The organism is Streptomyces sp. NPDC048606, assembly GCF_040650855.1.
Taxonomy (GTDB): Bacteria; Actinomycetota; Actinomycetes; order Streptomycetales; family Streptomycetaceae; genus Streptomyces.
In genome coordinates this window covers 111982-164817 of the sequence record NZ_JBEZIB010000018.1, presented here as the reverse complement: position 1 = coordinate 164817, position 52836 = coordinate 111982, and the positions used below count along the sequence as shown (strand labels likewise).

General features: G+C 72.0%; 59 protein-coding genes (1 of these 59 only partly in view). 39 read left to right on the top strand and 20 right to left on the bottom strand.

Going from position 1 to position 52836, the window contains the following annotated elements; translation table 11 throughout:
* Positions 1-136: 136 nt before the first annotated feature.
* The 5 genes from folP (at position 137) to AB0D01_RS20990 (ending at position 3109) form a co-directional block, all read left to right on the top strand.
* Positions 137-1009 (top strand): dihydropteroate synthase, encoded by an 873-nt coding sequence (gene folP, locus AB0D01_RS21010; protein ID WP_363057366.1) that lies wholly within the window; start codon positions 137-139, stop codon positions 1007-1009.
* Positions 1010-1037: 28 nt separating this feature from the next.
* Positions 1038-1481 carry a nuclear transport factor 2 family protein gene (locus tag AB0D01_RS21005; RefSeq protein WP_363057364.1) on the top strand — a complete coding sequence of 148 codons (444 nt, stop codon included), beginning with the start codon at positions 1038-1040 and terminating at the stop codon, positions 1479-1481.
* A gap of 131 nt (positions 1482-1612) precedes the next feature.
* A complete protein-coding gene (folB, locus tag AB0D01_RS21000) occupies positions 1613-1972 on the top strand; it encodes a dihydroneopterin aldolase (RefSeq protein WP_030010912.1) in 360 nt (119 codons plus the stop codon).
* A complete protein-coding gene (gene folK / locus AB0D01_RS20995; RefSeq protein ID WP_363057362.1) occupies positions 1969-2577 on the top strand; it encodes a 2-amino-4-hydroxy-6-hydroxymethyldihydropteridine diphosphokinase in 609 nt (202 codons plus the stop codon). Before folB ends, folK begins: the two co-directional genes overlap by 4 nt.
* A 46-nt stretch (positions 2578-2623) precedes the next feature.
* Positions 2624-3109, top strand: a complete 486-nt coding sequence (locus AB0D01_RS20990) for a DUF3180 domain-containing protein (protein WP_363057360.1) — start codon at positions 2624-2626, stop codon at positions 3107-3109.
* A gap of 97 nt (positions 3110-3206) precedes the next feature.
* Here the strand turns inward: AB0D01_RS20990 and folE are convergent, their stop codons facing one another.
* From folE to dacB, 6 genes are all read right to left on the bottom strand, one after another.
* The gene (gene folE, locus AB0D01_RS20985) at positions 3207-3812 is read right to left on the bottom strand and encodes a GTP cyclohydrolase I FolE (RefSeq protein WP_363057358.1); all 606 of its coding nucleotides are present in this window, start codon (positions 3810-3812) and stop codon (positions 3207-3209) included.
* A gap of 96 nt (positions 3813-3908) precedes the next feature.
* Positions 3909-5939: an ATP-dependent zinc metalloprotease FtsH gene (ftsH, locus tag AB0D01_RS20980; RefSeq protein WP_363057356.1), complete on the bottom strand. Its 2031-nt coding sequence runs from the start codon at positions 5937-5939 to the stop codon at positions 3909-3911.
* 204 nt (positions 5940-6143) lie between these two features.
* Positions 6144-6704, bottom strand: a complete 561-nt coding sequence (gene hpt / locus AB0D01_RS20975) for a hypoxanthine phosphoribosyltransferase (protein ID WP_363057354.1) — start codon at positions 6702-6704, stop codon at positions 6144-6146.
* A gap of 66 nt (positions 6705-6770) precedes the next feature.
* Positions 6771-7838, bottom strand: a complete 1068-nt coding sequence (gene tilS, locus AB0D01_RS20970; RefSeq protein WP_363057352.1) for a tRNA lysidine(34) synthetase TilS — start codon at positions 7836-7838, stop codon at positions 6771-6773.
* A 409-nt stretch (positions 7839-8247) separates the two neighbouring features.
* Entirely contained in the window at positions 8248-9399 is a 1152-nt protein-coding gene (locus AB0D01_RS20965; protein WP_363057350.1) for a zinc-dependent metalloprotease, read from the bottom strand.
* A 39-nt stretch (positions 9400-9438) separates the two neighbouring features.
* Positions 9439-10860, bottom strand: coding sequence for a D-alanyl-D-alanine carboxypeptidase/D-alanyl-D-alanine-endopeptidase (gene dacB, locus AB0D01_RS20960; RefSeq protein ID WP_363057348.1), 1422 nt, complete (start codon positions 10858-10860; stop codon positions 9439-9441).
* 162 nt (positions 10861-11022) lie between these two features.
* Here dacB and AB0D01_RS20955 point away from each other — a divergent pair, with 162 nt between their 5' ends.
* Complete coding sequence (locus AB0D01_RS20955; RefSeq protein ID WP_030031597.1) at positions 11023-11517, top strand: inorganic diphosphatase; 495 nt, start codon at positions 11023-11025, stop codon at positions 11515-11517.
* Between the two features lie 251 nt (positions 11518-11768).
* Positions 11769-13412, top strand: a complete 1644-nt coding sequence (locus AB0D01_RS20950) for a threonine/serine exporter family protein (protein WP_363057346.1) — start codon at positions 11769-11771, stop codon at positions 13410-13412.
* Between the two features lie 164 nt (positions 13413-13576).
* Here the strand turns inward: AB0D01_RS20950 and AB0D01_RS20945 are convergent, their stop codons facing one another.
* The 5 genes from AB0D01_RS20945 to AB0D01_RS20925 all read right to left on the bottom strand — a co-directional run bounded on the left by AB0D01_RS20945 (position 13577) and on the right by AB0D01_RS20925 (position 18414).
* On the bottom strand, positions 13577-14284 hold the full coding sequence (locus tag AB0D01_RS20945) for a VTT domain-containing protein (protein WP_363057344.1): 708 nt from the start codon (positions 14282-14284) through the stop codon (positions 13577-13579).
* A gap of 212 nt (positions 14285-14496) precedes the next feature.
* A complete protein-coding gene (locus AB0D01_RS20940; protein WP_363057342.1) occupies positions 14497-15255 on the bottom strand; it encodes a MerR family transcriptional regulator in 759 nt (252 codons plus the stop codon).
* A 129-nt stretch (positions 15256-15384) separates the two neighbouring features.
* Positions 15385-15894 (bottom strand): DinB family protein, encoded by a 510-nt coding sequence (locus tag AB0D01_RS20935; RefSeq protein ID WP_363057340.1) that lies wholly within the window; start codon positions 15892-15894, stop codon positions 15385-15387.
* A 106-nt stretch (positions 15895-16000) separates the two neighbouring features.
* Positions 16001-17458, bottom strand: coding sequence for an aldehyde dehydrogenase family protein (locus AB0D01_RS20930; protein WP_363057338.1), 1458 nt, complete (start codon positions 17456-17458; stop codon positions 16001-16003).
* A 92-nt stretch (positions 17459-17550) separates the two neighbouring features.
* Entirely contained in the window at positions 17551-18414 is an 864-nt protein-coding gene (locus tag AB0D01_RS20925) for a helix-turn-helix transcriptional regulator (protein WP_363057376.1), read from the bottom strand.
* A 374-nt stretch (positions 18415-18788) separates the two neighbouring features.
* On the opposite strand from AB0D01_RS20925, the gene AB0D01_RS20920 reads away from it, so the two are divergent.
* Positions 18789-19286, top strand: a complete 498-nt coding sequence (locus AB0D01_RS20920; protein ID WP_363057336.1) for an ATP-binding protein — start codon at positions 18789-18791, stop codon at positions 19284-19286.
* Positions 19287-19458: 172 nt separating this feature from the next.
* On the opposite strand, the gene AB0D01_RS20915 is transcribed toward AB0D01_RS20920, so the two are convergent.
* Positions 19459-19704 (bottom strand): DUF397 domain-containing protein, encoded by a 246-nt coding sequence (locus AB0D01_RS20915; RefSeq protein ID WP_363057334.1) that lies wholly within the window; start codon positions 19702-19704, stop codon positions 19459-19461.
* A gap of 117 nt (positions 19705-19821) precedes the next feature.
* The gene (locus tag AB0D01_RS20910) at positions 19822-21885 is read right to left on the bottom strand and encodes an FUSC family protein (RefSeq protein ID WP_363057332.1); all 2064 of its coding nucleotides are present in this window, start codon (positions 21883-21885) and stop codon (positions 19822-19824) included.
* A 118-nt stretch (positions 21886-22003) separates the two neighbouring features.
* Between AB0D01_RS20910 and tatA the strand changes: the two genes are divergently transcribed.
* Positions 22004-22168: a Sec-independent protein translocase subunit TatA gene (tatA, locus tag AB0D01_RS20905; RefSeq protein ID WP_363057330.1), complete on the top strand. Its 165-nt coding sequence runs from the start codon at positions 22004-22006 to the stop codon at positions 22166-22168.
* Positions 22169-22192: 24 nt separating this feature from the next.
* On the opposite strand, the gene AB0D01_RS20900 is transcribed toward tatA, so the two are convergent.
* Positions 22193-23368: a DUF2786 domain-containing protein gene (locus tag AB0D01_RS20900; protein ID WP_363057328.1), complete on the bottom strand. Its 1176-nt coding sequence runs from the start codon at positions 23366-23368 to the stop codon at positions 22193-22195.
* A gap of 105 nt (positions 23369-23473) precedes the next feature.
* Here AB0D01_RS20900 and AB0D01_RS20895 point away from each other — a divergent pair, with 105 nt between their 5' ends.
* A complete protein-coding gene (locus tag AB0D01_RS20895) occupies positions 23474-25198 on the top strand; it encodes a bifunctional 3'-5' exonuclease/DNA polymerase (RefSeq protein ID WP_363057326.1) in 1725 nt (574 codons plus the stop codon).
* A 42-nt stretch (positions 25199-25240) separates the two neighbouring features.
* Here AB0D01_RS20895 and AB0D01_RS20890 read toward each other — a convergent pair whose 3' ends face one another.
* The 4 genes from AB0D01_RS20890 to AB0D01_RS20875 form a co-directional block, all read right to left on the bottom strand.
* Positions 25241-26503, bottom strand: a complete 1263-nt coding sequence (locus AB0D01_RS20890; protein ID WP_363057324.1) for a hypothetical protein — start codon at positions 26501-26503, stop codon at positions 25241-25243.
* Between the two features lie 105 nt (positions 26504-26608).
* Complete coding sequence (locus tag AB0D01_RS20885; RefSeq protein ID WP_363057322.1) at positions 26609-27127, bottom strand: SigE family RNA polymerase sigma factor; 519 nt, start codon at positions 27125-27127, stop codon at positions 26609-26611.
* Between the two features lie 56 nt (positions 27128-27183).
* Positions 27184-27645, bottom strand: a complete 462-nt coding sequence (locus AB0D01_RS20880) for a GNAT family N-acetyltransferase (protein WP_363057320.1) — start codon at positions 27643-27645, stop codon at positions 27184-27186.
* A 59-nt stretch (positions 27646-27704) separates the two neighbouring features.
* On the bottom strand, positions 27705-28979 hold the full coding sequence (locus tag AB0D01_RS20875) for a serine hydrolase domain-containing protein (protein WP_363057318.1): 1275 nt from the start codon (positions 28977-28979) through the stop codon (positions 27705-27707).
* A gap of 330 nt (positions 28980-29309) precedes the next feature.
* Here AB0D01_RS20875 and AB0D01_RS20870 point away from each other — a divergent pair, with 330 nt between their 5' ends.
* Entirely contained in the window at positions 29310-30875 is a 1566-nt protein-coding gene (locus tag AB0D01_RS20870; protein ID WP_363057316.1) for an MFS transporter, read from the top strand.
* 331 nt (positions 30876-31206) lie between these two features.
* On the opposite strand, the gene AB0D01_RS20865 is transcribed toward AB0D01_RS20870, so the two are convergent.
* The gene (locus AB0D01_RS20865) at positions 31207-31428 is read right to left on the bottom strand and encodes a hypothetical protein (RefSeq protein ID WP_363057314.1); all 222 of its coding nucleotides are present in this window, start codon (positions 31426-31428) and stop codon (positions 31207-31209) included.
* A gap of 99 nt (positions 31429-31527) precedes the next feature.
* Positions 31528-32007 carry a hypothetical protein gene (locus AB0D01_RS20860; protein WP_363057312.1) on the bottom strand — a complete coding sequence of 160 codons (480 nt, stop codon included), beginning with the start codon at positions 32005-32007 and terminating at the stop codon, positions 31528-31530.
* Between the two features lie 211 nt (positions 32008-32218).
* Here AB0D01_RS20860 and AB0D01_RS20855 point away from each other — a divergent pair, with 211 nt between their 5' ends.
* From AB0D01_RS20855 to AB0D01_RS20720, 28 genes are all read left to right on the top strand, one after another.
* A complete protein-coding gene (locus tag AB0D01_RS20855) occupies positions 32219-32506 on the top strand; it encodes a hypothetical protein (RefSeq protein ID WP_363057310.1) in 288 nt (95 codons plus the stop codon).
* A 156-nt stretch (positions 32507-32662) separates the two neighbouring features.
* On the top strand, positions 32663-33484 hold the full coding sequence (locus AB0D01_RS20850) for a hypothetical protein (protein ID WP_363057308.1): 822 nt from the start codon (positions 32663-32665) through the stop codon (positions 33482-33484).
* Positions 33481-34299 (top strand): hypothetical protein, encoded by an 819-nt coding sequence (locus AB0D01_RS20845; protein WP_363057306.1) that lies wholly within the window; start codon positions 33481-33483, stop codon positions 34297-34299. Before AB0D01_RS20850 ends, AB0D01_RS20845 begins: the two co-directional genes overlap by 4 nt.
* The gene (locus AB0D01_RS20840; protein ID WP_363057304.1) at positions 34296-34586 is read left to right on the top strand and encodes a hypothetical protein; all 291 of its coding nucleotides are present in this window, start codon (positions 34296-34298) and stop codon (positions 34584-34586) included. Before AB0D01_RS20845 ends, AB0D01_RS20840 begins: the two co-directional genes overlap by 4 nt.
* The gene (locus AB0D01_RS20835) at positions 34583-34771 is read left to right on the top strand and encodes a hypothetical protein (protein ID WP_363057302.1); all 189 of its coding nucleotides are present in this window, start codon (positions 34583-34585) and stop codon (positions 34769-34771) included. The genes AB0D01_RS20840 and AB0D01_RS20835 overlap by 4 nt, the downstream gene beginning before the upstream one ends.
* On the top strand, positions 34768-35112 hold the full coding sequence (locus tag AB0D01_RS20830) for a hypothetical protein (RefSeq protein ID WP_363057300.1): 345 nt from the start codon (positions 34768-34770) through the stop codon (positions 35110-35112). The genes AB0D01_RS20835 and AB0D01_RS20830 overlap by 4 nt, the downstream gene beginning before the upstream one ends.
* Before the next feature lie 14 nt (positions 35113-35126).
* Positions 35127-35888, top strand: a complete 762-nt coding sequence (locus AB0D01_RS20825) for a hypothetical protein (protein ID WP_363057298.1) — start codon at positions 35127-35129, stop codon at positions 35886-35888.
* On the top strand, positions 35872-36042 hold the full coding sequence (locus tag AB0D01_RS20820) for a hypothetical protein (protein ID WP_363057296.1): 171 nt from the start codon (positions 35872-35874) through the stop codon (positions 36040-36042). The genes AB0D01_RS20825 and AB0D01_RS20820 overlap by 17 nt, the downstream gene beginning before the upstream one ends.
* Positions 36043-36194: 152 nt before the next feature.
* Complete coding sequence (locus AB0D01_RS20815; protein WP_363057294.1) at positions 36195-36638, top strand: helix-turn-helix domain-containing protein; 444 nt, start codon at positions 36195-36197, stop codon at positions 36636-36638.
* Complete coding sequence (locus tag AB0D01_RS20810; RefSeq protein ID WP_363057292.1) at positions 36635-37870, top strand: PBSX family phage terminase large subunit; 1236 nt, start codon at positions 36635-36637, stop codon at positions 37868-37870. The genes AB0D01_RS20815 and AB0D01_RS20810 overlap by 4 nt, the downstream gene beginning before the upstream one ends.
* Positions 37871-37937: 67 nt before the next feature.
* Complete coding sequence (locus tag AB0D01_RS20805) at positions 37938-38366, top strand: HNH endonuclease signature motif containing protein (RefSeq protein ID WP_363057290.1); 429 nt, start codon at positions 37938-37940, stop codon at positions 38364-38366.
* On the top strand, positions 38353-39834 hold the full coding sequence (locus AB0D01_RS20800; protein WP_363057288.1) for a phage portal protein: 1482 nt from the start codon (positions 38353-38355) through the stop codon (positions 39832-39834). The genes AB0D01_RS20805 and AB0D01_RS20800 overlap by 14 nt, the downstream gene beginning before the upstream one ends.
* A gap of 18 nt (positions 39835-39852) precedes the next feature.
* Complete coding sequence (locus AB0D01_RS20795; protein ID WP_363057286.1) at positions 39853-42135, top strand: phage minor capsid protein; 2283 nt, start codon at positions 39853-39855, stop codon at positions 42133-42135.
* Complete coding sequence (locus AB0D01_RS20790; RefSeq protein ID WP_363057284.1) at positions 42120-42302, top strand: hypothetical protein; 183 nt, start codon at positions 42120-42122, stop codon at positions 42300-42302. Before AB0D01_RS20795 ends, AB0D01_RS20790 begins: the two co-directional genes overlap by 16 nt.
* 74 nt (positions 42303-42376) lie before the next feature.
* Positions 42377-43078, top strand: coding sequence for a hypothetical protein (locus tag AB0D01_RS20785; RefSeq protein WP_363057282.1), 702 nt, complete (start codon positions 42377-42379; stop codon positions 43076-43078).
* An 18-nt stretch (positions 43079-43096) separates the two neighbouring features.
* Positions 43097-44107, top strand: a complete 1011-nt coding sequence (locus AB0D01_RS20780; RefSeq protein WP_363057280.1) for a major capsid protein — start codon at positions 43097-43099, stop codon at positions 44105-44107.
* Between the two features lie 11 nt (positions 44108-44118).
* Positions 44119-44367 (top strand): hypothetical protein, encoded by a 249-nt coding sequence (locus AB0D01_RS20775; protein WP_363057278.1) that lies wholly within the window; start codon positions 44119-44121, stop codon positions 44365-44367.
* A gap of 4 nt (positions 44368-44371) precedes the next feature.
* Positions 44372-44770 carry a hypothetical protein gene (locus tag AB0D01_RS20770; protein ID WP_363057276.1) on the top strand — a complete coding sequence of 133 codons (399 nt, stop codon included), beginning with the start codon at positions 44372-44374 and terminating at the stop codon, positions 44768-44770.
* A complete protein-coding gene (locus AB0D01_RS20765) occupies positions 44764-45084 on the top strand; it encodes a hypothetical protein (RefSeq protein ID WP_363057274.1) in 321 nt (106 codons plus the stop codon). The genes AB0D01_RS20770 and AB0D01_RS20765 overlap by 7 nt, the downstream gene beginning before the upstream one ends.
* Entirely contained in the window at positions 45081-45434 is a 354-nt protein-coding gene (locus tag AB0D01_RS20760; protein ID WP_363057272.1) for a hypothetical protein, read from the top strand. The genes AB0D01_RS20765 and AB0D01_RS20760 overlap by 4 nt, the downstream gene beginning before the upstream one ends.
* Entirely contained in the window at positions 45431-45862 is a 432-nt protein-coding gene (locus AB0D01_RS20755; protein WP_363057270.1) for a minor capsid protein, read from the top strand. Before AB0D01_RS20760 ends, AB0D01_RS20755 begins: the two co-directional genes overlap by 4 nt.
* A 9-nt stretch (positions 45863-45871) precedes the next feature.
* A complete protein-coding gene (locus AB0D01_RS20750) occupies positions 45872-46411 on the top strand; it encodes a phage tail tube protein (RefSeq protein ID WP_363057268.1) in 540 nt (179 codons plus the stop codon).
* Positions 46411-46899 (top strand): hypothetical protein, encoded by a 489-nt coding sequence (locus tag AB0D01_RS20745; RefSeq protein ID WP_363057266.1) that lies wholly within the window; start codon positions 46411-46413, stop codon positions 46897-46899. Before AB0D01_RS20750 ends, AB0D01_RS20745 begins: the two co-directional genes overlap by 1 nt.
* A 233-nt stretch (positions 46900-47132) precedes the next feature.
* The gene (locus AB0D01_RS20740; RefSeq protein WP_363057374.1) at positions 47133-49544 is read left to right on the top strand and encodes a phage tail tape measure protein; all 2412 of its coding nucleotides are present in this window, start codon (positions 47133-47135) and stop codon (positions 49542-49544) included.
* Positions 49545-49547: 3 nt separating this feature from the next.
* Positions 49548-50456 carry a hypothetical protein gene (locus tag AB0D01_RS20735; protein ID WP_363057264.1) on the top strand — a complete coding sequence of 303 codons (909 nt, stop codon included), beginning with the start codon at positions 49548-49550 and terminating at the stop codon, positions 50454-50456.
* 13 nt (positions 50457-50469) lie between these two features.
* On the top strand, positions 50470-51453 hold the full coding sequence (locus AB0D01_RS20730) for a hypothetical protein (protein WP_363057262.1): 984 nt from the start codon (positions 50470-50472) through the stop codon (positions 51451-51453).
* A gap of 12 nt (positions 51454-51465) precedes the next feature.
* Positions 51466-52572, top strand: coding sequence for a hypothetical protein (locus AB0D01_RS20725; RefSeq protein WP_363057260.1), 1107 nt, complete (start codon positions 51466-51468; stop codon positions 52570-52572).
* Positions 52572-52836 carry the start of a hypothetical protein gene (locus AB0D01_RS20720; RefSeq protein ID WP_363057258.1) on the top strand. 614 nt of this gene lie beyond the right edge of the window, so 265 of the gene's 879 nt are visible here — the first part of the coding sequence; its start codon is at positions 52572-52574; its stop codon lies beyond the right edge, outside the window. Before AB0D01_RS20725 ends, AB0D01_RS20720 begins: the two co-directional genes overlap by 1 nt.

Below are 52836 nucleotides of genomic sequence, written 5' to 3'. Positions count from 1 at the left end.
CCGCAGCTCGCGCCCGCCGACGGGTTCCACGTGCGTACGCGGAACCCGCAGGTGCCCCTCGCGGCCCTCCGCCTTCCCGCGGTCCCGCCCCGGCCGCGGCGGGACCGGCCCGAACGGGGGCTCTACCCTGGGATCCATGAACAACAACCGCGCGGCCGCCCACCGGGGCCAGGTGACGGGTCTGCCCGACTGGGACCGCTGCGCGGTCATGGGCGTCGTCAACGTCACCCCCGACTCCTTCTCCGACGGCGGCCGCTGGTTCGACACCACCGCCGCCGTCAAACGCGGCCTCGACCTCGTCGCGCAGGGCGCCGACCTCGTCGACGTCGGCGGCGAGTCCACCCGCCCCGGCGCCTCCCGCGTGGACGAGGAGGAGGAACTGCGCCGCGTCGTGCCCGTCGTGCGCGGCCTCGCATCCGAAGGCGTCGCCGTCTCCGTCGACACCATGCGCGCCCGCGTCGCCGCCCTCGCCGTCGACGCCGGCGCCCGCCTCGTCAACGACGTCAGCGGCGGCCTCGCCGACCCCGCGATGATCCCGGCCGTCGCCGCCGCCGAGGTGCCCTTCGTCGTCATGCACTGGCGCGGCTTCAGCGACGGCATGAACAGCCTCGCCGTCTACGACGACGTCCTCGCCGAGGTCACCGCCGAACTCCGCGCCCGCATCGACGCCGTCGTCTGCGGCGGCATCGCCCCCGAACGCGTCGTCGTCGACCCCGGCCTCGGCTTCGCCAAGAACGCCGAACACGACCTCGCCCTCGTCGCCCACCTCCCCGAGCTGCGCGCCCTCGGCTTCCCGCTGCTGGTCGCCGCCTCGCGGAAGCGTTTCCTCGGACGGGTCCTCGCCGGAGCCGCCGACGCGGCCCCGCCGCCGGCCCGCGAACGCGACGCCGCCACCGCGGCCGTCTCCGCCCTCGCCGCCCACCACGGCGCCTGGGCCGTACGGGTGCACGAGGTACGGGCCACCGCCGACGCGGTTCGGGTGGCCCGCGCCGTGGAAGGGGCACTGTGACCCACCGGACAGACAGGGAAGGGGCACGGTGAGCCGTACCGACATCGAGGCCGTCGAAGAGGTCAACGCGGCCTTCTACGAGGCCATGGAGCAGGGGGACTTCGACGCACTGTCGGCACTCTGGCTCGACGACGAGATCTCCTGCGTGCACCCCGGCTGGCCGGTGCTCTCGGGACGCGGCGAGGTCCTGCGCTCGTACGCGCTGATCATGTCGCACACCGAGTACATCCAGTTCTTCCTGACGGACACCAAGGTGGCCCTCATAGGCGACACCGCCCTGGTCACGTGCACCGAGAACATCCTCAGCGGAGGCCCCGCCGAGGACGGCGGCGAGCTCGGCCCCCTCGTCGGCCAGCTGGTGGTCGCCACGAATGTGTTCCGACGCACACCGACCGGCTGGCGGCTCTGGTCCCACCACGGTTCTCCGGTGCTCACGGACTCCGATGACGAGGACGAAGAGGCCTCCGACTGACCCCAAGCGCGGGGTCGACCGTCCGTCGCAGGTAAATTCGAAGGCGGACGACGCCGACCGCACTCGGCTTAGGCCCATGGCCCCGGGGAGTCCCGGGACCGCAAGCACCTACGAAAGCAGGAGTGATTCGCGTGGATCGTGTCGCGCTGCGCGGCCTCAAGGCTCGCGGGCACCACGGCGTCTTCCCCCGGGAACGCGAGGAGGGCCAGACCTTCATCGTCGACCTCGTGCTGCACCTGGACACCCGTCCGGCGGCGGCCGGGGACGACCTGGCCAAGACCGTGCACTACGGGGTCGTCGCCGAGGAGGTCGTGGACGTGGTCCAGGGCGAGCCCGTCGACCTGATCGAGACCCTCGCCGAGCGGATCGCCCAGCAGTGCCTCAAGCACGAGGCGGTCGCCCAGGTGGAGGTGGTCGTCCACAAGCCGGACGCGCCCATCACCGTCCCCTTCGACGACGTGACCATCACGATCACCCGGAGCCGCGCATGAACAACGGCCTGAACGCCCAGAGCGACCCCACCGTCCAGCCGGTACCGGCCTCCGTCGTGGAGACCGTCGACGCGGCGGACGTGACCCTGTCCAACCCCAAGTGGGCCGTCATCGCGCTCGGCGCGAACCTCGGCAACCGCCTGGACACCCTCCAGGGCGCCATCGACGCCCTCGGCGACACCCCCGGCCTGCGGGTCAAGGCCGTCTCCCCCGTCTACGAGACCGAGCCGTGGGGCGTCGAGCCCGGCTCGCAGCCCTCGTACCTCAACGCGGTGGCCCTGGTGAAGACCACCCTGCCGCCCACCAGCCTGCTGGAGCGGGGCCAGGCCATCGAGGAGGCCTTCGACCGCGTCCGCGAGGAGCGCTGGGGGCCGCGCACCATCGACGTCGACATCGTCTCGTACGCCGACCGGATCTCCGACGACCCCGTCCTCACCCTCCCGCACCCCCGTGCCCACCTGCGGGCCTTCGTGCTGACCCCGTGGCACGACATCGACCCCGAGGCCGAACTCCCCGGCCGCGGCCCGGTCTCCGCGCTCCTGGCCGAACTCGGCCGCAGCGGCATCACGCCGCGACCGGACCTGGAACTCCGCCTGCCGGAGTAGTCGTTAGCCTGTTCACGGCGAGACACCGAGAGTGGGGAACGGGCACGTGAAGCAACTGAGGCCGGGGCTGCTGGCGGGCATCTTCGCCGTCGCCGGGGTGCTGTCCTGGGCGGGCGCCCGGCTGTGGAACGCGTACGGGACCCTGCCGGGCGTGCCGCTGGCCGCTCCGATCGTGCTCGCGGTGATCGCGGTCGTGCTGTTCGCGACGGCCCTGTCGCTGCGCGCCCGCCTCAAGGCGCAGCGCGAGCGCCGGCCCGGGGCGAAGGGCGTGGAGCCGCTGATGGCGGCCCGGGCTGTGGTCTTCGGCCAGGCCAGCGCCCTGGTCGCCGCCCTCGTGGCGGGCCTGTACGGCGGCGTCGGCGTGTTCCTGCTGACCGACTCCCTCGACGTGCCGGCCCGCCGCGACCAGGCCTGGTACGCGGGCGGCTCCGTCCTCGCGGGCGCCGCCGTGATCGCCGCCGCCCTCTTCCTGGAGCACGTCCTGAAGCTCCCGGAGGACGATGACCCCACCAAGGCCCCCGCCCCGGCCTGACGGCCTCACGAAGCCCCTCACGACCGTGGGAGGCCCTCGCCCCACGGCGATGGCCTCCCACGGTCGTCTCGGGCCCCGACGGGCCCGGGCGGCGGCCTCAGCGCGCCATGATCAAGCTCATCGCCTCGTTGCGGGTCGCGGGGTCGCGGAGCTGGCCGCGGACGGCCGAGGTGATGGTCTTCGCGCCGGGCTTGCGCACACCGCGCATGGTCATGCACATGTGCTCGCACTCGATGACCACGATGACCCCGCGCGGGTCGAGGATCTCCATCAGGGAGTCCGCGATCTGCGTGGTCAGCCGCTCCTGGACCTGCGGGCGGCGGGCGAAGACGTCCACGAGGCGGGCCAGCTTGGACAGGCCCGTGATCTTGCCGTCCGTCGACGGGATGTAGCCCACGTGGGCCACGCCGTGAAACGGGACGAGATGGTGTTCACAGGAGCTCATGACTTCGATGTCCTTCACGAGGACCATCTCGTCGTGTCCGAGGTCGAACGTCGTGGTCAGCACCTCTTCGGGGCGCTGCCACAGACCGGCGAATATCTCCTTGTACGCCCGCGCCACGCGCGCCGGGGTCTCCAGGAGGCCCTCGCGGTCCGGGTCCTCGCCGACCGCGATCAGCAGTTCCCGCACGGCGGCCTCGGCGCGCTTCTCGTCGAACTCGCCGATCGTGCCCTCGTTCGCGAGGGTCACTGGGTCGGTCATCTCATCCTCGTTCCTGTCCGCACACGCGGCCCGTACGAAAAGTGCCGCGCCCCCCAGGCTAGAACCTGGGGGGCGCGGCATCCATTCCGGGGCTGATCAGGCCTCCGGGCGCTCCTCCGGGGAGGGCTCCGGGGCCTTCTCCACCGACACGGCGGGCGTGCCCGCCGAGCTGCCGTTGGCGGCGTTCGTCAGCTGGAGCTCCTTGGGAGAGAGCACCGGCGGACGGGTGGAGGGGGTGCGGCGGGAGGAGCCGGTCCACGCGGGACGGGCCGGACGCTTGACGATCGTGGAGAAGATCTCGGCGACCTCCTCCTTGTTCAGCGTCTCCTTCTCCAGCAGCGCGAGGACGAGGTTGTCCAGGACGTCCCGGTTCTCGACCAGGATCTCCCAGGCCTCGTTGTGCGCGGTCTCGATGAGCTTCTTGACCTCTTCGTCGACCAGCGCCGCGACCTCTTCCGAGTAGTCCCGCGGGTGCGACATCTCGCGGCCCAGGAACGGCTCGGTGTTGTCGCCGCCGAACTTGATCGCGCCGAGGCGCTCGGTCATGCCGTACTGCGTGACCATGGCCCGCGCCGTGGCGGTGGCCTTCTCGATGTCGTTCGCGGCGCCCGTGGTCGGGTCGTGGAAGACCAGCTCCTCCGCCGCGCGCCCGCCCAGCATGTACGCCAGCTGGTCGAGCATCTCGTTGCGGGTGGTGGAGTACTTGTCCTCGTCGGGCAGGACCATGGTGTAGCCCAGGGCCCGACCGCGGGACAGGATCGTGATCTTGTGGACCGGGTCGGAGTTCGGGGAGGCCGCCGCGACCAGGGCGTGTCCGCCCTCGTGGTACGCGGTGATCTTCTTTTCCTTGTCCGACATGATCCGGGTCCGCTTCTGCGGGCCCGCCACGACGCGGTCGATCGCCTCGTCCAGCATCGAGTTGTCGATCAGCTTCTTGTCCGAGCGGGCGGTCAGCAGGGCCGCCTCGTTCAGGACGTTGGACAGATCGGCACCGGTGAAGCCGGGGGTGCGGCGGGCGACGGCCGAGAGGTCGACGTCCGGAGCGACCGGCTTGCCCTTCTGGTGGACCTTGAGGATCTCCAGACGGCCCTGCATGTCGGGGCGGTCGACGGCGATCTGCCGGTCGAAGCGGCCCGGGCGCAGGAGCGCCGGGTCGAGGATGTCGGGGCGGTTCGTGGCGGCGATCAGGATGACGCCGCCCTTCACGTCGAAGCCGTCCATCTCGACGAGCAGCTGGTTGAGGGTCTGCTCGCGCTCGTCGTGGCCGCCGCCGAGGCCGGCGCCGCGGTGTCGGCCGACGGCGTCGATCTCGTCGACGAAGACGATCGCCGGGGCGTTGGCCTTGGCCTGCTCGAACAGGTCGCGCACGCGCGAGGCGCCGACGCCGACGAACATCTCGACGAAGTCGGAACCGGAGATCGAGTAGAAGGGAACGCCCGCCTCGCCCGCGACGGCGCGCGCGAGCAGGGTCTTGCCGGTGCCGGGCGGGCCGTAGAGGAGCACGCCCTTGGGGATCTTGGCGCCGACGGCCTGGAATTTCGCCGGCTCCTGGAGGAACTCCTTGATCTCGTGGAGTTCCTCGACGGCCTCGTCCGAACCCGCGACGTCCGCGAAGGTCGTCTTCGGGGTGTCCTTGGTGATGAGCTTCGCCTTGGACTTGCCGAAGTTCATGACCCGGCTGCCGCCGCCCTGCATCTGGTTCATCAGGAACAGGAAGACGACGACGATCAGGACGAAGGGCAGGAGCGAGAGCAGCACGCTCAGGAACGGGCTGGTCTTGTCCGGGGTGACGGAGTAGCCGTCCGGGATCTGACCGGCTTCGTACTTGGTCTGGAGGTTCTGGGCGAGCTGGACGCCCTGATCCCCGATGTAGTTGGCCTGGAACTTGGTGCCGTCGTTGTTGCCGAGCTTCTGGTCCTTCTTGAGCTCGATCTTGATCATCTGGCTGTCACCGGTGGTCAGCTTGGCGCTGTCCACCTGGCCACTGTTGATCGCCTTGATGACCTCGCTGGTCTCCACCGACTTGTAGCCGCCGCCGGAGCCGACGACGTTCATCAACACGACCACGGCGAGGACGGCCAGCACGATCCACATGACCGGCCCACGGAAGTATCGCTTCACGTCCATCCATACGGGGCGCCAGGCACCCCGTCCCTCCTGCCCGTAGGTAAATGCTGCTGTGAGTAAAGACTGTTCTTCGGAATGTACCCCTGTATTGTCACCCGCGGCCCCATGGGACGGCTGACAGACCCGCCTTCGCATGCTCCAACGGCGGGGATCGCCCCCAGGTTCCCCCGGGGGCGAGATCTGCGGGGTCGACGACCGGGGTCGTCAGCCTCCGTAGACGTGCGGTGCGAGCGTGCCGACGAACGGCAGGTTGCGGTACTTCTCCGCGTAGTCGAGGCCGTAGCCCACGACGAACTCGTTCGGGATGTCGAAGCCGACCCACTCGACGTCGATCGCGACCTTCGCGGCCTCGGGCTTGCGCAGCAGCGTGACGACCTTGAGGGAGGCCGGCTCGCGGGAGCCCAGGTTCGACAGCAGCCAGGACAGGGTCAGGCCCGAGTCGATGATGTCCTCGACGATCAGGACGTGCTTGCCCTTGATGTCGGTGTCCAGGTCCTTGAGGATCCGCACCACGCCCGAGGACTGGGTCCCGGCGCCGTAGGAGGACACCGCCATCCAGTCCATGGTGAGCGGGGTGGACAAGGCGCGCGCCAGGTCCGCCATCACCATCACGGCGCCCTTGAGCACACCGACGATGAGCAGGTCCTTGCCCGCGTACTCCTCGTCGATCTTCGCGGCCAGCTCGGCCAGCTTCGCGTCGATCTCTTCCTTGGTGATGAGCACCGACTGGAGGTCGCTGCCCATGTCCTTCTCGTCCACCCGCATCACTTTCGTTGTCGGCCGGGGCTCCGGGGGGTGACCCCGGAGGACTCAGCCGTGTTTCAGCACCAATCAGCCCTGCCGGATGACAAGTCTGCCACCCTGGCGCTGGGCCTCGACGCGGCCGGGCAGGTTGATGGCGCCCTGACCGCGCCATCCGGTGATGAGGCGGTCGACTTCCTCGATGTGTCGGGCGAAGAGGGAACCGGCGGGGGAGCCGGCGGCGACCACGGCCCGGCGCAGGACGCGGCGGCGGACGGCCGGGGGCAGGGCGTAGAGCTTGGCGCATTCCAGCCGCCCGTCGGCGTCGCGTACGCCGCGCTCGGCGTCGGCGGCCCAGGCGTCGAGGGCGTCCGCGTCGTCGCGGGAGAGCTGGGCGGTACGGGCGAGGGCTTCCACGACGCCCTTGCCGAGGGCCTTCTCCAGGGCGGGGAGGCCTTCGTGGCGCAGCCGGGAGCGGGTGTAGGCGGGGTCGATGTTGTGCGGGTCGTCCCAGACGGGCAGGGACTGGACCATGCAGGCCTTGCGGGCGGTCTGCCGGTCGATGTGGAGGAAGGGGCGGCGGTAGCGGCGGGTGCGCGTGCGTGCGCCGGGGCCCCCGGAGACCTCCGGCATGCCGGACAGGGAGCGGATGCCGGAGCCGCGGGCGAGGCCCAGGAGCACGGTCTCGGCCTGGTCGTCGCGGGTGTGGCCGAGCAGGACGGCGGCGGCGCCGAGTCGGTCGGCGGCCTCGTCCAGGGCGGCGTAGCGGGCGTCGCGGGCGGCGGCCTCGGGTCCGCCGTCGCGGCCGACGCGCACGGCGACGGACTCCACCGGGTCGAGGCGGAGTGCGCTCATGCGGGTGACGACCTCGGCCGCGCGCAGGTCGGACCCGGCCTGGAGGCCGTGGTCGACGGTGATGCCGCCCGCCCGGATGCCGAGCTTGGGGGCCTCGAAGGCGAGGGCCGAGGCGAGTGCCATGGAGTCCGCGCCGCCGGAGCAGGCGACGAGGACGAGTGGCGCGGCGCCTCGGGGGGTGCGCGAGCCGGGAATGCCCGGTCGGTCGGTGGGGTCGGGGACGTCCGTGAGGTCGGTGAGGACGTCGTGGAGTACGCGGCGGACCGCCAGGCGTATCGCCGCGACCGCAGGATGGGGACCCATGTCCGGTGCCCTTCGTGGAGTTCGGATGCCCGTAGGAGGCTGGGGGTGTCGCTGGGGGGTGTTCGGGTGGCGCTGGGGGTTCTCGGTGGCGCTGGGTGTCGCTGGGGGTGCTGCGGTGGCCCGGTGGCTCGGGGTGCCGTCCGGTTCCGCTCGGTGCCGTTCGGTCTCGTTCGGTGCACTTCGTCGCTGTTCGGCGCTGTTCGGTGCTCGACCGGCGCCCCGATGTCCGTCGCCCGGTGTCCGCGGGGTCCCCGCGGTGGGGTCTCCGGGAGTACGGGTTGTCACTCAGAGTGCGTCGATGGTGACAGAACCGAGCCGTTCTCCGAGCATCGCACGCCCTTCAACGGCTCACGGTCCCTCGGACGGGTGACGCTGCTTCCCCCAGTGCGACATGTTTACGCCCCCTGCGTCACCTTTCTTCGCTCCCCGCGCTCCCCCTCCCGTGCACCCGTGCCACCCAGTCCGCGGGCCGGGCGATCTCGGTCTTGGTCGGCAGCGTGTTCGGGGAGGTCCACACCCGGTTGAAGCCGTCCATGCCGACCTGGCCGACGACGGCGCGCACGAAGCGTTCGCCGTCGCGGTACTGGCGCAGCTTCGCGTCGAGGCCCAGCAGCTTGCGCAGGGCGGCGTCGAGGCGGCCGGCGCCGGTGGCGCGGCGCTGCTGGAACTTCTCGCGGATCTCGGCGACGGAGGGCACCACCTCGGGGCCGACGCCGTCCATGACGAAGTCGGCGTGGCCCTCCAGCAGGGACATGACGGCGGTGAGCCGGGCCAGCACCTCGCGCTGTTCGGGAGTCTGGACGAGTTCGACGAGGGAGCGGCCCTCGTCGCCGCGTTCGGCCTCGGGGCGGGCCCCGGTGAAGGACTGGACGGCCTCGCGCAGCCGTTCCAGGACGGCGCCGGGCTCCATCTCGGTGGCGCCGAGGAAGGTCTGGATCTCGGCTTCCAGGTGGGCGCGCAGCCAGGGGACGGCGGTGAACTGGGTGCGGTGGGTCTCCTCGTGGAGGCAGACCCAGAGGCGGAAGTCGTGCGGGTCGACCTCCAGCTCCCGTTCGACGTGGACGATGTTGGGCGCGACGAGCAGCAGTCGGCCCCCCGTGCCGGCGGGGCCCGGGACCGGCAGGTCGGGGGCGGCGGGCGCGAAGGTCTCGTACTGGCCGAGGACGCGGGAGGCCAGGAAGCTGAGCAGCATGCCCAGCTCGACGCCGGTGACCTTGCCGCCGACGGCTCCGAGGACGGCTCCGCCGGGGGCGCCGGCGCGGCGGTCCTGCATCTTGCCGAGGAGCGGGCCGAGGAGTTCGCGGAAGCCCGCGACGTTGGCCCTGACCCAGCCGGCCCGGTCGACGACGAGGACGGGCGTGTCGGGGAGGGTGGTGCCCTCCGGGATCATCCGGGTGAACGCGCGCACGTGCTCTTCCGAGGTCTTCGCGTGCCGCCGCAGCTCCGCCACCACGGCCCGCGCCTCGTCCCGGCTGACCTCCGGACCCGGCCGTACCAGCCGGGTCGCGGTCGCCACCGCGAGGTTCCAGTCGACCATCTCGACACCACCGATGCTCGTCATGCGTCAACCGTACGTGGACATCCGCCGCGGCGGATCCCCCTACGAGGTGGTGGTCACGGCGGCGGCGAGCCGGTCGAGCCCCTTCTCGGCGGCCCCGGCGTCGGGGGCGCCCGCGGTGAGGAAGGCGAAGGCGAGCAGTCGCCCGGAGGGGTCGACGACGGTTCCGGAGAGGGAGTTGACCCCGCTGAGGGTGCCGGTCTTGGCCCGGAGCAGGCCGGCGGCCGGGGAGGTGCCGGCGTTGCGGGTGCGGAGGGTGCCGGTGAAGCCGGCGACGGGCAGGCCGGTCAGGACGGGCCGCAGCTCGGGCCGGCCGGGGTCGGCGGCCTTGGCCAGGAGGCCGGTGAGCAGGCGGGTGGTGACCTTGTCGGCGCGGTTGAGGCCGCTGCCGTCGGCGAAGCGGGAGCCGTTGACGTCGACGCCGAGGGAGGCCAGCTTCTCGGCGACGGCCTTCTCGGCGCCCTCGAAGCTCGCGGGCTGTCCGGCGGCGACGGCGACCTGGCGGGCGAGGGCCTCGGCGATGTCGTTGTCGCTGTGGGTGAGCATCCGTTCGACGAGTCCGGCGACGGGGGTGGACTGGGTGGCCGCCAGCGGCTGCGCGCCTTCGGGGGCCTTGGCGCGGGCGGGTTCGCCGGTGACCTTGACGCCGCGGTCGCGCAGCAGGGCGGCGAAGGCGCGGGCGGTGTCCTTGGAGGGGTCGTCGGAGCGGGTGACGGGGCCGGAGACGGAGTCGTCGGGGCGGCCCTCGTCGGCGGTGAGGGCGGTGACGGGGGCGATGTTGTCGTTGCGGCCGATGGGGTGGCGGACGGCTCCGGTGTAGAGGGAGTCGTCGTAGCCGAGGGTGACGGTGTCGGTGCCGCCGGCCTTGAGGGCCTGGGCGGTGTCGGCGGCGAGGGCGACGAGGCTGCCGCCGGATCCGGCGGGGCTCTTCTTCTTCGCGGTCAGGGAGGGGTCCCCGCCGCCGACCAGGACGATCTGACCCGGTCCGGCTCCGGGGGTCACGGTGGTGCGGATGCGGTGCTCGGGGCCGAGGGCGGCCAGGGCGGCGCTCGCCGTGACGATCTTGATCGTCGAGGCGGGGGTCATGGCCTCGCCCGCCGCCGATTCGTAGAGGACGCGGCCGGTCGCGGTGTCGACCACGGAGGCCGCCCGTACGGTGCCCAGCGCGGGGTCGGCGAGCAGGGGCCCGAGGACTGCGGCGAGGCCGCCGGAGGGGGCTCCCTGGTCCTGCGCGGCCCGGGCGGCGAGACCGGGCAGGACCCCGGGGGCGCTGGGCGCGGCCTGCGGGAGGCCGCCGGCGGCGTGATCTGCGCCACCCGTACGGCCCCAGGAGGCGGCCCTGTCCCGCTCGGCCTTACGCTGGCCGGAGTCCCATGGTCCCGCTGCGACCACCACCGCAGCCGAGAGGGCGAGGCCGGCGACGGCCGACCCCGCGATGAGCTGCCACGTCTTGACCAATGGCACCTCGGACCAGCCCCTTTCGCGATCACACATATGCGTGAGGGACACTTAACCACTGCGTCTTGCCGCGAGCATGGCACCCCACCCGGCAGGGCTGGGCCGGACGCGCACGGAGCAATCAAGCTCCGGCCGACAGGGCCGGAGCTGATCATGGAGGAGCAGGACGTGGAGTTCGACGTCACCATCGAGATCCCCAAGGGTTCGCGGAACAAGTACGAGGTGGACCACGAGACCGGCCGGATCCGTCTGGACCGTCGCCTCTTCACCTCGACCAGCTACCCGGCCGACTACGGCTTCGTCGAGAACACCCTCGGCGAGGACGGCGACCCGCTGGACGCGCTGGTCATCCTGGACGAGCCCACCTTCCCGGGCTGCCTGATCAAGTGCCGCGCGATCGGCATGTTCCGCATGACGGACGAGGCGGGCGGCGACGACAAGCTGCTGTGCGTGCCGGCCTCGGACCCGCGCGTGGAGCACCTGCGCGACATCCACCACGTGTCGGAGTTCGACCGCCTGGAGATCCAGCACTTCTTCGAGGTCTACAAGGACCTGGAGCCGGGCAAGTCCGTCGAGGGCGCCAACTGGGTCGGCCGCGCCGAGGCCGAGGCCGAGATCGAGGCCTCGTACAAGCGCCTGGAGGCGCAGGGCGGCCACCACTGAGCTCCGCTCGGTGGACGGTCGGCGAAGTGGTCGGCGCCGATTGCGCCGACCGGCTGACGTGACGATGGGCGGCATCCCCCGGGGGTGCCGCCCATCGGCGTGTCCGGATCCGGACGGGGCGGGGCGGGGTACGAGGCGGGGGTACGCGGCGGGGCGGGTGTGCGGCGGGGTGCGCGGGTCCGCGGGGAAGACGCGGGGGAGGAAACGATTCCGCATACTGATACCGCAGATGATCACGGACTGGAGGGCGTGTGACCGAGGCCGACGGGACAGAGGGCGGCAAGCCCAAGTCCGACGAGGCGCACAGCGCCTTCTCCGCGCCTCCCGGCATGGAGCCGGAGGTCGTGGAGGAGGACCAGCCCACCTCCGAGTTCGCCGTCCCCGAGGGCATGGCCCCGCTGCCCGCCGACGAGCCCGAGGGTTCCGCTTTCGCCGCCCCCGCCACGTACAGCGCCCAGCACTCCCCGCCCGCCTACGTGCCGCCCGCCGGCGGCTTCCCGATCGCGCGGATGGCGGAGTCCCCCTGGCAGGACCGGATGCGCACGATGCTGCGCATGCCCGTGGACGTCCGTCCGCTCGCCGAGCCCGTGCAGCGGCCGAGCGAGTCCGGCCCGGCCGTGGGACGCGTCCTGGACCTCACCCTGCGCATCGGGGAGCTGCTGCTCGCGGGCGGCGAGGGGGCCGAGGACGTGGAGGCGGCGATGTTCGCGGTGGCCCGCTCCTACGGGCTGGACCGCTGCGAGCCCACCGTCACCTTCACCATGCTGTCGATCACCCACCAGCCCTCCCTGGTGGACGATCCCGTCTCCGCGAACCGCACCGTGCGCCGCCGGGGCACCGACTACACCCGGCTGGCGGCCGTCTTCCGGTTGGTCGACGACATCAGCGCCCACGAGGTCGAGATCACCCTGGAGGAGGCCTACCGGCGCCTCGCGGAGATCCGCCGCAACCGCCACCCGTACCCGACGTGGGTGCTCACCGCCGCCGCCGGGCTGCTGGCGGGCGCCGCGGCCATCCTGGTCGGCGGCGGGGTCACCGTCTTCTTCTGCGCCGCCCTCGGCGCCGTCCTCGGCGACCGGTTGGCCTGGTACTGCGCCGGGCGCGGGCTGCCGGAGTTCTACCAGTTCGTCGTCGCCGCGATGCCGCCGGCCGCGATCGGCGTGGCCCTGAAGATCGCCGAGATCGACGTCCGCGCCTCCGCCGTGATCACCGGCGGACTCTTCGCGCTGCTGCCCGGGCGGGCCCTGGTGGCGGCCGTGCAGGACGGCCTGACCGGCTACTACATCACCGCTTCCGCCCGCCTGCTGGAGGTGATGTACCTGTTCATCGGCATCATCATCGGCGTCCTCGTGGTGATCTACGTCGGCCTCCAGTTCGGCGCCCAGCCGAACCCGGACGAGGTGCTCCAGATCCCGAGCCGGCCCGTCCTGCAGATCCTGGCCTCGATGGTCCTGGTGTTCACCTTCGCCATCCTGCTCCAGCAGGAGCGCTCCACGGTGTGGATCGTGACGCTGAACGGCGGGGTCGCCTGGGTCACCTTCGGCGCGCTGCGGGCCGCCGAACTGCCGCCGGTGCCCTCCACGGCCATCGCCGCCGGGCTCGTCGGCCTCTTCGGGCAGCTCTTCTCGCGCTACCGCTTCGCCTCCGCCCTGCCGTACGTGACGGCGGCCATCGGTCCGCTGCTGCCCGGCTCGGCGACGTACTACGGCCTGCTGTCGATCGCCGAGAACCGTCTCGACGCGGGCCTGGCCTCCCTCACCAACGCCGCCGCGATCGCCCTCGCCATCGCGATCGGGGTCAACCTCGGCTCCGAGACCTCCCGCCTGTTCATGCGGATCCCCGGCGCGCAGAGCGCGGCCAAACGCCGCGCGGCCAAGCGCACGCGCGGCTTCTGACCCCCCGAGGGGCCCCGGAGGGCCCGCCGGGGGGTCCCGAGGGCCCGCGGTGGCCTGTGGGAGCCCGCAGGAACCCGGCAGGGCACCGGAACCACCCCGGACGCGCGTACGCCCCGCGGACCGTGTCTGCGGGGCGTACGTCGGTGCCGTGGCGGCGGGGAGGGTCAGCGCTTGGCGTGCCGGCCGCGCTGGCCGTTCTGCGGGCCCTCCGGGGCGCCGTAGGGGCCCGGGGCCGCCGGGGACTCGGCGGACTCCTTGCCCTTGTTCCTCCGCGCCTTGACCACCTCGATGATCACCGGGATGACGGAGACCAGAACGATGCCGATGAAGATCGTCTCGACGTTGTCCTTGATGATGTCGAACTGGCCGAGCTGGTAGCCGAGGAAGGTGACGCCCGCGCCCCAGGCGATGCCGCCGACGATGTTGTACGTCAGGAACGTGCGGTACTTCATCGCGCCGGCGCCCGCGACCATCGGCGCGAAGGTGCGGATGATCGGGACGAAGCGGGCGAGCACGATGGCCTTGGGGCCGTGCTTCTCCATGAAGTCGTGCGCCGCGTCGAGGTTCTCCCGCTTGAACACCTTGCTGTTCGGGCGGTTGAAGAGCTTGGGGCCGAAGTGCTTGCCGATCAGGTAACCCACCTGGTCACCGATGATCGCGGCGGCCACGATCAGCGTGCACACGAGCCACAGCGGCTGGCTGATGTCGCCACTGGCGACGAACAGGCCGGCGGTGAACAGCAGGGAGTCACCGGGCAGGAACGCGAAGAGCCCCGATTCCGCGAAGACGATGACCAGGATGCCGATCAGGCCGAAATGCCCGATCAGGTACTCAGGGGACAGCCACTCAGGGCCGAGCGCAAGCGTGTACACGGGTTCGGGGGTCTCCTGGATCGGGGGGGTGTCGGCGGTGGGGGGCGACACGGCAGGGTGTTCTCAATTATCAACGCACACGACCCCCGCCGGGTTCCAGGGCCCGGAGGGGGTCGTGTGAGGAAACTCGCGGCGTCGCGAAGCACCGCGAACCACCCCGAAACAGCGTCGGGAGGGCCCCGCGGACCCGCCCGTGCGGGGCCGCGCGGCCGCTACGCCCTGCGCACCGCGTTGGCCGTGATCGCGTCCCGCAGGTGCTCGGCGAGACCGGGGCGGGTGCCGTCGTAGAAGGCCTTGAACCGCTCGTCCGCGACGTACATGTCGCCGAGGCAGACGTGCATCTCGTACGAGCACGGGTAGAACCAGCCGTCGATGTGCAGCCGGTGCTCCTCCGCCAGGTCCATGGCGGCCTCCCCGTCGGCCGGCTCCCCGGCGTCCATCAGCGCCGCGTAGCGGGCCGTCCACTCGGCGGACCGGTCCTGCATGCGCCGCCAGTCGTCCTTCGTGTAGCCGGCGGCCCGACGCTGCGACTCCGCGTAGCTGTCGGTGTGGCCCCAGCGCCGCTCCGCCTCCTGCGCGTACTGCTCGGGGTCGTCGTCGCCGAAGACCTCGAACCGCTCCTCGGGCGTGAGGTTGATGCCCATCTTCTTCGCCTCCATGGCGTGCTCAACGGCCTTGGCCATCTGCTGGAGCCGGGCGATCCGGTCGGTCAGGAGGGCGTGCTGCCGGCGCAGCTGCTCCCCCGGGTCCGCCTCCGGATCGTCCAACAGGGCCGAGACCTCGTCGAGCGGAAAGCCGAGCTCCCGGTAGAACAGGATCCGCTGCAACCGGTCGAGGTCGGCGTCGTCGTACCGCCGGTGTCCCGCGTGGCTGCGCCCGCTCGGGGAGAGCAGGCCGATCTCGTCGTAGTGGTGCAGGGTGCGCACCGTCACTCCGGCGAACCGGGCGACCTGTCCCACGGAATACCCCATGTGCTTCCGCTCCTCCGGTCGGGTACGCCCTTCACTGTGGATCCTCACGCCGCGTGAGGTGCAAGTCCGGGCGCGCCCGGGTCCGGACGCGGCCACGCCCGGACCCGCCGCGCCCGGCCCCGTCGACCCTCAGCCCATCGCCTTCGTGCCGTCGATCGACTCGCGCAGGATGTCGGCGTGTCCGGCGTGCCGGGCGAACTCCCGAACCAGGTGCAGCAGCATCCAGCGCACGGACACGTCGGCCTTGGGGAACCAGGGCGCGGGCGGCAGCGGGAAGGTGTCGTCGAGGCTGGGCACGCCGTCGACGAAGGCGACGGTCTGCGCCCGTACGTCGTCCCAGAACGCGAGGGCGGACTCCAGGGTCTCGTCCTCGCCCAGGTGGAAGCCGTCGTGCCACTGCTCGGGGGCGCGGCTGCGCTCGTTGTCGCGCTGCTGGGCCATGCGGAGCCAGTTCAGCTCGACCTCGGCGGCGTGCTTGACGAGTCCGGACAGCGACAGCTCGCTGACGGTGGGGCGGCTCGCGGCCTGTTCGGCGGTGATGCCCTGGGCGCGCGTGCGGATCGCGTCGCGCTGGTCCTCGACGAAGAGGAGGAGCGTGCCGCGCTCGTCGCCGGGGATCTCTTCGGTGGGGTGAGCCATGGTCGACCGCCTTGTCCGTGGGGCTGTGTGCCGCTTCCTGCTGACACGACCCACGGTACGGACGAATGAGGTCAGGATCTGTCCTCGATGGCGCGGGGAGGCTCGATCAGAACGGGAAGTGCGTCCGCCCGTGCTGCACCGAGATCCACTTCTGCGTGGTGAAGGCCTCCACGGTGGCCTCGCCGCCCAGGCGACCCAGTCCGGAGGCCTTCTCGCCGCCGAACGCGGCCAGCGGCTCGTCCCCGATGGTGGAGTCGTTCACGTGGATCATGCCGGTCTCGATGCGCCGCGCGAAGCGCACCCCGCGCTCCACGTCCCGGGTGTGGACGGCGCCGCTGAGCCCGTAGGGGGTGGCGTTGGTCAGGCGTACGGCCTCGTCCTCGCCGTCGAAGACCACCAGCAGGGCGACGGGGCCGAAGATCTCCTGGCCCAGCAGCGGCGAGTCCTCCGGGAGCCCGGCCAGGACGGTGGGCTCGACCAGGTTGCCGCGCGTAGAGCCGCGTACGAGGGCAGTCGCGCCGGAGGCGACGGCCTGGTCGACGAGGGCGGTCAGGGCGTCGGCCTGGAAGGAGTTGATCAGCGGGCCGATGTGGGTGTCGGCCTCGCGCGGGTCGCCGGTCTTCAGGGAGGCGACCCGGGCGGTGAACCGGGCGGTGAACTCCTCGGCCACGGAGGCGTCGACGAGGATGCGGTTGGCCGCCATGCAGACCTGGCCCTGGAAGACGAAGCGGCTGAAGACGGCCGCGTCCACCGCGTACTCGATGTCGGCGTCGTCGAGGACGACGAGGGCGCTGTTGCCGCTCAGTTCCAGGACGGTGCGCTTGAAGTGGCGGGCGGCGACGGCGCCCACGTGCCGGCCGGTGCGGTCGGAGCCGGCGAAGGAGATGACCTTCGGGACCGGGTGGGTGAGGATCGCGTCGCCTATCTCGGCGATGTCCGTGATCAGCACGTTCAGCAGGCCGGCCGGGAGTCCGGCGTCCTCGAAGAGCTTGGCGATGATGCCGCCGCCGGCGACCGGGGAGTTCTGGTTCGGCTTGATCACGACCGCGTTGCCCAGGGCCAGGGCGGGGGCGACGGACTTCAGGGTGACGAGGAAGGGGAAGTTGAAGGGGCTGATCACGGCCACGACCCCGACCGGGAGGCGCTGGACCCGGTTCTCCTTGCCCTCGACCGGCGAGGGGATGATGCGGCCCTCGGGGCGGACGGCCAGCTGGATCGCCTCGCGCAGGAAGTCCATCGCCAGGTGGACCTCGTACTCGGCCTTGGGACGGGTCCCGCCGAGCTCGTCGATCATCGCCTCGACGATCTCCTTGCGGCGCTCCTCCGTCAGGCGCAGGGCGCGCTCCAGGACCAGGCGTCTCGCGTACGGGCTGGTCGCGGCCCACTCGCGCTGGGCGCGTTCGGCCGCGCGGTAGGCCTCGTCGACCTGCTCGACCGTGGCCACGGTGACGGCCGCGAGCTTCTCCCCGTTGTACGGGTTGACGTCGATGATGTCCCACGAACCGGTGCCGGCCAGCCATTCGCCGTCGATGTACTGGTGAGCCAGGTCGGTGAATATGGACATGCCATCCCTTACTGCGAGCGCGCACCCTTGCGCTGCACCGGAGACCGATCGGTCGTCGTCATGCACTGATCAGACGTCATAGTACGTGCGAATCAAGACAGTTGGAGCAGTCCACGCAGGAGATCGCGCGTCTTGTCGGGGTCCGGACAATCGGCCTGAAGTCGCTCCATCGCCCGCCCGTACTGGGCCACTTCCTCGTCCTTGTCCAGGTAGAGCGCGCTGGTGAGCTGTTCCAGATAGACGATGTCCTGGAGGTCGGACTCGGGGAAGCGCAGCAGGGTGAAGGCCCCGCTCTCGCCCGCGTGGCCGCCGAACGAGAAGGGCATCACCTGGAGCTGCACGTTGGGCCGCTGACTGATTTCGATCAGGTGTTCCAACTGGCCGCGCATCACGTCTCGGTCGCCGTACGGGCGGCGCAGCGCGGCCTCGTCGAGGACGGCGTGGAAGACCGGGGCGTTCTCGGAGACGAGGACCTTCTGGCGCTCCAGGCGCAGCGCGACGCGCCGGTCGACCTCGGCGGTGCTCGCCCCGGGCATGCCGCGCTCGACGACGGCGTGGGCGTAGGCCTCGGTCTGGAGCAGGCCGTGGACGAACTGGACCTCGTAGATGCGGATGAGGGACGCGGCGCCCTCCAGTCCGATGTACGTCTGGAACCAGCCCGGCAGCACGTCCCCGTAACTGTGCCACCAGCCCGCCGCGTTGGCCTCGCGGACCAGTCCGAGCAGGGACTCCCGCTCCGCGCCGTCCGTGACCCCGTAGAGCGTGAGGAGGTCCTCGACGTCTCTGGCCTTGAAGCTCACCCTTCCCAACTCCAAGCGGCTGATCTTCGATTCGGACGCGCGGATCGAGTAGCCGGCCGCCTCACGGGTGATGCCGCGGGATTCTCGGAGTCGCCTGAGCTGTGAGCCCAGGAGGATGCGGCGCACCACCGAACCGCTGGCTTCTGCGGTCACCAGTCCTGCCCTCCCCATCGCGATGTGTGCGCGTGGTGTGCGCTTGCCTCGGCGGGGCCCCCGTACCCCGGTCCCGCAGTCTGCCACCAAAACGCATCGGCCCGTACTCGTTCTGTAACGGAATCCGGAGTCCCGGAAAAGAAGTCCGTAAGTATGCGTAGGAAGAAATGAGCAAGAACCGTCACGGGAGTGGACGGGTCGGGCGCGTGCACGTGCATCTGCCCTTGCATCCGGCTGCGCCATTCGGAACGATGGTGCCGCGCACCTGCGTGCACTTCGCGCCGGCGCCGGACCCACCCCGCAGTTCTCTTTGGACCAAGCCGCCGCTTCGTCCGCGAATCCCGGGAGTGCCTCGCATGGGGACGAATGGATCGACCATGCTCGAGCCGTTACGGCAGGGGCTGCCCCCGGTCGACCCCACGGCTGTCTCCGGATCCGCGTCGTGCGCCCTGCCCGCCCGCTTCGAGGCGGTGCGCGGCGCACGGTCGTTCACCAGGTCGACCCTGAACCAGTGGGGCCTGGACTACCGCTTCGACGACGTCTCCCTGGTCGTCTCCGAACTCGTCACCAACGCGCTGCGCCACGCCCTGCCCGACGGCGGCCGGGGCCCGGGCGGCCTCGGCGGCGAGCCGGAGGCGGCCGTACGGCTGCACCTGATGCGGTGGAGCACGCGGCTGGTGTGCGCGGTGCGGGACCCCAGCGAGGAGCGGCCGGGCGGGGCCTTCGAGCCCGAGCGGACCGAGGAGAACTGCGACCTGGAGTCGGGGCGCGGGCTCTTCCTCGTGGACGCCTACAGCGACAACTGGGGCTGGCACCCGCTCGCCGGGCGCCTGACCGGCAAGGTCGTGTGGGCGCTGTTCATGCTCGCGGACTGATCCGGGGGCCATGGGGCCGGCGGGTCCGGGGGCACGGGGCCCGCGGGTCCGGCGGGATCCGGACTTCCCGAAACGGCGTGGACAAGACGACTGGCCGGGCTTGATCGTTTCGATCAATCCCGGCCAGTGCACGTGCATGGCCTGATCCAGTGCGTTCTTCCGCGCCGTTCCATCAGCCGATCAGATGATCGAACTCCCCGTCCTTGACGCCGAGCAACAGCGCCTCGATCTCGGCCGGCGTGTACACGAGCGCCGGTCCGTCGGGGAAGCGCGAATTGCGCATCGCGACGTCGCCGCCGGGCAGTCTGGCGAACTCGACACAGGACCCCTGCGAGTTGCTGTGTTTGCTCTTCTGCCAGGTCAGCCCATACAAGGAAGCGAGTTCTGCAGCTGCCATCCCGTTGTACGCGTGGTCCACAGGAAGCCCCCGATAGTGCAGATGTCAACTGCACCGGATCATAGCTGTGTTCATAACTGCATGCATGGGCAGATGCACGTGCACGCGGGGTGTCCGGTTCATCACTGAGCAACATCGTTACGGACGGAGTGCCTCCGACAGCTCGTCCAGTGCCTCCAGCAGTTGTTCGGACGCACCGCGCAGCACGCCCGGTTCCGGGGCGTCCCACGAGGCCCGCAGCGCGCGCAGCCCCTCCCACCGCGGGACCCGCCGCTCGCGCACCGCCTTCGCCCCCTCGGCGGTCGCCTCGCGCAGGGCCCGCGCCAGCTCCGCCGCCCCCGGCACCGGCGCCGCGTCCCGGTCCGGGAAGTGCGCCTCCAGCAACATGGCGTTGCGCCCGAACGCCGCCAGCGCCTCCCCCGCGCCGTCCGCGGCCGCCCGGGACAGCCCCCGGTGGCGCACCGGCTCCCCCTCCGCCCGGGCGAGCGCCTCCTGCCAGGCGATCCGCGCGTCCCGCGTCGCCAGCAGGGCCTCGCGGACATCGGCCCGCCGGGCCCCGGCCGGGTCGGCGTACTGCCCGAGCACGGCGGCGGCGTACCGTCCGACGGCGGCCGTCCAGTCGGCCAGGCGGGTGCGCAGCCGCGGGGTCTCCCAGGCCGGGTAGACGGCGTAGGCCACCATCGCGAGCACCCCGCCGACGAGGGTCAGCGCGATCCGGTCGGGCACCGTCTGGTCCCAGCGGACGCCGCCCATGCCGAGCAGGAAGACCACGTACGCCGAGACGAAGGTCTGCGCGACGGCGTACCCGGTGCGCATCAGGACGAACATCAGGCCCGCGCTGACCACGGCCAGCAGCCCGGACAGGTACGTGTCGGGCTGCGCCACCCGCACGATCGCGGTGGCCGCGCCGACCCCCACCAGGGTGCCGCCGAAGCGGGCCACGGCCCGGGACCAGGTCTGGGTGAAGTCGGGGCGCATCACCATCACCGAGGCCATCGGCGCCCAGTAGGCGTGCCCGAACGGCAGCGCCCGCCCGATCAGGTACCCGGCGCAGACCGCCGCCGTGACCCGCAGCGCGTGCCGCAGGATCGGCGAACCGGGCCGCAGTTCGGCCCGCACGGCCCGCGCCGCCGGCGCGAGGAGGGCCCGCAGGGTGGGCCGCAGCATCGCCTCGGCCGGGTCGGCGGTGCGCCCGAGGCCGGGCTCGGCCGTCTCCCGTACGTCGTCCAGCAGCGCGGCGAGGCGCCGGGCGGCCCGCAGCGCCGGCCCCCGCAGCGCCTCGGCGGCCTCGGGAGCCTCGGCGGCCTTCAGCACGGCCAGGGCCGGCGCGACCCGCCGTGCGCCTTCCCCGTGCTCCCCGTGCCGGACGGTGTGCGCGGCGGCGTCCAGCACGGTCGCGGCGGCGGCCAGCAGCTCCCGTACGCGGTCCCGCGCCGGGCCCTCGGCCGGGGCGCCGACGGCGGGGTCGGCGAGGGAGGCCAGGACGGGCCGGATCCGCTCGGCGAGCCCGCGCGCCCCGTGCAGCTCGGCGGGGCGCCGCCGGGCCTGGCGGGCGGTCACGGCGGCCGCGTCCCGGGCCCTCATCAGGGGCTGCGGGTCGAAGGGCGCGACCGGGTCGTGGCGCAGCCGGCGGGCGTAGTCGGCCTCGGCGGCGAGGGCGTCCGCGAGCGCGTCGCGCTGCGCGCCCCAGCGGCGGACCGGGAACAGCACGATCAGCAGGGCCTGCACGATCCCGCCGGCGGCGATCATCGCGGCGTGGCCCGCGGCCTGCGCGACGGAGGTCGGCAGGGTCACCGTGACGAGCATGATCGCGACGTTGCCGGAGGCGATGATGCCCGCCGTCGACCCGACGGCCCACCACAGGCCCGCCACGAAGGTCCAGACGGCGAGCAGCAGCAGGAACGCCACGGTGTTCCGGGAGCCGACGAGGTAGCCGACGAAGGTGGAGACGGCCAGGGTCAGCCCGGAGGCGAGGGCGAGCACGGGCCGCGGGCGCCAGCTCGGCTGGTAGGTGGCGATGGCCGCCATGAAGGCGCCGAAGGCGGAACTGGTCGCCGCCCCCGGCCCCAGGAAGGCCAGGCCGAGACCGATGACGAGCGCGAGCCCCGCGGTGGCGCGCAGCGCGACGAGGGGCTCCAGCGCGGTCCGTTCGATGGTCATGCCCGAGCGGGCGGTCTCCTTCAGCGCCCGAAGCCAACTCATGCCCAGACCATACGTTCCCTCCCCACTCACCCCTTTCTTCAGGACTTCTTCAGATTTGTCACGTCATGCCCGGAGAAGGTTCCATGGGCGCGACCATCGTCCGAAAGGTGGAACGTCCATGCTCCGCAACGCCGTAGAGCCTTGGCACCTGATCGTCGTCCTGGTGGTGTGCCTGCTGGTCTTCGGGTCGAAGAAGCTCCCCGACACGGCCCGCTCGCTGGGCCGCTCGATGCGCATCCTGAAGTCGGAGGCCAAGGCCATGCGTACGGAGGACACCCCGTAGGGCGCGCCCCCGGGCCCTGTCGGCCTACGGCAGGGACGGCCGCCCGCCGCCCACGTGGGCGGCGTCGGCGGCGGCCGTGCCGTCCTCCCAGCCCGCGTGGTCGGTGGCCCCGCGCAGGCGGGTGGTGGTCGTCCGGGGGAACATCTCGTCGGCCCGCGCCCCGACGGCCACGTCCCGGGCCACCAAGGCGGGCAGGTGGTCGGGGGCCTCGGCGGCGGTGTGCTCGGCCGTCTCGGCGAGCCGCCGGCCGAGCCGGCTGGCGTAGGCCAGCAGGAAGGACTGCCGGAAGGTCTTGGTCCGCTTGCGTCCGCCGGCGCGCTGCGCGGCCTCGGCCCGGGTCATCGCCGCCGTGCCCTGGACGAGCAGCGAGGTGTACAGCAGCTCCACCGCCTCCAGATCGCTCTCGAAGCCGACCACGGTGGAGAACTCGAAGGCCCCGTTCCACACCGCCCGGCAGCGGTTCGCGCCCGCCACCGCGTCCAGCAGGACCGCCTTCGCCTCCTCGTACGGCGGCTCCACCCCGATCCGGCAGGCCCCGGGCACCTGCGCGGGAGCGCCTGCGCGCACCGCGAGCAGCGCCTCGTCCACCGTGTGCCGGACCATCAGCTCCTGCGCCTTCGCGCTGAGCGCCTCCGCCTCCTCGGGGTAGTCCGTCGCCTCCGCCTTCGCCAGCAGGGCCCGGATGCGGCCGAGCATGCGCGGCTCGATGTGCGCGTGCTCCAGGGCGTCCCCGGCCGGGTCGCCCGGCACCGGCCCGACCGGCTCGATGGAGGGCAGCCGGATCAGCAGCCGGAACACCTCCAGCAGGGCGGTGGACAGCGTGAACCGGTCCGCCCTGACGCGTCGGGCGAGCCCGTCGGCGTACGCCTCGTCCCCCGACCACCAGACCTCGGCGTCGCTCCACCGCTCGGGCAGCCGCGCGTAACGCCGCGCCTCGGCCGCGATCAGGTCCTCGGTGATGCCGACGTGGATCCCGTCCAGGTCCCGGCGCACCAGCCGCAGCACGTCCGCCGGCCGCCACCCCCGCTCCCAGGCCTGCCGTACGTACGCCTCGCCGCGCCGGAGCAACTCGCACCCGACCCCGCCCCAGCGCCCGGCGTCGGCGGCCAACACGGAGGCCCCGGTGTCCAGCCCGGCGTCATCGCGCGCGTAGAGGGCGGCCCCGAAGGCCCGGTCGACGATCCCGACGTACTCACTCACCCCCTCAGCTTGGCACGCCCCCCGAAACCCCCCGCGCCCCGGCCCACCCCGCCGACGGCCGCCCGACCAGGGCGAACTGTCAGACCCCGGTGAGACACTCGCCCCGTGAGCGACCACCCCACCCCCTGGGCCCTCGCCGAGGACGCCGACGGCTGGTGGCACGCCGCGCCCGCGCCCCTCCCCGGCCGCCCCGCGACGGCCGCCACCCGCCACCGCACCCCCGCGGAAGCGATCCGCTCCGCCCCCTGCGCCACCCGCTGGATCTGGCGCTCCACCGCCGCCGTCTACCCCGGCCTCCTCGCCGCCGGCCTCCGCGTGGACCGCTGCTACGACGTGGAGGTGGCCGAGCTGCTGCTCCTCGGCCACGAGGGCCGCTACGGCGAACCCCGCTCGGCCGCGGCCGCCTGGGCCCGGCTCACGAACGCCCCCGTCCCCCCGGACCCCCCGCAGCGCGCGGCGGAGCCCGGCACGCAGGACTCCCTGTTCGACCCCGGCACCGGCGTCCCCGTCCCCCTCGACGCCCTCCTCGCGATCCACGCCGACCAAGCCCGCCGGCACGCCGCCACCGCCCACCCCGACCGGCTGCGCCTGCTCACCGCCGCCGAGTCCGCCGCGTTCCTGATCGCCGCCGAGATGCACCGCGCGGGCCTGCCCTGGCGGGCCGACGTACACCGCTCCCTGCTCACGGAACTGCTCGGCGAGCGCTACGCGGGCGGCGGCGAGCCCCGCCGGCTGGCCGAGCTGGCGGACGAGATCTCCGCCACGTTCGGCCGCCGGGTCCGCCCCGAGCTGCCCGCGGACGTCATCAAGGCCTTCGCCGGCGCCGGCATCAGGCTGCGCTCCACCCGCCGCTGGGAGATCCAGGAGGTCGACCACCCGGCCGTGGAGCCCCTGATCGCCTACAAGAAGCTGTACCGGATCTACACCGCGCACGGCTGGGGCTGGCTCGCCGACTGGGTGCACGGCGGCCGGTTCCGCCCCGAGTTCGTCCCGGGCGGCACCCTCACGGGCCGCTGGGTGACCAACGGCGGGGGCGCGCTCCAGATTCCGAAGGTGATCCGGCGGGCCGTCGTCGCCGATCCCGGCTGGCGCCTGGTCGTGGCCGACGCCGACCAGATGGAGCCCCGGGTCCTGGCCGCGATCTCCCGGGACCCGGCGTTCATGGAGGTGGCCGGGCGCCCGGAGGACCTCTACACGGCCATCTCCCGCCAGACCTTCGCCGGCGACCGGGAGAAGGCCAAGCTGGCCGTGCTCGGCGCCGTCTACGGGCAGACCTCCGGCGACGGCCTGAAGAACCTGGCCGCGCTCCGCCGCCGCTTCCCCCTGGCCGTGGCCTACGTGGACGACGCCGCCCGCGCCGGCGAGGAGGGCCGCCTCGTGCGGACCTGGCTGGGCCGCACCTCCCCGCCGCCCGCCCGCGCCGCCGGCGCCGAGGACGACGGCGAGGCCGGGATCCCGCAGGAGGGCCCCGCCTCCCGGGAGGAACAAGGCTCCCGGGAGGACGCCTGGACACCGAGCTACGCCTCCTCCGACACCCGCGCCCGCGGCCGGTTCACCCGCAACTTCGTCGTCCAGGGCAGCGCCGCCGACTGGGCCCTGCTGATGCTCGCCGCGCTGCGCCAGTCCCTGGACGCGGCGGGGATGCGGGCGGAGCTGGTGTTCTTCCAGCACGACGAGGTGATCGTGCACTGCCCCGCCGAGGAGGCCCAGGCCGTCGTGGAGGCGATCCGCGAGGCCGGGGAGCGGGCGGGCCGGATCGCCTTCGGCGACACCCCGGTCCGCTTCCCGTTCACCACGGCGGTCGTGGAGTGCTACGCCGACGCGAAGTAGCGCGCCGGCGTCCGCCCCCGGACCCCCGCCGCCGGCGCCCCCTCAGCGCCCCACCACCTCGGGCCACTTCCGGCTGAGCGCGACCTCCTTCAGCCGCTCCATCGTGAGCGCCGGCACGGCCCGCGAGGGGGCGCCGGTCTGCCGGTGCGCGTTGTAGACGCTGACGGTGACGCGTACGCCGTTGGACCGGAGGGTGTCGACGGTCCACTCGACCGTTCCCGACGGGGCGCCCCGCGCGGGGCCCTGCGAGGTCTTCATCAGGACGCCGAGGGGCTGGGCGGTCGTGCCGGAGGAGAAGTCGGCGCCGGTGCTGCCGTCCCTGCCGTCCGCCGGGCGCTTGATGCTCAGTTCGACGAGCGAGCCGCCCTTGCCGTCGTCGAGGACGACGTAGCCGTAGCCGCCGTCACCGCCCCGGTCGACGACCGGGATGCCGTAGCCGCGCAGCAGGTGTTCGAGGGTGTTCTTCGCGTCGGGTTCGCCCTGCCCGGCGGGCGGCCGGCTCTCCGAGGGGGCGGGCGGCAGGTCCTGGAGCGCGGGCCGCCACTTCTCGGAGAGGACGAGCGCCTTCATCCGGTCCATGGTCAGGGGCGGTTCCGGCCGGGTGACCGGGGACGCCTTGCTCTGCGCCGCGTTGCTCTCGTTGGCGTCGACGACGAAGCCCTGGGGGGTGACGAGGGTGGCCCGCCAGTTCTTCACGGACTTGCGGTGGTCGTCGTAGTCGTACGCCTGGATCAGCAGCAGTCGGGAGCCGTCGGGCTGCGGCTGCTCGACGCAGGAGTCGAAGCCGACGTCCTCGTGCCGGGGACAGGTGGTCAGGTCGCGGGCGATGTTCCCGGCGGGGTCGATCCGGCCGAGGCTGACCCCGATGGAGCCCCTCCCCCCGCCGTCGTCGAGGATCCCGGCGGCGGCGGGGCCGGGGTCCTCGGTGCCGCGGCCCCAGGTGTCGGTGAGCCGCGGGCCCGGCGTGAGGGAGCGCAGTACGTCGATCAACTGCGCGGCGGTGACGGCGCCGCTCCCGGCCCGTTCGCCGGGCGGCGGTCCGGAGCGGACCGGGCCGCGGCCCGGCAGGGTGGGGGCCGAGGCGACGTCGGCCCCGTCGGAGCCGCCGATCAGGCCGCCGCTCCAGGCCCCGAGGGACCCGACCAGGGCCAGGGCCAGGACCGATCCGCCGGCGACGGCGGCCCTGCGCCGGGCCACCAGTCGGCGTCCGCGTCGCTCCCCGGCCTCGACCAGGGCGTGCGGATCGGGGGTGAATCCGGCGCCCACGCCGCGGAGGGCTTCGCCGAGTTCATCGTCAAAGGACATGGGGAACGAAACCTTCCGCGTGGGGCCGGGGGATGGGACGTGCGGGACGGGAGACGGAGAGGGGCTGAACGGCACGGAGCGCGGCCGGCTTCGGCCCTCGCCCGCTCAGTGGCCCACGAACTCGGTCAGGCTCCCGCCGAGTTGCTCGCGCAGCCGGTTCAGCGCCCGCGACGAGCGGGTCCGTACGGCCGCCGAACTGACCTTCATCGCCTCGGCGGTCTCCTCGACGCTGCGGTCCTCCCAGTACCGCAGCACCAACACGGCCCGGTCCTTGGGCGCCAACCGGCCCAACGCCTCCAGCAGCGTCAGCCGCAGCGCCGGATCGGCGCCGGAACCCGCCGGGCGCCCGTCCGGTTCGGGGAAGTCCCCGACCGGACGCTCCCCGGACGAGCGGCGGCGCCGGTGGGTCAGGAAGACCCGTACCAACACCGTCTGCGCGTACGCCGCCGGGTGCTCCACGCGCGACATCCGCCCCCAGAGCAGGTACATCCGCCCCAGGGTCTCCTGCACCAGGTCCTCGGCGAGATGCGTGTCCCCGCTCGCCAGCAGACACGCCGACCGGTACAGGTGTCCCGATCGGCCCGCCGCGAACTCACGGAAACCGTCTCTGCGGCCCTGTCGCATGCACTCCCCCTCGCGTCCGTGTCACCCCCTTGACGCGATGGCCGTGCGGAAATGTTTCAGCCGAGATCGTGGAAGTACACGTGGAACTCCTCGCGGACGAAGCCCTCCGACTCGTACAGGCCCTGCGCCACGTGGTTGTCGTACGCCGTCTCCAGCTGCACGCCCGCCACCCCGGCCTCCTTCGCCCGGTCCAGCACCTCGCGCAGCAGCGCCCTCCCGGCGCCGGTGCGGCGGCCGGACGGGGCGACGTACAGGTCGTTGAGGAGCCACGCCGTGCGCAGGGTCAGGGACGAGAACACCCGGTAGACCTGCGCGAAGCCGACCGTCCCCACGCCGGGGACCTCGGCGAGCAGCACCAGCGACTCGTCCTTCGCGATCCGCTCCGCGAGGAACGCGCGGGGGCGCCCCTCGTCCTCGACGTCCACCTCGTAGAAGTCGAGGTAGCCGCGGAAGAGTTCCGCGGCCACGTCGAGATCCGCTTCCGCGGCGACCCTGATGACCACACCGTTCGTCTGCATGGCAGCCATTGTGCGCGCGGGGGGCGCGAGCGGGTCCGGCGGGCGGGTCGGTGCGCGGGTCAGTGCGCGGGGGTGGCCCCCTGGGACGGCAGTCGGTACACGTGCTCCGGGGTGACGATCTTCGTGATGGCCTCGCCGAAGAGCGTGCTGGGCTCGGCCCCCTCGTAGGCGGTGTCGGTGTTGAGCAGCACCACGAGCGTGGCCTGCTCGGCGGGCAGGTAGATCGTCAGGGACTGGTAGCCGGGCAGCGAGCCGTTGTGGCCGATCCAGCCGTCCACGTTGAAGATGCCCAGGCCGTAGCCGGTGTCGGGGAGGTTGCCCGCCGGGCTGACCTTCAGCCGCTGGGCCTGGGTCGCGGGCGTGAGCAGGGTGCCGGTGGCCAGGGTCTTCGCCCAGCTCCGCAGGTCCGGCAGGTCGGAGATCATCGCGCCGGCCGCCCACCCCCAGGAGGGGTTCCAGTCGGTGGCGTCCGCGGTCTTCCCGTCCGCGGTCTGGTTCGTGTAGCCGTGGGCGTGCGGGGTCGGGAACTCGGCGCCGACCGGGAACAGCGTGTGCCGCAGCCCGGCGGGCTTCGAGACCCGCTCGTTGATGTACGCGGCGAGGGGCTGCCCGCCGATCTTCTCGACCACCAGCCCCAGCAGGATCAGGTTGGTGTTGCAGTACTGGAACTTCGCGTTCGGCGCGAAGTTCACCGGGTGCTTGAAGGAGTACGCCAGCAGCTCCCGCGGGGTGAACTCCCGCCGCGGATCGCTGGTCAGCGCCTTGAAGAAGTCCTCGTCCTCGGAGTAGTTGAACAAGCCGCTGCGCATGCCGGCCAGCTCGCGCAGGGTGATCCGGTCGCCGTTCGGGACCCCGGAGACGTACTTCCCTATGGGGTCGTCCAGGCCGACCTTGCCCTGGTCCACCAGCTGGAGCAGGGCCGTCACCGTGAAGGTCTTGGTCTCGCTGCCGATCCGCATGTTCAGGTTCGGGGTCATCGCCGCGCCCGTGGCCTTGTCCGCCACCCCGAACGCCCGGACGTACTCCCCCTTGCCCGGGGCCGACAGCGACACGATCACCCCGGGGATCGCGGCCCGCGCCTGCACCTCGCGCACGGCCTCGTCCAGCTTCGCCGCCACGGCCGGCGTGAGCCGCGGGAACTCCTCCGACGGCGCCGCCACCGCCGCGGGCGGCGCGGCGGCGTCCCCCGCCTGCCCCGCGTGTCCCGCCTGCCCCGCGTACGCCACGGCGGCCCCGCCGGGGACCAGCAACCCCAGCGCGGCCGCCACACCGATCCACCGCGCCCTGCCGCGCGCCCCGCCGCGCGCCCTGCCGCCGAATGTCGAAGTGCTCATGCCCGGCCTCCAACCCGTCCCGCGCCCGGCCCGCCCCACCCCTCCAACGTATCCCCGCCCCTTCCGACCGGCGACTCCGATCTAAATTCCCGCGCCGAATTCGAAGAAGGAAATTCCGACCCGCTCACCGAGAAACCAAGAATTGACAGAACCCCTGGTCACATGCCCATGGGACCCCCATCCAAGCATTGACAAAAACCACCACCCCATGCCCTCACCCCTCCCCGAAGAACCACCAACCCCCCACCCGACAAAGCGTGTTGACACACACTGCCGAATTCCTTACGGTCTCCGCTCGGCAGGTTTTCCCGATCACTCCCGAAGGCGTTCATGACCACCCCCACCCTTTCGAAATTCAGGCAGCGGTCGATCCTTTCGGTCCTCATGGTGTGCTCCCTGCTGATCTGGCTGGACAACACCGTCCTGAGCACCACCCTGGAGACCCTCGCCGATCCGGCCCGAGGGCTGAACGCCGATCCGGCCGAGCTGCAATGGGCCACCGGCTCCTACACGCTCGCCTTCGCCACCCTGATGTTCACCGCGGGCGCCCTGGGCGACCGCTTCGGCCACCGGACCGTGCTCACGGCGGGCCTGGTGGTGTTCGCGCTCTCCTCGGTGTGGGCGGCGTACGCCGGCGACGCCGGCCAGTTGATCGCCGCCCGGGCCGCGATGGGCGTCGGCAGCGCGCTGATCATGCCGGCGAGCCTGGCTCTGCTCATGTGGACCTTCACCGGCCCGGCGCGCTCGACCGCGATCGCCGTCTCCTCGACGTCCGCCGGGGTCGGCATGGCCGTGGGCCCGGTACTGGCCGGGGTGCTCCTCGACCACTTCTGGTGGGGCTCGGTCTTCCTGGTCAACGTCCCGGTCGCGGTGGTGGCGTTGATCGGCATCGCCCTGCTGGTCCCGAACTTCCGCAGCCCCGTGGTGCGCCCGCTGGACCCGGCCGGGATGCTGCTGTCGATCAGCGGCCTCGCGACGCTCGCCTACGGCCTGATCCGGGCGGGACAGGCAACGGCCTGGAGCCGCCCGGACGTGTGGGGGCCGATCGTCGCCGGACTGGTCCTGCTGGCCGCGTTCGTCCTCGTCGAACTGCGCGTCGAGGCGCCCGGCTTCGACCCCCGGCTCCTCGCGCGGCGCGCGTTCGGCGGCGGCAACGCCGCGCTCGGCCTGCTGCTCTTCGCCGTCTCCGCCATCACCTTCTACAACGCCTTCTACCTCCAGGGCGCGCGCGGCCACTCACCGATGGAGGCGGGCCTGGCCGGCCTGCCGACCGCGCTCGGCGCGATCCTGGGAGCGCCCGTCGGCGCCCGCCTGGTCCGCCGCCTGTCCCTGCGCGTCGTCACCGTCCCGGCCCTCGCCGTGGCCGCCCTGACCATGGGCGCCTACGGACTCCTCGGCCTGGAGACCCCCCTCACGGCGATCGCCCTCCTGCTCCTCCTCCAGGGCCTTTCCATCGGCATGGTGCTCGGCCCTGTCACCGCGGCCCTGATCGCCACCCTGCCGCTGGAGCGGGCCGGCGCTGGGTCGGCCGTCACCAACACCGTCCGGCAGACCGGCGGCGTGATCGGCATCGCCGTCGGCGGCACGATCATGTCCCTCGTGTACCGGCGCGCGATCGAACCCGCCCTGGACGGGGCGCCCGAGGCGGTGCGGGAACGGGCCCGGGTCTCCGCCGAAGCCGCCCGCCACGTCGCCGCGACGACCCACCGCCCCGCCCTCGCCCGCGCCGCCGACGAGGCGTTCGTCCACGCCCTGCACGTCGGCGCCCTCTGGATCATGCTGATCACGTTCCTGGGGGCGGCCGTACTCCACCTCGCCCTACGCCCGCCCCACCCGCCCGCACCCCCCGCCCCCGAGGCGACCAACGCAAAGAGGCCCAGGTCAGAAATGATCTGACCTGGGCCTTCCTTGAGCCGCCTTCGGGATTCGAACCCGAGACCTACGCATTACGAGCGCCAGATGAGTCCTGTCGGATAGTTCCACGGGGTGCCGCCGTATGGCGATAACCGCAGGTCAAGCCGTGCGGCGGTGCCTTCCCGTGCCGACTCGTGACAACCGGTACAGAGCAGTTCGGGCACGCAATGGGCACGCATTGGGCACGCAACGGGCACTCAGAAACCGGCCCCTGACCTGCACTTACGTCGCCTGCTCGATCCACACGCTACACCGGCGCACCGACACACAGAAGGGGCCGCACGGTTCGCACCGTGCGGCCCCTTCGGTCGTCTTAGCCCTGCTGCGCCTTGCCGGGGTCGGTCTTGGGCCGCGGCTCGCTAGCTCGGTCCCTGCCGCCCTCGACGGGGGGAAGGGCGTTCAGGACGAGCTCAAGGGCGATCGCGCCGGTATCAGTGATGTGCCGGTCGTCGATCAAGATGTGTCGATCTGCTTCGTCAGCAGCGCCGGCGGCCGGCGCTTTGTCGTCGAGTCGGGTACGGCGGACGCGGAACAAGATGCCCCCCCTTGTGGCATGGCGGAGCCCTTCACTCGAACATATGCCCGAGGCAAGAGCTCAACCAACATACCCGTACAAACACCGCAGGTCACGCGCTTACGGCACAGAGTCACCGACGTCTGCGGACACGACTCGGATGTTCCCGAGCCCGAGAGTTTTTAGCTTCTCTTTAAGCAAGGGAAGATCGTCAGCCGTAGTGCCAGACTCGTAAGCCACGACAACGGTTGTAGTCGAGTTACTCGCCCGTAGCAGGTCGCCGACCTGTAGGCCGGTCCACTCCTCCGCCGCGGCGCGCTGCACTTCCGCGAGCGGACGCCCGACGGCCGCAGCAACGGCGCCGATGAGCCACCGCTCACGCTTGTACCCGTCACCCTTGGCGATCTTGGGCAGTTGGTTGTGCGGGATGCGCTTGCCTGTCTCAGGGTCAACGGCGCGCGCGGAGACGCTCCGTAGAGGCTCCCCCGCGATCGCCGCCGCCACCAGGGCCGCAAAGGGGCCGCCGGCCCCTGAGTCGGGGGCACGCTCGGCCGCCCCATCGGCCGACGGCTCACCTATCGGGGTGTCGTTCTCCGACACGGTTTCTCATCTCCGTTCTTGTCGCAGAACGCGAACAGTCTCATCTAACCAGTGATCTTGCCCGGTTGCACACCTCGGAACTGCGTTGACGTCGGGTTTCTGCCATGTCTACGTTGTTCTTGTTCGTGAACACGAACGGACCTTAGCGCCGTTTCGGACATGGCAACAAGCATGTCTGTTCGCGTTCGGTGACAGATCAGAGGGGGATCTAGTGACAGTCAAGTTCATCGCCGGCCCGCCGCCGGCACGGCAGAAGAACGTCAAGCACGCGCTGATCGTCGAGCAGCTCAAGGCACACCCGAACCAGTGGGCCGAGATCCAGCAGAAGGAAACGAGCGCCCGAGCATCCTCGGCGGCGCAGGCGATCCGGTCCGCGCAGCTCGCGTCTTACGCGCCGGCTGGCTCGTTTCAGGCGATCGCCCGGACCGTGGTCGAGAACAACGTGCCCCGCTTCGTAGTCCTCGCTCGGTACGTCGGCCGCCCCGATCGCGCGGCGTGATCTGCGAGCACTGGGACGGCGCCGCCGGCGACTACTGCCGCGCGATCGGTACCCGCCGCTACATCGTCGGCAACCGCTGCCCCGCCCACACGCCCGCCGCACTCGCCGGCCGGCCCGAACCTCCGGGCTCGCCGATCCCCGTAAGGAGACGAACCGTTGAGCCTCGCCGCGACGGATTGGGTCTGGTCCCAGTCCGACAGCCGAGGCGCCGCTCGTCTGGTGCTGCTCGCGATCGCTGATCGGGCCGACGCCGACGGCGTCGCCTACGCCGGTACCGCCTCGCTCATCCGCCGCACCCGCGCCGCTCGGTCCACCGTCCGCGACGCCGTCGACGCCCTGCTCGCCTCGGGCGAGCTCGCCGTCGTCGAGGGCGAGCTCGGCCCCGGCGGAGAAACGGTCTACCGCCTCCCCCTGCTCGACGAGAGGGGGGCCGGAGATCGGCCCGGGCCGGATTCCGACCCGGGCCGGACATCGGCCCCCGGGGGACCGGTGAGCGGCCCCGGGGAGGGCCGGACATCGGCCCCGGGGGGACCGACTACCGGCCCGGGGGAGGGCCGGAGATCGGCCCCCGGGGGGCCGGCTACCGGCCCCCAGAACAAAAGAAGCTCTCTACAAGACGAACAGCAGCAGCCGCGCGCGACGAACACCGCGGCTGCGCTGGTTCCCGAACTGCGTCCGCTCGACGCCGCTCTCGTCGCCGCCTCGATCGCCGTCCGGTGGTCGCTCGGCCTCGGCGAGCAGCGCGACGTCTACCGGCTCGTACAGGCGCACGGCGTCGAGGCCCTGGTCGACCTCGCCGCCCGCCGCACCAACCCGGGCGAGGCACCGAAGAGTGCCCGCTACTGGCTCAAGGTCTGGAGCGACCTCGACCGGCCGGCGCCGAACACGCCGCCTCGGGTGCCCGCCTCGACCGCGAACTACGCCGACAACCTCGCCGCCGGCCTCGCCCTGCTCGCCCAAAAGGAGAGCCGCCCATGACGCCCGAACAGATCGCCGCCCTGCTCGCGTTCGCCGGAACGCTCGACAGCCGCGTGCGCCGCGCCCTCGCCGATCCGCAGCAGTCCGCCCGCACCATCTCGGAGTGGACCGCCGCCGTCGCCGATGTGCCGGCGACCATGCCCGAAACCGGATGGGACGCCGCCCGCGCCGCCCGCCGCTATTACGAGCAGCAGGGCGGCAACAAGAGCTCGCAGTTCCGGGCGATCGAGCCGCACGACCTGCTCGCCGCGTGGGGGCCGCACCGTGCCGAGCTCATGAACAGGCACACCGACCCGGTGCCGTCCGCCGATCCGGACGACCCCGCCGCGTGGCGCGAGGAACTGCTCGGCACCCGGGCCGCCGTCGCCCGCGGCCATGCCGCGCCGGCGCAGTACCGGGCCGAGATCAACGCAGCAGGGCAGAAACGTCTCGCCGCGCTCATGTCCGGAGTCGGCGCCGGCCCGCGCCGGTACATGCCGGCTCATGTCGCGGCCGAGCTGCGGCAGTTCCGGCCGGCCCGCGCGCACCGCGAGCAGCTCGTCGCCGAGGGGCTGCCCGACCCGCTCAGTGTCCGGTGCCCGCACTGCCTCGCCGCTGTCGACGAGCAGTGCCGATCGAGCTTCCGCAACCGTGGAAAGGGCCGGCGCCCGCTCACCGGTGTTCATCCCTCGCGCGTCGAGGCGCTGCTCGCCGAGCACGGCAACGGAGAGGCCGACGCCGAGCAGGTGCGCCTCGCCCGGATCATGTGCCAGCCGCCGGCCCCGCGCCGCGACGGCCGCGCCCGGCACACCAGCGGTGGGGGCGAGGCCCGATGATTCCGCTCGCCGCCCGCGCTGCGATCGCCGCCCATCTGACCGACGAGCTCGACGTGCCCCCGCACCGCGCGACCGTGTTCGTCGCCTCGCTCGCCGACCGCCTCGCCATCGACGGATGGCACATGACTGCCGAGTTCGGCCGCGTGCTGGACGCCGGTGGTCACCTGCACCACGAACACCACCGCGCGCGACCGGTCGCGCCTCGCGCGCGGGAGACCCGCGGCGCTCGGCGCGCCCTCGATCGACTGCTGCGCCGTGCCCGAACGAACGGAGAGACAACCCCATGAGCGCCGCCCTGCTCGCCCTCGCCGTGACGCTCGCGCTCGCCCTCGGCGCCGCCCTCGCGTACGCGGTCCGGATCGACGACCGCCTCGACCGCGAGCTGCGCCGCCTCGGCCGCCAGCCGTGCCCGACCACCTGCACCACCTGCTCGACGACGCGCCGAGCCGAGAACGGAGAGAGCACACCATGACCGCGAACACCCTTCCCCGCATCCGGTCTCGGCGCGGCCGGAGCGACGCACGCGAGGCAGTCCGCGACGAGCGACGCACGGCGCTGCGGGTCCTGCTCGCCCGTGCCGACCGAGGGGTGCTCGGCCCCGAGGACACGGCGCGGCTGCGGCAGCTCGTCGAGGCTGAGATCGCCGACTGCGACAACTTCCGCCGCTCGGCCGGCGGGCAGCAGGCCGCGGCGCTGCGGCTGACACACCGAGTCGCCGCCGCCGAGCAGGCCATCGTCGAGGCCGAGGCAGAGCGCGACGAGTACGCCGCCGAGGTCGAGGCGCTGCGAGCATCCAACAAGGGGGGACAGTGAGTTACACACAGGCTGTGCACGAGACTGTGCGCGCGCTGCGGACGATCCGCGGCCGGTGGGCCGAGCTGCTGCTCGCGATCGAGGAACCGCCGGCCGACCACTGGCCACCGCGGCAACTCGCACACACCATGCGCGAGGACGACGAGCAGCTCGTCGTCGAGGACCGGGCCCCGCTCGTGCTGCGCGAGCACCCCGCCCCGCTCAACCTCGGCGCCCTCGACGCCGGCCGCGGCGTCGAGCGGCTCGTGTTCGACCTCGCCGACACCCTCGCCGCCGCCGTACAGCGCACCGAGCAGGGCGACCCCCGGGCGTGGCTGTGCGCCGACCCGAGCGCACCCGACAGTCGGCGCGCCGCCGGATCGCGGGTGCATGGGCTGCACTGGGCGTGCGTGTGGATCGAGGGGCGCGTGCAGGATGAGGACACCGCCCCCGAGCGCGAGCTCGACGGCGCCCTCTCCCCGCCGCCGTTCGAGGTGCTGCCGTTGCACCTGCTGCACGAAGCGCGGCGTACCGCGCGGATCGCCGAGGCTCGGGTGCTGCGCGCCCTCGGCCTCGACCAGCGCGAGACCCCGCTGCCCGAGCCGTGCCCGTGGTGCGAGGGCGAGCTCACCCTGCACAGTGCGCCCGACGGGCCGCCGGCCGTGACCTGCTCGGGCGGGCGCGCCTGCTCGGCGCCCGTGCCGCTCGACAGCAGGGAGCGGGCGCGGGTGTGGGAGTGGGACGACCTCCCCGAACTGATCGCCGCGCTCGGGGTCGATCTTGCAGCCGCGGCGTGATGGGGCGCTCGACGAGCAGCTCGTCGACGAGCCCACGGCCGGCGAGGGGCGCGGTACGTGGCGTAGCGGGTGGCTCGTCGTCGAGGCGCCGCCGAGCGTCGAGGCGCTGCTCGACCTCGGCGACGACGTCGAGCAGGGCGCCCTCTTTGAGTGACCGAGGTACCAACCGATAGGGGGTTGCGCCGTTATCTATTCGTGACCTAGAGTCGGGAGCGCCTCCGGCGTGCCCGGAAACCTGATCTAGACGCCCCGCCACCATCCCCCCGGTGGCGGGGCGTTCGCATGTCCCGGTCGGGAGGTGATCCCGTGGCCGACCCGATCACGGACGCCGACCGAGCAGCAGTCCGCCGCCTGCACGCCGAGGGCAAGTCCCGTAACCAGATCGCTCGCGAGCTCGGCCGCGGCGCCGCCACGGTCTCGAAGATCGCCGCCGAGCTCGGCCTCGCGTTCTCTGGCGGGGCGCGGGTCGCCGCCGCTACCGATGCCCGTAAGGCCGATGCCTCGGCCCGGCGCGAGCAGCTCGCCGACGATGCCCTCGACGGCGCCCTCGCTCAAGTCGAGCGGGTCGGCGCCGCCGACTCGGCGCGCGACGCCCGCGACTACGCCACCGCCGCCCGGGCCTTGACCGAGGTACACGCCAAGGCCGCCGAGCTCGCACGCTCCAACAAGTCGACGAGCGCCGGCGGGATGCTCGACCGCCTCGCCGATGCCCTGCTCGGGCCCGTGGGGGACGACGCCGACGGGGGGTGATTCCCTCGACGGGCCACCTGTCCGACAAGCAACTGCGCTCGATCCGCGAGGCGACCGCCCGTATCAACTTGTGGCACGGGTCGGTGCGCTCCGGCAAAACGATCTCGTCGCTGCTGCGCTTCCTGCTCGCCGTCCGGCGGGCGCCCGCCTCGGGTCTCATCCTGATCGTGGGCCGATCGCTCGCCACGATCGAGCGGAACGTGATCGAGCCGCTGCAAGACCCCGAGTTGTTCTCGGACACCGCGGCCGAGGTCCACCACACCCGAGGCGCGACAACCGCCGTGATCCTCGGCCGAGTCGTGCACCTGATCGGTGCGAGTGACTCCCGATCCGAGGGCCGGCTGCGCGGTCTGACCGCATCGGTCGCGTACGCGGATGAGGTCACGCTGCTGCCGGAAGCCTTTTTCACGCAGCTACTCGCCCGCCTGTCGGTCGCCGGCGCAATCCTGATCGGCACCACGAACCCGGACGGGCCGCGGCACTGGCTCAAAGCGAAGTACCTCGACCGCGCCGCCGAGCTCGACCTCGCTTCCTGGCACTTCAAGCTCGCCGACAATCCGGCTCTGTCGCCCGCCTACGTCAAGGCACTGTCCGCCGAGTACACCGGACTATGGCGACGCCGGATGATCCTCGGCGAGTGGGTTGTCGCCGAGGGCGCGATCTACGACATGTACGACGAGCAGCAGCACGTCGTCGACGAGCTGCCCGAGATGCGCCGCTACTGGGTCGGCATCGACTACGGCACGAGCAACCCGTTCTCGGCGATCCTGCTCGGCCTCGGCGACGACGGCCGGCTGTACGCGGTGAGCGAGTGGAGACACGACGCCCGCGCCGCGCACCGACAGATGACCGACGCGCAGTACAGCCGCGCCGTCCGCGACTGGATCGACACGCTCGGCGTGCGGCCCGAGTGGACGTTCATCGACCCCTCGGCCGCGAGCTTCTCAACTCAGCTATGGGCCGACGGGTACCCGAACGTCGCCCGGGCCAATAACGCAGTGCTCGACGGCATCCGCAGCGTGGCGAACGCCCTCGACGCCGGCGCGCTGCTCATTCACCGCTCGTGTGAGGGGTTGCTCGCCGAGTTCCCCACGTACGTGTGGGACGACGCCGCCGCGGCCCGCGGCGAGGACCGCCCCGTAAAGCAGGACGACCACTCGCTCGACGCGCTGCGGTACGCCGTGCACAGCACCGTGCACGAATGGCGCGGCCTGCTGACGGCCGCCGCCTGATCGCCCCCCAACTCCCCGCCCGGGCGCAGCACTGCGCCCGGGCCCGAGCACGCGAGGGGGTGATCGCGTGCGTGAGCTGACCGACCGGTTCCTCGACAAGGTCGCCCCCGGGCCCCTCGGGTGTTGGGACTGGACCGCACACGTCAAGCCCAACGGATACGGGCAGTTCAAGATTGCTGGCCGGCCGCAGTACGCGCACCGCGTCGCGTACGAGCTCACCCGCGGGCGCATCCCCCGCGGTCTCGTGATCGACCACCTGTGCCGCCGGCGCCACTGTGTGAATCCCGACCACCTCGAAGTGGTGAGCCACCGGACCAACATCCGGCGCGGGATCTCCCCCGCCGCCCGCCGCGCGCGTCAGACCCATTGCGCCCGTGGGCACCGGTTCAACCGAGCGAACACCTACGTCGCACCGAACGGCACCCGGCACTGCCGGCCGTGCGCAGCGTTGCGAGCTCGGGCTCGTCGTCAGGGGGTGAGCTGTGCCGCTTCCTGACAACGGCGTCCCGTGGCCGCCGCCGGCCCTCGCACGGCACTATGCCGAGCTCAAGGTCGACGACGCTTGGTACTCCGGCGACCGCGACAAGCTCGCGAGCGTCTACCGCAACCAGCCGCAGCGCCGCGACGGTCGGCGCCGACTGTGGGGGCGCGACCGGGCCGAGCAGCCCGGGGTGCCCGATCAGCGGCTGCACATTCCCCTGCCCGGTGACATCGCCACCGCGAGCGCTGATCTGCTGTTCGCCGAGCCGCCCGTACTGACCGTCGCCGACACTGCGACGCAGGACCGACTCGACGAGCTCGCCGAGTCGGACGGCATCGCGAACACCCTGCTCGAAGCGGCCGAGGTCGCCGCGGCGCTCGGCGGCGTCTATCTGCGCGTCACATGGGATCGCTCGCTCGCCGGCCGGCCGCTGCTGACCACCGTGCATCCCGACGCCGCCGTGCCCGAATGGCGCTGGGGGCAGCTCGTAGCCGTGACGTTCTGGCGCGAGCTCACCTCGGACTCGGTCACCGTGTGGCGCCACCTCGAACGGCACTCCCCGGGCCGGATCGAGCACGGGCTCTATCAGGGATCGCAGGACGCGCTCGGCATACGGGTGCCGCTTACCGAGCACCCCGACGTCGCCGCGCTCGCCGACTCGCTCGGCCCCGAGGGCGACGCGATCGAGACCGGTATCGACCTGCTGACCGCCGCCTACTGCCCCAACATCCGCCCCCACCGCAAGCACCGCGGCTCACCGTTCGGCCGTAGCGACTACGCCGGCCCGTTGTACGACCTGTTCGACAGCCTCGATACGACGTGGACGAGTTGGATTCGCGATCTGCGTCTCGCCCGGGCGCGGCTGCTCGTGCCCGACGGGTACCTTCGTGACCACGGACCCGGGCGCGGCGCGAGCTTTGACGACGACCGGGAAATCTGGACGCTGCTCAACATCCCGCCGACCGAGCAGGGCGGCGCCGGCATCACCCTGAATCAGTTCTCGATCAGGGTCGACGAGCACGAGCGAACCTCGGCCGCGATCACCCGGCAAGCCGTGATGAGCGCCGGATACTCGGCGGCGACGTTCGGGCTCGGCGACCAGGGCGCCGCCGTCACCGCAACCGAGGTCAAGGCGCGCGAGCGAAAGAGCATGATCACCCGGGGCAAGAAAGTGAGGTACTGGACGCCGCCCGTCGCCGACATGCTGCTCGTTCTGCTGCTGCTCGATCGACAGTTCTTCACGCCGCGGCTCGTTCCCGAGCGGCCCCGCGTGAAGTTCGGCGACTCGATCACCGAGGACACATCCTCGCTCGCTCAAACCCTGTCGCTGCTCCAGCAGGCGCAAGCGGTCTCGGCCGAGACCCGGGTGCGGATGCTGCATCCGGAGTGGGACGCGACCGCCGTGCAGGCCGAGGTCGCCCGCATCCTCACCGAGACCGGCGCCGCCGTCCCCGACCCGATGCAGGCCGGCGCGCTGGTGTGACTCATGGCGGGGGGTGTCATGCCGATTCACCCCGCCATGGCCGCGGACCTCTCGGCCGGCGTCCGCGACCTGTACGCGGACGCCGAGCAGCGCCTGCTCGGCATCGTCGCGCGGCAGCTCGCCGAGGGATTCGACGCCCCCGGGTGGGCCGTGGCCAAGCTCGCCGCGATTCAGCCGCTACGCCGAGCGGCGCAGGGTGTCGTCGACGCCCTCGCGACCGCTCTCGACCTTGAAGTGTTCTCGGCCGTGACCGAGGCGTACGACGTCGGGGCGCGTGCCGGCCTCGCCGAGCTCGGCGCCCTCTCGGATGCCGACGCCCGCCGGATCGTCGACAGCACACCCAACACCCGCGCTGTTGACCGCCTCGCCGCCGAGACGATCGAGCTCGTCACCGAGACGCACCGCGGGATTCTCCGCGGCGTCGAGGACGGATACCGGCAGGTCGTCAGCGAAGTGTCGGCGACCCCGCTTCTCGGCATCGACACCCGCCGGCAGGCCACGCAGCGCGCCCTCGAACGGTTCGCCGACCGGGGCTTGCGGACGTTCGTCGACAAGGGCGGGCGCGCGTGGCAGATGACGAGCTATGCCGAGATGGCAGTGCGGACCGCCGTCGGGCGGGCCGCGGTCGAGGCGCACGGCGACAAGCTGCGCGCCGCCGGCGTCTCGCTCGTGATCGTCTCCAACGCCCCCCACAACTGCGATCTTTGCGACCCGTTCGAGGGCAAGGTGCTTGCGCTCGACGGCCCGGGCGGCGCCCGGACGATCGAGGTCGAGCACTCCACCGACGACGACCGCACCGTGCGGGTGCACGTCGCCGGATCTCTCGACGACGCCCGCCGCTCGGGGCTGCAACACCCCAACTGCCGGCACAGCACGAGCGCCTATCTTCCCGGGGTCACCCGGGCGCCGGTCGAGCACTCCGAGGACCCCGCCGGCTACGAAGCAACGCAACGACAGAGGGCGATCGAGCGCGCCATCAGGAAGTGGAAGAACCGCAGCGCCACCGCCACGACGCCCGAGGCCAAGAAGGCGGCCGAGGCGCGGGTGCGGCAGTGGCAGGGCCGGATGCGGGATCACCTCGCGCAGCACCCCGAGCTCATCCGCCGACGCGAGCGCGAGCAGCCCGGCGCGAGCAACCTCCCGCCACAGAGCGGCACCGCGGGCCGCCCCGATACGCCGAGCGGCCCGGGGTCGGACCCGTTCGAGTCTGCGCGGGTCCGCGCCGGCGACGAGCGCACCCTGCCCGAGATGACCGACGAGCAGCTCGGCGCCGCACTGCGGCCCGGGGTGCTCGACGAGCGCGACCGCGACCGGATCACCGCCGAGGCAGACCGCCGCGACGAGCAGGCGCTGCTCGACCGCATCCGCCCCGGCGGGCGCATGGTCGACAGCCTCGCCGAGTTCAGCGACGACGAGCTCGCCCGCGTCGCGCTGCACCTCAACGACGACGGTCTGCTGCGCGTCATGGCTGAGGCCGACCGCCGCGACGTCGACGCCGCCATGCCCGGAGTGCGGGCCGACCTGCTCGGCATGTCCGAGCAGGCGCTCGCCACCCGGGCGCGGCACGTGCCCGAGGACCGGCCGGCGATCGGCGCCGAGATCCACCGGCGCCGCCTGCTCGACTCCCTGTTCCCGGGCGGGCGCCTCGCCGGCGACCTCTCCGAGCTCGGCGACGAGCTGCTCGTGTGGGGCATCCGTTACGCCTCGCCGGCGGACGCCGAGCGGATCGCCGGCGAGGTCGACCGCCGGCACCCGCCCGCCCCGCCGCCGCCCGCGGCCGGCGCGACGGTCGCCGACACTCTCGCCGCCCGCGACGCCCTCGACGACGCCATGCACCCGATCCACCTCGACGATCCGCCGCCCGCGGACCCCGACGAGTGGGGGCCGTACGGCGCCGACGTCGAGCGTGGCCCGGACGGCACCGAGCACATGTCCTCAACCGAGCGATGGGTATACGAGCGCGAGCTCGAAGCCCGCTCGGCGCGCGGGGCGTACAGCCGCGCGGAGATACGCGAGATGTACGACGAGCACATCTATGTGCAGTGGCTCGCCGCCGAGGACTACACCCGCGGGATCTTGCTCAACCGCAAGTCCCGGGCCGCGGGGCATGACCCGCGCAGCCTGTTCTCAGGGCCGGCACACGTTGCGTACGCCCGCGCGAGCGAGGAGCTGATCAGGTTTTGGGAGGACGTTTCCCCCCGGATCACATTCGCTGAGTTCTCCGAGGGGGTGACCGGCGTCCGCACGGGCGCCGGCGAGACCGCCCGGAGTTCCGCACATGCCCAGTGGCTCAAGCAGTAGGGGGTGATCCGTTGGGGTTCCGCGAGCAGGCGCTGCGTGCCCGCCGCGAGGGGCTCGCCGCCGCGCGCGCCGGCCGGCCGCCGACCGACGCCCCCCGCTACACCGACCCGCGGCTGACTGCCGCATGGGTCCGTGGCTACGTCGCCGCCGAGCAGGCCGAGCAGTAGTCACCACCGACACCGGGCCGCTTCGAGCGGCCGTTTTCCATGCCCACACCACGCCCTCGGAGGGCCGAGCCACCATGCCCGAGCACATCCTCGACGACTCCCTGCCGATCCACCCGCGCACCGGCGAGCGCGCCCTCGGCCGCCGCCGCGACGGCCGCGCTATCTGGCCGATCAAGGGCGGCTCGGGCGAGGGCGCCGACCCCGCCACCCCGCCCGCCCCGCCGGCCGGCGACCCCAACCCGGCACCGGCCCCGAGCACTCCGCCGGCCGGTGACCCCGCCGCCGAGCAGCAGCTCGTCGAAGCCACGACCCGAGCCGAGCAGGCCGCGGCCGAGCGCGACGAGCTGCGCGCCGCACTGGACGCCGTGACCCGCGCGCTCAACCCCAACGATCCCGAGTCCGAGAAGGACCCCGCCGCGCTCGCCGCCGCCGTCGCCGAACGCGACCGGCTGCTCGCCGAGAACGGGGCCGCGCTGCGCTCCGCGCGCGTCGAGCTCGCCGTCGCCCGCGTCGCCGCCGACCAGGGCGCCCGAGGCGACCGCCTGCTGAACTCCCGCAGCTTCCTTACCTCGGTCGCCGAACTCGACCCCGCCGACGCCGGTTTCGACGCCGCGCTCACGACCGCGATCAAAGCCGCGGTCGACGCCGACCCCGACCTCTACCGCGCCGCTCCGGCCGGACCGCCGCGCGGGGGCGGCGAGTTCAACGGCCCGCCCGCCGGCGACCGGCGCGCAACCTCCCTGCACGACGCCGTCGCCGCCCGCCTCGGCGGCTGAACCACCTAGGAGAACCCTTTGCCTACCTCTCTTGCCGAGGCCCGGAACAACGCGGCCGATGACCTCGACGTGAACGTGATCGACGAGTTCCGTAAGAGCTCGGACATCCTCGACCGGATGACGTTCGACAACGTCGTGAGCCCGACCGGCGGCGACACCCTCACGTACGGGTACCGCCGGCTGATCACGCAGCGCGCGGCCGACTTCCGCGCGCTGAACACCGAGTACACCCCCGCCGAGGTCTCGACGCAGCGCTACACCGTCGATCTCGTCCCCCTCGGCGGGTCCTTCCAGATCGACCGCGTGATCGCCCGTATCGGGCCGGCCGCCTCGGGCGCCGTCACGCTGAACATGCAGCAGCTCATCAAGGCATCGCGAGCTCGGTTCGCCGACGCCGTGATCAACGGCGACAAGGCCACCGACGCGAAGGGATTCGATGGTCTGTCGAAGATCCTCACCGGGTCGAGCACCGAGTACCTGCCGCTGAACAACGGCGTCGCGACCGGTTTCGTCGACTGGACCGGGATCACCGACAAGGGCGCCGCGCTCGCCGCGCAGCGTCACGTCGACGACTGGCTCGCGACCATGGATGACGCGCCGGATGTGATCTACGGCAACCGCAAGACCCTGTCGCTGTTCAAGACCATCGCGGCATGGACCGATCAGCTCGACAAGACGACCGACGCGTTCGGCCGCCCGGTCACCGCGTACAACGGAATCCCGCTCGTCGACCTCAAGAGCAAGGCCGGCTCGAACACGGACGTGATCTCGCTCGTCACCCGTGACCCTGACGGCGCCGCCGCCGGCGGGAACGTGACCGGTCTCGGCGATCTCTACGCCGTCCGGTACGGGCTCGACGCTTTCCACGGTGCCTCGGTCGGGGGCGGCTCGCCGCTGGTGAACACGTGGCTCCCCGAGTTCGACCGGGCCGGCGCCGTCAAGGTCGGCGAGGTCGAGATGGGGCCGGTCGCTCCGGTCCTCAAGGCCACCCGCGCCGCCGCCGTGTTCCGCAACATCAAGAGCGCGTGAGGGGGCGGCACATGACCACCATGCGCATTACCGCCCCGGTCGCCGACTTCACCGGCGAAGGGCCCGGCGGCGTCCCCTTCGTCAACGGCACCGCGACCACCAGCGACCGTGCCGTTATCGGCTACTGCCAGGGGGCCGGCTACACCGTCGAGCCCCACGACCACGATCCGCCGGACGCCGAGCCCACCACCGAACCGGACGGCCCGCCAGACGACAAGTCGGCGGGCCGTTCTGCTGCCCGCGGCAAGCCGAGGGGGTGACCGTGTGGCGCGACTGCCCTACGCCACCCCCGAGGCCCTCGCCGCATGGCTCGGCACACCGGCCCCGCCGGACGCCGAGCGGCTGATAGCGCGCGCCGGCGAGGACATCGACAGTGCGCTGCTGACCGCGATCTATCCCGTCGACGACGACGGCGACCCGCTCGACCAGACGATCGCCGCCGCGCTCAGCTCGGCGACGTGCGCACAGGTCGAATACTGGCTCGCCGCCGGCGACGACGGCACCGGGGCGCAGGGCCGATGGGATTCGGTCTCGATCGGTCCCGTGTCCCTGTCCGGCCGCGCCGCCTCGACCTCGGGCGCGTCCGGCGTCGAACTCGCCCCGCGCGCCGCCCGGGTGCTGCGCCGCGCCGGCCTCGAACCGGGGCGGGTGATCCCGTGGTGACCCGCGTCCCGCCCTCCCTGCTCCGCCACCGAATCGGCGTCGAGCCCTACCTCGGCGACGGCGCGTACGGCCCGACGTACGGGCCGCTCGTCGAGCACCCCGTGCTCGTCGGCGAGGCCGTGCGCATGGTGCGCGCCCCCGACGGCCGCGAGGTCACCAGCAGCGCGCAGATCATCGCCGCCCCGGGCCTCGACTGCCCGCCCGGATCGCGCGTCACCCTGCCCGGCGGACGGATCACCACGGCGATCACGACCGCCTCGCACACCGCCCCGGGCCTACCGGTCCCCGCGTCCACGGAGGTGATGTGCGAATGAGCCCGCAGCGCGCCCGACTCCGTTGGAACGGCGACGCCGTCACCGACGCAATCCGCGACGCCGCGGCCCGCGGGGTGCTGCTCGGCGCCGAGCACGTCCTCGCCGCGAGCAGGCAGCGCGTGCCGATCAACGAGGGCACCCTCGAACGCTCCGGGGCGACCTCGGTCGACGAGCAGCAGCTCGTCGCCGCGGTGTCCTACGACACCCCGTACGCAACCCGCGTCCATGAGGACATGACCGCCCGGCACTCGCCCGGGCGCAGCGCTAAGTACCTCGAAAGCGTGCTGCCCGAGACCGCCGGCGAGGTACAAGCGCTGATCGCCGCGCAGATCCGGCGCGCGCTGCGATGACCTACACCGTCGACCTGCTCGACGGTCTCGCCCGCCTGCTGCACGTCGCCGGCGTGGGCACCTACCGCACCGACGGCCCGTACGCCGCAGGCGAGACCGCGATCACCGTCGCCGCCCTTCCCCCCACGCCCGACCGCGTCATCTGCCTGTCTGCCTACCCGGTCACCGACTCGTCGGTACTCACCGACACGACCACCGGGATTCAGGTCCGCACGCGCGCCGGCGCCGACCCGCGCGAGGTCGACGCCCTCGACGACCAGGTGCACGAGCTGCTGCACGCGTCCGGACCGCATCGGTTCGGCGCCGTGCCTGTGCAGCTCGTCTATCGCGTCTCGGCCGCCCCGATCGGCGCTGACTCGGCCGGCCGCTGGGAGCGGTCCGCCAACTACTACGCCCGCGCCCACCGGGCGCACCCCAACCTCGAATAGGAGGCGCCGTTGAGCACCCCGACGCCCCCGGCCGAGACCGTAACCGCGCTCGCCCGCCGGTACCGCCTTGAGCTGGACATGGGCACGACTCCCGGTACCCCGGTGTGGACGCTGGTCCCCGGAGTCACCGAGTTCACACCGAAGATCGAACCGACTCAGCAGGAGGTGACCACCTACGACGCCGAGGGGTGGAGCGAGCAGGCCGTGACCATGCTCGCGTGGTCGATCGAGACCACGATCGCGCACCGCGCGCACCCGACGACCGGCGTGTTCAACGCCGCGCAGGAAGCACTACGGAAGGCGTCCCGATCGTTCGGTGCCAAGAGTTACGTACGGGTCCGCTACTACGACCGCAACGGAGCCAACGACGCGCAGGAAGGTTCCGCCCTGGTGACGTGGGAGCCCGACGGGGGCGGCCCGGATGAGGTCGACACGATCAAGGTCACGCTTACCGGTTCCGGCCCGCTCACCGAGATCACGAACCCGGCCGCCGGCGGGGGCACGTTCGCCGCCGCCGAGGCCAAGACGCTCAACGGGGGTGGTGCGTAGTGGCGTTCGAGGCCCTCGACGAGCTGCTCGACGAGCGGCTCGAACTTCCCGTCGCCGGCCGCCTCTACACAGTGCCCGCCCCGTCTGCCGAGATCGGTCTGCGCACGCAGGCGCTGATCAACGCCGCCGCGGTTGCCGCGGATGGAGGAAAGGCCGACGAGCAGGTGCTCGGCGACGCCGCCGAGCGCGATCTCTACCGCGAGGTACTCGGCACCGCTCACGATCAGATGATCGCCGACGGCGTGAAGTGGCCGGCGCTCAAGCACGCGGCGATCACCGCCATGGTGTGGATCGCGCAGGACAAGCAGGCCGCCGAACGCTACTGGAACGCGGCCGGCGACCCTTCTCGACTGGCCCCGAACCGGGCAGCTCGCCGGAACCGATCGGGTGCGGCGAACTCGACCCCGAGTCGGGGCTCTACGAGTGGTACGAGTACCCGCCCGGCACCCGCCCGAGGAAAGGGCAAGAAGGGCCGCAAGCCTCACTGACATGGGCGCAGATCCTCGCCGAGTGGCCGCTCGTCGAGGCCGATCTGCACGAGGTCTACGGCATCGACCTAGGCACCCCGGGCCTGCTGCGGGCCCGTTCGTGGCGCTGGCTGCGCGTGCGCATCCTCGCCCTGCTCTCTGCTGAGTCCCGCCTCGCGCGGGTCCTCACACCTCCGCCTGATTCCTCCCCGACGGGAGGCGCGACCCCCCGGAGGTGAGGCCCCTTGGCACTGATGGTGGGAGAGCTCGCCGCCACTGTCTCGATCGACGACTCGGGCGCCGCCGCCGGCATGGACCGCGCCCGCGCCGCGGTGCAGTCGGGCGGCGACCGGATCGCCGCCGAGGCCGAGCGCGCCGGCGATCAGGCCGGCGACGCCCTGGGCGACGGTCTCGCCGAGGGTGCGGCCGACGGCGCCGACAAGGCGACCTCAGGCATGGGGACCGCCCTCAAGGGGTTCGCCGCCGCGGCGATCGGTGCCGCGATCGGCGGCGCCCTCATGTCCGGGATCGGGCAGGCTCTCGAACAGTCCAAGATTCCGGGCCAGTTGCAGGCGCAGCTCGGCGCGACCGGTCCGGTCGCCGCGCAGTACGGCAAGGTCGCCGGCGACCTGTACGCGGGCGCGATCGTCGACTCGGTCGCCGACGGCGCCGAGATCGTCAAGGGGATCGCCCGGAATGGCTTGCTTCCGCCCGAGGCAACGCAGGGGCAGGTCAAGCAGCTTGCGACGCAAGTCGCCTCGGCCGCCTCGGTCATGGGCGAGGACGTCAGCAAGGTCTCTCGTGCCGTCGGCACGATGATGAAAACCGGGCTCGCCGACTCGGCGCAGCAGGCCCTCGACGTGCTCGTGCGCGGCGCGCAGAACGGCGTCGACGTCGCCGAGGACCTGCTCGACACGTTCGCCGAATACCCGACTGAGTTCCGGCAGCTCGGCCTCGACGCTCAGACGTCCATGGGCCTGTTGCAGCAGGGGCTCAAGGGCGGTGCGCGCGACGCCGACACGGTCGCCGACAGCCTGAAAGAGTTCACCCTGCAAGCGCAGGGAATGAGCGAGGCCACAGCAACCGCCTATCAAGACCTCGGCTTTTCCGCCGAGAAGATGCAGCAGGTATTTCAAAAGGGCGGCCCGGAAGCAGCAAAGGCACTCGACCAAGTTCTCGACAAGCTGCGGGGCGTTAAGGACCCTGCCAAGCAGAGCGAGATCGCTCTCGGCCTCTTTGGTACTAAGGCCGAGGATATGCAGAAAGCGATCTACTCTCTCGACCCTTCCAATGCGGTTAAGGCGCTCGGCGATGTCAAGGGCGCCACCGACGCCGCGGGCAATGCGCTACACGACAACGCAGCGACCAAGCTCGAAGCGTTCAAGCGAGGCGTAGAGCAGAAGGTCGTGAACGTCCTCGGAACCTACTTGGTTCCGGCGCTCTCGACCGCGGCTGACTGGCTCGGCGCGGGCGGGTTGGGCGGTGCGTTTCAGGCGTCCGTCGGGTGGATCTCCGAGCACTCGACGGCGCTCTCGATCGCGGCCGGCGTGATCACGGTTCTGATGCTGCCGACGCTCGTCGCGCTCGGACTCACCGCATGGTCGACGACGACCGCTGTCGTCACCGGATGGGCCACTCAGACCGCCGCCGGCGTAACCGCTGCAGCCCGGTTTGTGCTGCTCAACGCCACAATGTTGGCGGGTTGGGTCGCACAGGGTGCGGGTGCTGCGGCTGCTGCTCTGCGGGTGGTCGGCGCGTGGGTGCTCATGGGTACACAGTCCCTGATTCAGGGTGCCCGGATGGCTGCTGCGTGGCTGCTCGCCATGGGCCCGATCGCGCTCGTGATCGCCGCCGTGGTCGGCATCGTCGCGTTGGTCGTTGCCAACTGGGACACGATCGTCAACGCCACGCGCGCGGCGTGGGATTGGGTGTGGGGCAAGCTCAAGGGGATCGGAGAAGCGATCCTCCAATTCTTCCTGAATTGGACTTTGGTCGGTCTCATCATTAAGCACTGGGACTCGATCAAGGCTGGCACCCTCCGCATTTGGAACGCCACCGTCGAGTGGGTGCGAGGCATCCCGGGCCGCATCGTCGATTTCTTCCTGAACTGGACTTTGGTCGGCCTGATCATCAAGCATTGGGATTCGATCAAGTCGGGAACCGTGCGCAAGGCCGGCGAAATGCTTTCGTGGGTGCGCGGACTGCCGGGCATGATCGCCGGCTACTTCGGCAACTTCGGCTCGATGCTGTACGACAAGGGCCGTGACCTGATCATGGGTCTTTGGAACGGCATCAAGGGCATGGGAAGTTGGCTCAGGTCAACCCTGATGTCTTGGGCTAAGAATTTGATTCCGGGGCCGATCGCTAAGGCGCTCGGAATTCATTCGCCGTCGCGTCTTATGCGCGACAAGATCGGCAAGTTCATTCCGGCGGGCATCGTCGAGGGCATCAAGGCCGGCGCGCCCGCGGTCGACCGCACCATGCGCCGGCTCGTCACCGTTCCCGCCGCCCCTCAGTTCGCCGCCGCCGGCGCGGCCCCCGCTAACGGGGCGGGCCCGGGCGGGGGTTGGGGGCCGGCTGTCCACATTGAGAACTGGCACGCCGGCTCGGCGTCCGCGGACGAGACCGCGGTCGCGCTTGCTTGGCACGCCAAGGGGAGGGGGTGAGCAGTGGCCCCGGGCGACATGGTCCGCCTCGCCGGACACGTCCAGTTCGGCGACGAGCTGCTGCTCGGCCCCCGTACCGCCTACGGGTGGCAGTCCCTCACCGGGTGGGAGGACTCCCCCGGCTACGACTCGGGGACGGTCGCTCGTGCCGACGCGCACGGCGCCTACCCGGGCCGGCTGCTCGCCGAGGCCCGGACGATCACCCTCGACGGCGTCGTGATCCGTACCGACCCCGGCCGGATGGGCGCCGCGGTGCGAGCACTGTCCGCGGCGACCGCACTCCGTGAGGACGAGCAGGCGCTCGTGATTCAGCTCGACGACTCCCCGCCCCTGCTGTCGTGGGCGCGGTGTATCCGCCGCGCCGTGCCCGTGGGCACGGGCGGGTACGCGATCGGGGTCGTCACCGGGGCCGCACTCCAATTCGAGGCGAGCGACCCGCGCCGGTACAGCGTGATCGAGCAGCAGGTCGAGACCGCGCTGCCCGCGCCCGAGGCCGGCCTCGACTGGCAGGTGACCCCGGGCCCGGAACGGCTGCTCTACCCACTCGCGTTCGGCACTCCGGGCAGTACGGGATCGCTGCGCGCCGTCAACGAAGGGGACGCGCCCGCGCACCCCATCATCACGATTCGCGGGCCGGTCTCCCTTCCGTCCGTGACCAACGTGGGCACGGGCGAAGTGATCGAGTACGACATCGACCTCGCCGCCGACGACGAGCTGCTCGTCGACACCCACGACGGCACGGTGACGCTCAACCGCACCGCCTCGCGCCTCTACACCGCGACGGCCCGCAGCGCCCCCGAGCAGGCTTTCGCGCTCGCCCCGGGCGCGACCTCGCTCGTGTTCCGCGCGGCCCCTGGCTCGACGGACCCCCGCGCCTCGGTCTCTCTCCGGTGGCGCTCCGCCTATTGGTAAGGAGGACCCCGACTTGACCGTGCGTGCCGGATGGCTGCTCCCTGCCGGGCAGACCCGTGAAGACACCCGCCTCGCACCGCTGGGCACCATGGCGCCCGAGTCCGCGATGACGACCCGCGACGGCGTGATCGCCGGCGGAACCGCGCTGAACGCGACGGGCGCCGGCGCCATGCAGGTACAGATCGGCGTCGGGCGCGCCCTGGTGCAAGGCACCGACGCGCAAGGCGCCTACCCGGTCGCCGTGACCGCCCCCGAGACTCTCACCGTCGGCGACGGACACGCGCAGTACGGGCGTATCGACGCTGTAGTGCTGCGGGTGTACGACGAGCTGTACGACAACGGCACACAGACCCTCGCTCGCGTCGAGATCATCCGGGGCGCCGAGATCGCGACGCCGACCCCGCCCTCGCTTCCGCCGGCCGCACTGCGTCTGTGGGAGATCACCGTTCCGGCCGGCACGTCCGCGGGAACGGGCGGGATCACGTGGGGCTCGGCGCTCGCCGACCGCCGCCGCTTTACCTCGGCGTACGGAGGGATCATCCCGCGCGGGTGGGGACTGTCGTTCGCCGGCGCCTACCCGGGCCAGTACCGCGACAACGGGACCGGCCTCGATCGCTGGGACGGCGCGGCATGGCAGACCCTCGACCCCGTGATCGGCTGGACTGCGCCCGCCCTCGCCGCTGGATACACCAACGGGGGCAACTCGCAAGGCACGCTGCGGTACCGCAGGATCATGCTCGGCGGCGTCCCTCACCTGCAATGGCGGGGCGGCGTCTCATGGGCGACCAACGCGGCCCCGCCGGCGAGTGGTCAGCCGCTCGCCGCGCCGCTTCCCGCCGCCGCTCGGCCCGCGCTGCACACCTCGGCCTCGATCGCGGCCGGCGGCGTCCCGATCAAGGTGGACTGCCAGACAAACGGACACCTCAAGTTCATCGGTAACCCGAGCCTCACCACGTGGGCAGCTCTGTCCGGGTTGGTCTACCCGCTCGACGCGTAAGGGGGTGGGATCTTGGCCACCCCCGCCTATCGAGTGCTGCTCTGCGATCTGCGAAGCGATCAACTGCTCGACGTCCTGCCGATCACCGACGTCTCAATCGACGACTACATAGGCAAGATCGGCACCGCCTCGGCGACGATCCCGCTTCCGAACCGCGGGATCGCCGCCCGAGCCCGTGCCGCCGTCGAGCCCGGGCGTACGGCCCTGTGGATCGAGCGCGGCCCCGAAATCTGGTGGGGCGGCGTCCTATGGACTGCCAACCTCACCAGCAACGACCGAGGGTTTCTCGGGCTACAGGTACAGGCCGGCGGGTGGGCGACTTACCTCGACCACCGGGCGGTACTCCACACCCAGCAGGCGACAGCAGTTGATCAATACGACATCGTTCGCGGACTGATCGACTACTCGGCGAGCTTGCCCGGCGGCGACATCGGTATCGAGTACGACGCCGAGCAGCTCTCGGGCAGGCTGCGCGACCGCACATACCGGCGCTACGACGTACCCCGCATCCGAGAGTTGATCGACCAACTCGGTTCGGTCGAGGGCGGATTCGAGTGGAGGATCGCAAGCTACCGCGACCCCGGAAGCGGCCGGCGAGTCAAGCAACTGCAACTCGGCTCGCCCGTGATCCGCACCGGCGCAAGCGAGGTCGTCCTCGATCATCCGGGCCCGATCATGTCCTACGGGTGGCCCATTGATGCCACGGTGCGGGCGAACGTCTGGCAGTCCCGGGGCGCGTCCGACAACAAGAACCAGACCAAAGAGAGTCTGCCGATCATGTCCGAGCTGCTCGTCGACGACGAGCAGCTCGCCGGCGGGTGGCCGCGGCTGGACGGAACCTCGGATTACTCCACGGTCACCGAGCAGGCCACCCTCGACGCGCACGCGCGCGCCGATCACTCCGCCGCGCTCCGCCCACAGACGATCCCCGAGGTAACTGTCGCCCTCGGTCGCACCCCTCTGTCGCCGGCGCTGCTCGGCGCCACAGTCCGCGTGCGTATCCGTGACTTGTGGTGGGCCGAGGGACTCGACCAGCGATACCGCGTTGTCGGGCTCGCCGTTTCCCCACCTCTCCGCGGCCGGCCCGAGACCGCCCGCCTATTCCTGGAGGCCGCCTAGTGGCAGCAATCCCCCTTGACCTGCTCGACCGAATCCGCGAGCTCGAACGGCGGGTACGCGAACTCACCGGCCGCGCGAACATCCGCCCGGCTCTCGACCAGATCCTGCACGGAGACATCACCATCGGCGAGGGTGGACAGCTCATCGCCCAGACGCCCGAGGGTGTCGACACCTTCAAGGTCGGCCAGACCCCGCAAGGGGACTGGGGCGTGTTCATCCGTCGAGCTTCCGGAACGCGTGCTCTCACGGTCGGCGACGACATCC

Bases quoted from the DNA above. Each gene is read 5' to 3' on its own strand.
- folP (WP_363057366.1), top strand. From the start codon at position 137: ATGAACAACAACCGCGCGGCCGCCCACCGGGGCCAGGTGACGGGTCTG.
- folK (WP_363057362.1), top strand. From the start codon at position 1,969: ATGAACAACGGCCTGAACGCCCAGAGCGACCCCACCGTCCAGCCGGTA.
- folE (WP_363057358.1), bottom strand. From the start codon at position 3,812: ATGACCGACCCAGTGACCCTCGCGAACGAGGGCACGATCGGCGAGTTC.
- ftsH (WP_363057356.1), bottom strand. From the start codon at position 5,939: ATGGACGTGAAGCGATACTTCCGTGGGCCGGTCATGTGGATCGTGCTG.
- hpt (WP_363057354.1), bottom strand. From the start codon at position 6,704: ATGCGGGTGGACGAGAAGGACATGGGCAGCGACCTCCAGTCGGTGCTC.
- tilS (WP_363057352.1), bottom strand. From the start codon at position 7,838: ATGGGTCCCCATCCTGCGGTCGCGGCGATACGCCTGGCGGTCCGCCGC.
- AB0D01_RS20965 (WP_363057350.1), bottom strand. From the start codon at position 9,399: ATGACGAGCATCGGTGGTGTCGAGATGGTCGACTGGAACCTCGCGGTG.
- AB0D01_RS20940 (WP_363057342.1), bottom strand. From the start codon at position 15,255: ATGGGGTATTCCGTGGGACAGGTCGCCCGGTTCGCCGGAGTGACGGTG.
- AB0D01_RS20935 (WP_363057340.1), bottom strand. From the start codon at position 15,894: ATGGCTCACCCCACCGAAGAGATCCCCGGCGACGAGCGCGGCACGCTC.
- AB0D01_RS20930 (WP_363057338.1), bottom strand. From the start codon at position 17,458: ATGTCCATATTCACCGACCTGGCTCACCAGTACATCGACGGCGAATGG.
- AB0D01_RS20920 (WP_363057336.1), top strand. From the start codon at position 18,789: ATGCTCGAGCCGTTACGGCAGGGGCTGCCCCCGGTCGACCCCACGGCT.
- AB0D01_RS20910 (WP_363057332.1), bottom strand. From the start codon at position 21,885: ATGAGTTGGCTTCGGGCGCTGAAGGAGACCGCCCGCTCGGGCATGACC.
- tatA (WP_363057330.1), top strand. From the start codon at position 22,004: ATGCTCCGCAACGCCGTAGAGCCTTGGCACCTGATCGTCGTCCTGGTG.
- AB0D01_RS20890 (WP_363057324.1), bottom strand. From the start codon at position 26,503: ATGTCCTTTGACGATGAACTCGGCGAAGCCCTCCGCGGCGTGGGCGCC.
- AB0D01_RS20885 (WP_363057322.1), bottom strand. From the start codon at position 27,127: ATGCGACAGGGCCGCAGAGACGGTTTCCGTGAGTTCGCGGCGGGCCGA.
- AB0D01_RS20880 (WP_363057320.1), bottom strand. From the start codon at position 27,645: ATGCAGACGAACGGTGTGGTCATCAGGGTCGCCGCGGAAGCGGATCTC.
- AB0D01_RS20875 (WP_363057318.1), bottom strand. From the start codon at position 28,979: ATGAGCACTTCGACATTCGGCGGCAGGGCGCGCGGCGGGGCGCGCGGC.
- AB0D01_RS20870 (WP_363057316.1), top strand. From the start codon at position 29,310: ATGACCACCCCCACCCTTTCGAAATTCAGGCAGCGGTCGATCCTTTCG.
- AB0D01_RS20845 (WP_363057306.1), top strand. From the start codon at position 33,481: ATGACGCCCGAACAGATCGCCGCCCTGCTCGCGTTCGCCGGAACGCTC.
- AB0D01_RS20840 (WP_363057304.1), top strand. From the start codon at position 34,296: ATGATTCCGCTCGCCGCCCGCGCTGCGATCGCCGCCCATCTGACCGAC.
- AB0D01_RS20835 (WP_363057302.1), top strand. From the start codon at position 34,583: ATGAGCGCCGCCCTGCTCGCCCTCGCCGTGACGCTCGCGCTCGCCCTC.
- AB0D01_RS20830 (WP_363057300.1), top strand. From the start codon at position 34,768: ATGACCGCGAACACCCTTCCCCGCATCCGGTCTCGGCGCGGCCGGAGC.
- AB0D01_RS20795 (WP_363057286.1), top strand. From the start codon at position 39,853: ATGCCGATTCACCCCGCCATGGCCGCGGACCTCTCGGCCGGCGTCCGC.
- AB0D01_RS20785 (WP_363057282.1), top strand. From the start codon at position 42,377: ATGCCCGAGCACATCCTCGACGACTCCCTGCCGATCCACCCGCGCACC.
- AB0D01_RS20775 (WP_363057278.1), top strand. From the start codon at position 44,119: ATGACCACCATGCGCATTACCGCCCCGGTCGCCGACTTCACCGGCGAA.
- AB0D01_RS20760 (WP_363057272.1), top strand. From the start codon at position 45,081: ATGAGCCCGCAGCGCGCCCGACTCCGTTGGAACGGCGACGCCGTCACC.
- AB0D01_RS20755 (WP_363057270.1), top strand. From the start codon at position 45,431: ATGACCTACACCGTCGACCTGCTCGACGGTCTCGCCCGCCTGCTGCAC.
- AB0D01_RS20740 (WP_363057374.1), top strand. From the start codon at position 47,133: ATGGTGGGAGAGCTCGCCGCCACTGTCTCGATCGACGACTCGGGCGCC.